The sequence below is a fragment of the Massilia sp. CT11-137 genome (assembly GCF_047302885.1).
Lineage (GTDB): Bacteria > Pseudomonadota > Gammaproteobacteria > Burkholderiales > Burkholderiaceae_D > Telluria > Telluria orientalis.
Window position 1 is genome coordinate 171170 of record NZ_JBKYMP010000002.1, and the last position, 57671, is coordinate 228840.

Annotated in this window: 51 protein-coding genes, 1 tRNA gene and 1 pseudogene (2 of these 53 running past the window's edge); 38 read left to right on the forward strand and 15 right to left on the reverse strand. The window is 66.5% G+C overall.

Annotated features, from left to right (window positions below):
• The 15 genes from ACEN98_RS17505 to ACEN98_RS17575 form a co-directional block, all read left to right on the forward strand.
• Positions 1–1177 carry the 3' portion of an aldehyde dehydrogenase family protein gene (locus ACEN98_RS17505; protein ID WP_413386131.1) on the forward strand. It extends 308 nt beyond the left edge of the window, so the window shows 1177 of its 1485 coding nt (coding positions 309–1485); its start codon lies off the left edge, out of view; its stop codon occupies positions 1175–1177.
• Between the two features lie 204 nt (positions 1178–1381).
• A complete protein-coding gene (locus ACEN98_RS17510; protein WP_413346226.1) occupies positions 1382–2053 on the forward strand; it encodes a haloacid dehalogenase type II in 672 nt (223 codons plus the stop codon).
• 46 nt (positions 2054–2099) lie between these two features.
• Entirely contained in the window at positions 2100–3377 is a 1278-nt protein-coding gene (locus ACEN98_RS17515) for an NAD(P)/FAD-dependent oxidoreductase (RefSeq protein ID WP_413386133.1), read from the forward strand.
• 29 nt (positions 3378–3406) lie between these two features.
• The gene (locus ACEN98_RS17520) at positions 3407–4987 is read left to right on the forward strand and encodes an ABC transporter substrate-binding protein (protein WP_413386135.1); all 1581 of its coding nucleotides are present in this window, start codon (positions 3407–3409) and stop codon (positions 4985–4987) included.
• Positions 4988–4989: 2 nt separating this feature from the next.
• Positions 4990–5943 carry an ABC transporter permease gene (locus ACEN98_RS17525; protein ID WP_413386137.1) on the forward strand — a complete coding sequence of 318 codons (954 nt, stop codon included), beginning with the start codon at positions 4990–4992 and terminating at the stop codon, positions 5941–5943.
• On the forward strand, positions 5940–6791 hold the full coding sequence (locus tag ACEN98_RS17530; RefSeq protein ID WP_413386138.1) for an ABC transporter permease: 852 nt from the start codon (positions 5940–5942) through the stop codon (positions 6789–6791). The genes ACEN98_RS17525 and ACEN98_RS17530 overlap by 4 nt, the downstream gene beginning before the upstream one ends.
• 1 nt (position 6792) lies before the next feature.
• A complete protein-coding gene (locus ACEN98_RS17535; protein ID WP_413386140.1) occupies positions 6793–8646 on the forward strand; it encodes an ABC transporter ATP-binding protein in 1854 nt (617 codons plus the stop codon).
• Positions 8643–8951 (forward strand): (2Fe-2S)-binding protein, encoded by a 309-nt coding sequence (locus tag ACEN98_RS17540; protein ID WP_413339462.1) that lies wholly within the window; start codon positions 8643–8645, stop codon positions 8949–8951. The genes ACEN98_RS17535 and ACEN98_RS17540 overlap by 4 nt, the downstream gene beginning before the upstream one ends.
• The gene (locus ACEN98_RS17545; RefSeq protein ID WP_413386141.1) at positions 8933–10309 is read left to right on the forward strand and encodes an FAD-dependent oxidoreductase; all 1377 of its coding nucleotides are present in this window, start codon (positions 8933–8935) and stop codon (positions 10307–10309) included. The genes ACEN98_RS17540 and ACEN98_RS17545 overlap by 19 nt, the downstream gene beginning before the upstream one ends.
• On the forward strand, positions 10306–11451 hold the full coding sequence (locus ACEN98_RS17550) for an NAD(P)/FAD-dependent oxidoreductase (RefSeq protein WP_413386142.1): 1146 nt from the start codon (positions 10306–10308) through the stop codon (positions 11449–11451). Before ACEN98_RS17545 ends, ACEN98_RS17550 begins: the two co-directional genes overlap by 4 nt.
• Positions 11452–11488: 37 nt before the next feature.
• A complete protein-coding gene (locus ACEN98_RS17555) occupies positions 11489–12265 on the forward strand; it encodes a cupin domain-containing protein (protein WP_413386143.1) in 777 nt (258 codons plus the stop codon).
• 48 nt (positions 12266–12313) lie between these two features.
• Positions 12314–13240 carry a 2-hydroxyacid dehydrogenase gene (locus tag ACEN98_RS17560; protein ID WP_413386144.1) on the forward strand — a complete coding sequence of 309 codons (927 nt, stop codon included), beginning with the start codon at positions 12314–12316 and terminating at the stop codon, positions 13238–13240.
• Between the two features lie 16 nt (positions 13241–13256).
• On the forward strand, positions 13257–14273 hold the full coding sequence (locus ACEN98_RS17565) for an ornithine cyclodeaminase family protein (protein ID WP_413386145.1): 1017 nt from the start codon (positions 13257–13259) through the stop codon (positions 14271–14273).
• Entirely contained in the window at positions 14266–15237 is a 972-nt protein-coding gene (locus ACEN98_RS17570) for a threonine/serine dehydratase (protein ID WP_413386146.1), read from the forward strand. The genes ACEN98_RS17565 and ACEN98_RS17570 overlap by 8 nt, the downstream gene beginning before the upstream one ends.
• 202 nt (positions 15238–15439) lie before the next feature.
• Entirely contained in the window at positions 15440–16414 is a 975-nt protein-coding gene (locus tag ACEN98_RS17575) for a porin (protein ID WP_413386147.1), read from the forward strand.
• Between the two features lie 231 nt (positions 16415–16645).
• Here the strand turns inward: ACEN98_RS17575 and ACEN98_RS17580 are convergent, their stop codons facing one another.
• From ACEN98_RS17580 to ACEN98_RS17595, 4 genes are all read right to left on the reverse strand, one after another.
• The gene (locus ACEN98_RS17580) at positions 16646–18127 is read right to left on the reverse strand and encodes an NAD-dependent succinate-semialdehyde dehydrogenase (RefSeq protein ID WP_413386148.1); all 1482 of its coding nucleotides are present in this window, start codon (positions 18125–18127) and stop codon (positions 16646–16648) included.
• A gap of 157 nt (positions 18128–18284) precedes the next feature.
• The gene (locus tag ACEN98_RS17585) at positions 18285–19259 is read right to left on the reverse strand and encodes a M14 family metallopeptidase (RefSeq protein WP_413386149.1); all 975 of its coding nucleotides are present in this window, start codon (positions 19257–19259) and stop codon (positions 18285–18287) included.
• Entirely contained in the window at positions 19256–20359 is a 1104-nt protein-coding gene (locus tag ACEN98_RS17590; RefSeq protein ID WP_413386150.1) for a tartrate dehydrogenase, read from the reverse strand. The genes ACEN98_RS17585 and ACEN98_RS17590 overlap by 4 nt, the downstream gene beginning before the upstream one ends.
• Positions 20360–20489: 130 nt before the next feature.
• Entirely contained in the window at positions 20490–21575 is a 1086-nt protein-coding gene (locus ACEN98_RS17595) for a tartrate dehydrogenase (RefSeq protein ID WP_413386151.1), read from the reverse strand.
• Positions 21576–21681: 106 nt separating this feature from the next.
• Here ACEN98_RS17595 and ACEN98_RS17600 point away from each other — a divergent pair, with 106 nt between their 5' ends.
• Positions 21682–22602: a LysR family transcriptional regulator gene (locus ACEN98_RS17600; protein ID WP_413386152.1), complete on the forward strand. Its 921-nt coding sequence runs from the start codon at positions 21682–21684 to the stop codon at positions 22600–22602.
• Positions 22603–22610: 8 nt separating this feature from the next.
• Positions 22611–22748: pseudogene (locus tag ACEN98_RS17605) on the forward strand (thioredoxin family protein); the annotation flags it as partial.
• A 30-nt stretch (positions 22749–22778) separates the two neighbouring features.
• Here the strand turns inward: ACEN98_RS17605 and ACEN98_RS17610 are convergent.
• From ACEN98_RS17610 to yihA, 3 genes are all read right to left on the reverse strand, one after another.
• Positions 22779–24026 (reverse strand): MFS transporter, encoded by a 1248-nt coding sequence (locus tag ACEN98_RS17610; RefSeq protein ID WP_413386153.1) that lies wholly within the window; start codon positions 24024–24026, stop codon positions 22779–22781.
• An 84-nt stretch (positions 24027–24110) separates the two neighbouring features.
• Entirely contained in the window at positions 24111–25124 is a 1014-nt protein-coding gene (gene hemB / locus ACEN98_RS17615) for a porphobilinogen synthase (protein WP_056126520.1), read from the reverse strand.
• 14 nt (positions 25125–25138) lie between these two features.
• A complete protein-coding gene (gene yihA, locus ACEN98_RS17620; RefSeq protein WP_371765272.1) occupies positions 25139–25825 on the reverse strand; it encodes a ribosome biogenesis GTP-binding protein YihA/YsxC in 687 nt (228 codons plus the stop codon).
• Positions 25826–26000: 175 nt separating this feature from the next.
• On the opposite strand from yihA, the gene ACEN98_RS17625 reads away from it, so the two are divergent.
• The 6 genes from ACEN98_RS17625 (at position 26001) to ACEN98_RS17650 (ending at position 32058) form a co-directional block, all read left to right on the forward strand.
• Positions 26001–26684 (forward strand): c-type cytochrome, encoded by a 684-nt coding sequence (locus ACEN98_RS17625; protein WP_413386154.1) that lies wholly within the window; start codon positions 26001–26003, stop codon positions 26682–26684.
• A gap of 143 nt (positions 26685–26827) precedes the next feature.
• Entirely contained in the window at positions 26828–28921 is a 2094-nt protein-coding gene (locus tag ACEN98_RS17630; RefSeq protein ID WP_413386155.1) for a cytochrome c biogenesis protein ResB, read from the forward strand.
• 30 nt (positions 28922–28951) lie between these two features.
• Positions 28952–30118 carry a c-type cytochrome biogenesis protein CcsB gene (gene ccsB / locus ACEN98_RS17635; protein ID WP_413386156.1) on the forward strand — a complete coding sequence of 389 codons (1167 nt, stop codon included), beginning with the start codon at positions 28952–28954 and terminating at the stop codon, positions 30116–30118.
• Positions 30119–30238: 120 nt separating this feature from the next.
• Positions 30239–31216, forward strand: a complete 978-nt coding sequence (msrP, locus tag ACEN98_RS17640) for a protein-methionine-sulfoxide reductase catalytic subunit MsrP (protein ID WP_413386157.1) — start codon at positions 30239–30241, stop codon at positions 31214–31216.
• 13 nt (positions 31217–31229) lie between these two features.
• Entirely contained in the window at positions 31230–31871 is a 642-nt protein-coding gene (locus ACEN98_RS17645; RefSeq protein ID WP_413340186.1) for a sulfite oxidase heme-binding subunit YedZ, read from the forward strand.
• A gap of 4 nt (positions 31872–31875) precedes the next feature.
• Entirely contained in the window at positions 31876–32058 is a 183-nt protein-coding gene (locus tag ACEN98_RS17650; protein ID WP_036239466.1) for a hypothetical protein, read from the forward strand.
• A 151-nt stretch (positions 32059–32209) separates the two neighbouring features.
• On the opposite strand, the gene lysA is transcribed toward ACEN98_RS17650, so the two are convergent.
• Both lysA and lptM read right to left on the reverse strand, forming a co-directional pair.
• Positions 32210–33481 (reverse strand): diaminopimelate decarboxylase, encoded by a 1272-nt coding sequence (lysA, locus tag ACEN98_RS17655; protein WP_413386158.1) that lies wholly within the window; start codon positions 33479–33481, stop codon positions 32210–32212.
• A gap of 11 nt (positions 33482–33492) precedes the next feature.
• Entirely contained in the window at positions 33493–33768 is a 276-nt protein-coding gene (gene lptM, locus ACEN98_RS17660) for an LPS translocon maturation chaperone LptM (RefSeq protein WP_229412148.1), read from the reverse strand.
• 41 nt (positions 33769–33809) lie between these two features.
• Here lptM and cyaY point away from each other — a divergent pair, with 41 nt between their 5' ends.
• Entirely contained in the window at positions 33810–34139 is a 330-nt protein-coding gene (gene cyaY / locus ACEN98_RS17665; RefSeq protein ID WP_056126539.1) for an iron donor protein CyaY, read from the forward strand.
• A gap of 35 nt (positions 34140–34174) precedes the next feature.
• Here cyaY and ACEN98_RS17670 read toward each other — a convergent pair whose 3' ends face one another.
• Positions 34175–34768 carry a PEP-CTERM sorting domain-containing protein gene (locus ACEN98_RS17670; RefSeq protein ID WP_413386159.1) on the reverse strand — a complete coding sequence of 198 codons (594 nt, stop codon included), beginning with the start codon at positions 34766–34768 and terminating at the stop codon, positions 34175–34177.
• A gap of 158 nt (positions 34769–34926) precedes the next feature.
• The gene (locus tag ACEN98_RS17675) at positions 34927–37278 is read right to left on the reverse strand and encodes a penicillin-binding protein 1A (RefSeq protein WP_413386160.1); all 2352 of its coding nucleotides are present in this window, start codon (positions 37276–37278) and stop codon (positions 34927–34929) included.
• Between the two features lie 298 nt (positions 37279–37576).
• Here ACEN98_RS17675 and ACEN98_RS17680 point away from each other — a divergent pair, with 298 nt between their 5' ends.
• The 8 genes from ACEN98_RS17680 to ACEN98_RS17715 all read left to right on the forward strand — a co-directional run bounded on the left by ACEN98_RS17680 (position 37577) and on the right by ACEN98_RS17715 (position 47501).
• A complete protein-coding gene (locus ACEN98_RS17680; protein WP_413386161.1) occupies positions 37577–38650 on the forward strand; it encodes a pilus assembly protein PilM in 1074 nt (357 codons plus the stop codon).
• The gene (locus ACEN98_RS17685) at positions 38650–39279 is read left to right on the forward strand and encodes a PilN domain-containing protein (RefSeq protein WP_413386162.1); all 630 of its coding nucleotides are present in this window, start codon (positions 38650–38652) and stop codon (positions 39277–39279) included. Before ACEN98_RS17680 ends, ACEN98_RS17685 begins: the two co-directional genes overlap by 1 nt.
• Positions 39276–39944, forward strand: coding sequence for a type 4a pilus biogenesis protein PilO (locus ACEN98_RS17690; protein ID WP_413386163.1), 669 nt, complete (start codon positions 39276–39278; stop codon positions 39942–39944). Before ACEN98_RS17685 ends, ACEN98_RS17690 begins: the two co-directional genes overlap by 4 nt.
• Complete coding sequence (locus tag ACEN98_RS17695; RefSeq protein WP_413386164.1) at positions 39941–40480, forward strand: pilus assembly protein PilP; 540 nt, start codon at positions 39941–39943, stop codon at positions 40478–40480. Before ACEN98_RS17690 ends, ACEN98_RS17695 begins: the two co-directional genes overlap by 4 nt.
• Positions 40477–42630: a type IV pilus secretin PilQ gene (pilQ, locus tag ACEN98_RS17700; RefSeq protein WP_413386165.1), complete on the forward strand. Its 2154-nt coding sequence runs from the start codon at positions 40477–40479 to the stop codon at positions 42628–42630. Before ACEN98_RS17695 ends, pilQ begins: the two co-directional genes overlap by 4 nt.
• Before the next feature lie 25 nt (positions 42631–42655).
• A complete protein-coding gene (locus tag ACEN98_RS17705) occupies positions 42656–44635 on the forward strand; it encodes a hypothetical protein (RefSeq protein ID WP_413386166.1) in 1980 nt (659 codons plus the stop codon).
• A 116-nt stretch (positions 44636–44751) separates the two neighbouring features.
• Positions 44752–46365, forward strand: a complete 1614-nt coding sequence (gene aroKB, locus ACEN98_RS17710; protein ID WP_413389054.1) for a bifunctional shikimate kinase/3-dehydroquinate synthase AroKB — start codon at positions 44752–44754, stop codon at positions 46363–46365.
• Entirely contained in the window at positions 46362–47501 is a 1140-nt protein-coding gene (locus ACEN98_RS17715; protein WP_413386168.1) for a deoxyguanosinetriphosphate triphosphohydrolase, read from the forward strand. The genes aroKB and ACEN98_RS17715 overlap by 4 nt, the downstream gene beginning before the upstream one ends.
• Positions 47502–47619: 118 nt before the next feature.
• Here the strand turns inward: ACEN98_RS17715 and ACEN98_RS17720 are convergent, their stop codons facing one another.
• From ACEN98_RS17720 to mutM, 4 genes are all read right to left on the reverse strand, one after another.
• Entirely contained in the window at positions 47620–47988 is a 369-nt protein-coding gene (locus ACEN98_RS17720) for a VOC family protein (RefSeq protein ID WP_413386169.1), read from the reverse strand.
• A 142-nt stretch (positions 47989–48130) separates the two neighbouring features.
• The gene (mutY, locus tag ACEN98_RS17725) at positions 48131–49240 is read right to left on the reverse strand and encodes an A/G-specific adenine glycosylase (protein WP_413386170.1); all 1110 of its coding nucleotides are present in this window, start codon (positions 49238–49240) and stop codon (positions 48131–48133) included.
• A gap of 3 nt (positions 49241–49243) precedes the next feature.
• A complete protein-coding gene (locus ACEN98_RS17730; RefSeq protein ID WP_413386171.1) occupies positions 49244–51166 on the reverse strand; it encodes a dynamin family protein in 1923 nt (640 codons plus the stop codon).
• Positions 51167–51203: 37 nt separating this feature from the next.
• Entirely contained in the window at positions 51204–52037 is an 834-nt protein-coding gene (gene mutM / locus ACEN98_RS17735; RefSeq protein ID WP_413386172.1) for a bifunctional DNA-formamidopyrimidine glycosylase/DNA-(apurinic or apyrimidinic site) lyase, read from the reverse strand.
• A 200-nt stretch (positions 52038–52237) separates the two neighbouring features.
• On the opposite strand from mutM, the gene ACEN98_RS17740 reads away from it, so the two are divergent.
• From ACEN98_RS17740 to ACEN98_RS17765, 6 genes are all read left to right on the forward strand, one after another.
• Positions 52238–54025, forward strand: a complete 1788-nt coding sequence (locus ACEN98_RS17740) for a tetratricopeptide repeat protein (RefSeq protein ID WP_413386173.1) — start codon at positions 52238–52240, stop codon at positions 54023–54025.
• Positions 54026–54083: 58 nt separating this feature from the next.
• Entirely contained in the window at positions 54084–54698 is a 615-nt protein-coding gene (locus ACEN98_RS17745; RefSeq protein WP_413386174.1) for an outer membrane lipoprotein LolB, read from the forward strand.
• Between the two features lies 1 nt (position 54699).
• Positions 54700–55599 carry a 4-(cytidine 5'-diphospho)-2-C-methyl-D-erythritol kinase gene (gene ispE, locus ACEN98_RS17750; protein WP_413386175.1) on the forward strand — a complete coding sequence of 300 codons (900 nt, stop codon included), beginning with the start codon at positions 54700–54702 and terminating at the stop codon, positions 55597–55599.
• A gap of 73 nt (positions 55600–55672) precedes the next feature.
• Positions 55673–55749, forward strand: a tRNA-Gln gene (locus ACEN98_RS17755).
• 161 nt (positions 55750–55910) lie between these two features.
• Positions 55911–56861 (forward strand): ribose-phosphate pyrophosphokinase, encoded by a 951-nt coding sequence (locus ACEN98_RS17760; RefSeq protein WP_056126570.1) that lies wholly within the window; start codon positions 55911–55913, stop codon positions 56859–56861.
• A 275-nt stretch (positions 56862–57136) separates the two neighbouring features.
• Positions 57137–57671: the 5' portion of a 50S ribosomal protein L25/general stress protein Ctc gene (locus tag ACEN98_RS17765; RefSeq protein WP_413338968.1), read on the forward strand. It continues 53 nt past the right edge of the window; only the first 535 of its 588 coding nucleotides appear in the window; its start codon is at positions 57137–57139; its stop codon lies off the right edge, out of view.

Below are 57671 nucleotides of genomic sequence, written 5' to 3' on the forward strand. Positions count from 1 at the left end.
TCCGCTCAGGGATGCCGCCGCCTGGGACGTGCCGTTCACCGCGGACGGCATCCGCTTCTTCGCCGAGTGGGCCGACAAGATCGGCGGCGACATCGCGCCGACCCGCACCGACCATCTCGGCATGACCATCGCCGAACCCTATGGCGTGATCGCCGCCATCGCCCCCTGGAACCTCCCGCTGGTCATGGCCTCCTGGAAGGTGGCGCCGGCGCTGGCGGCGGGCAACGCGGTGGTCCTCAAGCCCTCCGAGATGACGCCGTTCTCCGTGCTGCGCCTGGCCGAACTGGCCATCGAGGCCGGCATGCCCGCGGGGATCTTCAACATCGTCCAGGGCGACGGCCAGGGCGCCGGCGCCGCCTTGTGCCGCCATCCGCGCATCGCGAAAGTGACGTTTACCGGGTCGACCCGCAGCGGCGCCGCCATCATGGCCGCCTGCGCGGAAAGCGGCACCAAGCCGGTCACGCTGGAGTTGGGCGGCAAGAGCCCGCAAGTGGTGTTCGCCGACGCGCCCGACCTCGAACGCACCGTCCGCACCGTCGCCCGCGCCATCACGCTGAATGCCGGCCAGGTGTGCGTGGCCGGGTCGCGCCTGATCGTGCAGCGTGCGGTGGCGGATCGCGTCGTCGAGCGCCTGGTTGCGGTCTTCGCCGAACTCCGGGCCGGGACCACGTGGGACCCCGAGGCCACGCTGGGGCCCATCATTGCGCGCCGCGAGATGGACCGCATCGACGGCATCGTGCAGCGCACGATCGCCGCGGGCGGCCGGCTCGTCGCCGGCGGCGGCCCGGTCGACTGCGGCAACGACGGCGCGTACTACCAGCCGACCATCCTGGCCGGCGTCGATCCCGCGATGGACGCCGTGAAGTCGGAAATCTTCGGACCGGTGATCACGGTGCAGGCGTTCGATGACGAGGCGGAGGCGCTGGCGCTGGCCGACCATCCGGACTACGGCCTGGCCGCCGGGGTGCATACCGCCGACATCGGCCGCGCCCTGCGCCTGGCGCGCGGCATCGAGGCCGGCACGGTGTGGATCAACCGCTATGGCCGCACCGCCGATTACGTGATTCCGACCGGCGGCTACAAGCGCTCCGGCATCGGCAAGGACCTCGGCCGCCAGGCGTACGAAGCGAACCTGCGCCACAAGAGCGTGCTGGTCGATTTCGCCCTGGAAGACTGACGTTTTTCGGCGCCGCATAGTGTGCCGAAAGGCGCCGCAAATGCCACGGTTTGTTCTGTTTTGCCAGGGTCAGAACGGGATTTTCGTGCAGGGAGGCGATGGTGTAATGGATGCAGGAGACGACGTTGCAGTGACCGCGAATCGCCCTACGAACGCGCTTCCTGACCCGAACCGCCAACATCAATCATCTAAGGAACCAGAACCATGACTACCAACCTGCGGCCCAAATACATTTCCTTCGACTGCTACGGCACCCTGATCAACTTCCAGATGGCGGAGCTGGCGCGCGAACTGTTCGCCGACCGCGTCGCCCCGGAGAACATGCAGCAATTCACCACCGACTTCGCGCGCTACCGCCTGGACGAAGTGATGGGCGACTGGCGCCCGTACGACCAGCTGCTGTGCAATTCGGTCGAGCGCACCTGCAAGCGCTGGGCCGTCGAATACCGCGACAACGAGGGCCTGAACTTCTACCGCGCGGTGCCGACCTGGAACCCGCACGCGGACGTGCCGGCCGCGCTGGCACGCCTGGCCAAGGAGTACAAGCTGGTGATCCTGTCGAACGCGATGGATGCCCAGATCCAGGCCAGCGTCGACAAGCTCGGCGCGCCGTTCCACCGCGTCTACACGGCGCAGCAGGCGCAAGCGTACAAGCCGCGCCTGCGCGCGTTCGAGTACATGATCGACCAGCTGGGCTGCAATCCCGAAGACATCCTGCACGTGTCGTCGAGCATGCGCTACGACCACCTGTCGGCCGACGACGTCGGCATCAAGAACAAGGTCTTCGTGGCGCGCGGCCACGAACCGGCGTGGCCGGTGTGGGGTTCGCACCAGATCACGGACCTGGGCGGCCTGCCGGCGCTGGTCGGCCTGTAAGCGGCATGCGCATGCACCCGGAAAGCTACCTCGACAGGACACGATCATGAAGCTCGAATCTTATTGGCTCGATACGGCACCGGCCTTTGCCGACGGCGCAGCGGAACCGGTGGCGGGGCACGCCGACGTGGTCGTGGTCGGGGCCGGCTTTACCGGGTTGTCGGCGGCGCTGACGCTGGCCCGGCGCGGCGCCTCGGTGCTGGTGCTGGAGGCGGGCCGCGTCGTCGGCGAAGCGTCGGGCCGCAACGGCGGGCACTGCAACAGCGGCACCGCGCACGATTTCGGGGCGCTCGCCGCCCGGCTCGGCGTCGACACGGCGCGCTCGTTCTACCAGGCCTACAACGCCGCCGTCGACACGGTCGAACACCTGGTCGCGCGGGAAGCCATCGACTGCGACTTCGCGCGCGTCGGCAAGCTCAAGCTGGCGGCCAAGCCGGAGCATTACGACAAGCTGGCGCGCAGTTGCGACGTGCTGCGGCGCGAGGTCGATCCGCACGTCGAGATGGTGTCCGCGGCGCGGATCCGCGACGAGGTCGCATCAAGCCAGTTCTACGGCGGCCTGCTGCAGAACACCAGCGCGCAAATGCACATGGGGAAATTCGGCGTCGGCCTGGCCCAGGCCGCCGCCCGTGCCGGTGCGCGCATTCATGAACACACCCCGGTGACGGGGCTCGACCACCTGCCGGCGGGCGGGTTCCGCGTCACCACCAGCCGCGGCGTCGTCCAGGCCGGCCAGGTGCTGCTGGCGACCGGTAATTCGCGCCAGGGGCCGTTTTCCTGGTTCCGCCGCCGCATGATCTCGGTGGGCAGCTTCATCATCGCGACCGAACCGCTGGATCCGGCGCTGCTCGGCCGCCTGCTGCCGCGGCGCCGCAACTACGTCACGTCCAGGAACATCGGCAATTACTTCCGCATCTCGCCGGACAACCGCCTGTTGTTCGGCGGGCGGGCGCGCTTCGCGCTGTCGAATCCGCGCTCGGACCAAAAGAGCGGCGTCGTCCTGCGCGCGGCCATGGAAAAGATGTTCCCGGCGCTGCGCGGGGTCGGCATCGACTATTGCTGGGGCGGCCTGGTCGACATGACGGCCGACCGCCTGCCGCGCGCAGGCGAGCACTGCGGGATGTACTACTCGACGGGCTACAGCGGACACGGCGTGCAGATGTCGGTCCACATGGGGCAGGTGATGGCCGACGTCATGGCCGGCCGCGCCGAACTGAACCCGTGGCGCCACCTGGAATGGCCGGCCGTGCCCGGGCATTTCGGCACACCCTGGTTCCTGCCGGTGGTGGGCGCGTATTACCGGCTGCAGGACTGGCTGCACTGAACAATTATTTCAAGACCAAGGAGACAATCATGAGCGACACACCATTCGACGCCGCCGGCGTTCCCGCAAGCGCCACGCGCCGTGACGTGATGCGCACGCTGCTGGCGGGCGGCATTCTGGCTTCCACCGCAGGCGGCCTGCTGACCTTCCCCGGCACCGCGCTGGCCCAGACCCCGCGCAAGGGCGGCCGGATCCGGGTCGCCATGGGGTCCGGATCGACGGCCGATACACTCGATCCCGCCAGGGGCAGCACCATCGCCGACTACGTGCGGCACTACATGTTCTACAGCTGCCTGACGACCATCGACGCGAAGCTCGCGCCGCAGATGGCGCTGGCCGAATCGGTCGACAGCAAGGACGGCACGCTGTGGACCGTCAAGCTGCGCAAGGACGTGCGCTTCCACGACGGGAAGGCGCTCGGTGCGGCGGACGTCGTGTACTCGCTGCTGCGCCACAAGAATCCCGCCAACGCGTCCAAGGTCAAGACCGTGGCCGACGAGTTCGCGGAGGTCAAGGCCACCGGCCCGCTCGAAGTGCAGATCAGGCTCAATTCGGCGAACGTCGACTTGCCGGCGCTGCTGGCCGCGTCCCATTTCGCCATCGTCAAGGACGGTACCACCGACTTCGCGACGGCGGTCGGCACCGGGCCCTACAAGTGCAAGGAATTCAGGCCGGGCGTGCGCTCGATCGGCGTGCGCAACGACGAGTACTGGAAGCCGGGCAAGCCCTACCTGGACGAGATCGAATATTTTTCGATCCCGGACGAGGCGGCCCGCGTCAACGCGCTGCTGTCGGGCGACGTGCAGTTGATCAACGGCGTGAACCCGCGCTCGGCGGCCAGTTTCTCGGGCTCCGGTTGCACGCTGTTCGAATCGAAGACGGGCCTGTACACCGACCTCATCATGCGCGACCAGCTCGGCCCGGTGAAGAACCCGAACTTCGTGCTGGCCATGAAATACATGCTGGACCGCGAACAGATCCGCAAGGTGGCAATGCGCGGCTACGGCACCATCGCCAACGACCAGCCGGTGCAGCCCGGCAACCGCTTCTATTTCGCCGGCCTGCCGCAGCGCAAGTTCGACCTGGACAAGGCCAAGTTCTACCTGAAGAAATCCGGCATGGCCGGCCGGACCCTGCCGATCGTGGCCTCGACCGCCGCCGGCGGCTCGGTCGACATGGCCCAGATCATCCAGCTGTCGGCGCAGAGGGCCGGCCTCAACCTGGACATCAAGCGCATGCCGCCGGACGGCTACTGGTCGAACCACTGGGCCAAGCACCCGATGTCGTTCGGGAATATCAATCCGCGCCAGACGGTCGACCTGATGTTCTCGCTGTTCTACAAATCCGATTCGCCGATGAACGTGTCGGGCTGGAAGAACGAGAAGTTCGACCAGCTGCTCGACCTGGCGCGCGGCGAAACCGATGAAGCCAGGCGCAAGCAGATGTACGGCGACATGCAGGTGCTCGTGCACGAACAGTGCGGCGTCGGCATCCCCATGTTCATCCACTCGCTCGACGGTCTCGGCAACAAGGTCAGGGGCTACGCCAGCCATCCGCTCGGCGGGATGATGGGCTATATGTTCGCCGACCAGATCTGGCTGGAAGCGTGATCATGAACGGGACCACCGTACGACTGGTATTGAACCGCGTGGGTGTCGGGGTGCTGACGCTGCTGGCGGTGTCGGTGGTGATCTTCACCATCACCAGCCTGCTGCCGGGCGACGCGGCGCAGGCGGCGCTTGGCCAGGAAGCGACGCCCGAGCTGGTGGCCGCGCTGCGGGCCAAGCTGGGGCTCGACCTGCCAGCCCACGTGCGCTACCTGCACTGGCTGGGCGGGCTGCTGACCGGCCATCCCGGCGTGGCCATGGCGAACGGCCTGCCGGTGACGGAGCTGATCGGCGGCCGCCTGCCGAACTCGCTGATGCTGGCGGCGGCCACCACCGTCGTCTCGGTGCCGCTCGCGCTGGCGCTCGGCATCCTGTCCGCGATGTACCGCGGCTCGCTGTTCGACCGCGTCGTCAGCGTGGCGACGGTGTGGACCGTCTCCGTGCCGGAGTTCCTGATCGCCACGCTGGCGGTGCTGCTGTTCGCCGTCAAGCTGCGCTGGCTGTCCGCGCTGTCGCACACCGACGATATCGCCACCTTCGGCCAATTCATGCGCGCCTATGCGTTGCCGGTCATGACCTTGTGCTGCGGGATCGTGGCGCAGATGGCGCGCATGACCCGCGCCGCCGTGATCGACCAGCTCAATGCGTCCTACGTCGAGATGGCGCGCCTGAAGGGGGTGCGTCCAGTGCGCATGGTGCTGTCCCACGCGCTGCCGAACGCGATCGGCCCGATCGCCAACGCGGTGGCGCTGTCGCTGTCCTACCTGATCGGCGGCGTGATCATCATCGAATCGATCTTCAACTATCCGGGCATCGCGAGCCTGATGGTCGATTCCGTCACCATGCGCGACATGCCCGTGGTGCAGGCCTGCGCGATGCTGTTCTGCGCCGGCTACCTGGTGCTGCTGACCGTGGCGGACGTGTGCGCAATCGTTTCCAACCCAAGGTTAAGAAAATGAAGACCTCCGTGATTTCTCCCATCGTCCGGCGCAAGCCGCGCCGGCACCTGCCGCTGGCCGGCCTGATCGGCTGCGCCGTCTTCGCGTTCTGGCTGCTGATGGCCGTGGCCGGCCCGTACCTGGCCCCGGACGACGCCGGCGGCGTCGGCGACGACGTGTTCGCGCCGCTCAGCGCGCTGCATCCTCTCGGCACCGACTACCTCGGCCGCGACATGCTGAGCCGCATCCTCCACGGCGCGCCGTACACGATCGGCCTGGCGCTGGCCGCCGTGCTGGTGGCCAGCGTCGGCGGCACCGTGCTCGCGATGTGCGCCGCGGCGGCGGGCGGCTGGTTCGACGCCATCGTCAGCCGCATCGTCGACACCATGCTCAGCATCCCGCACAAGCTGCTGGCGCTGATCATCGTCGCCGGCTTCGGCACGTCGGTGCCGCTGCTGATCCTGACGGCCGGCATCGGCTACATGCCGGGCGCCTACCGCATCGCGCGCGCGCTGGCCGTGAACGTGCAGGCGATGGACTACGTGCAGGCGGCGCGGGCGCGCGGCGAGGGCATGGCCTATATCACTTGCCGCGAAATGCTGCCGAACATGATTCGGCCCGTGCTGGCCGACTTCGGCCTGCGCTTCCTGTTCATCGTGCTGCTGCTCAGCGGCCTGTCGTTCCTGGGACTCGGCATCCAGCCGCCGCATGCGGACTGGGGTTCGCTGGTGCGCGAAAACATCATCGGCCTGTCCGAGGGCGCGCCGGCCGTCGTCATGCCGGCCATCGCCATCGCCACGCTGACCATCGCCGTCAACATGGCCATCGACGGCCTGGCAGGCCGCAAACGCCGCGGCAGGGAGGGCTGACATGGACACGAACACGATCGTCAAGGTGGCTGGCCTTCGGGTCACGGCGCGCAACGACATGGACGAGGAGGTGCCCATCGTCCACGGCGCGGATTTTTCGATTCAACGGGGCGAGGTGCTGGCGCTGATCGGCGAGTCCGGCTCCGGCAAGACCACCATCGCGCTGGCGCTGATGGGCTATGCCCGCGCCGGCTGCCGCCTGGCCGGCGGCGACGTGACCGTGGCCGGCAACCGCATGCTGGCGATGAGCGAGAGCCAGTTGGCGGGACTGCGCGGCCGCACGGTGGCGTACATCGCGCAGAGCGCCGCCGCCGCGTTCAACCCGTCCAAGCGGCTGATGGACCAGGTTGTCGAGAGCGCCCTGATCCACAAGGTGATGCCGCGCGCCGAGGCCGAAGCCAGGGCGGTCGAGCTGTTCCGCGCGCTGGCATTGCCCGATCCGGAGCGGATCGGCCAGCGCTACCCGCACCAGGTGTCCGGCGGGCAGCTGCAGCGCGTGATGGCGGCCATGGCCCTGATCACCGATCCCGCCCTGGTGATCCTGGACGAGCCGACCACCGCGCTCGACGTGACGACGCAGATCGAGGTGCTGCGCGCGTTCAAGAAGGTGGTCAAGGAGCGCGGCAGCACGGCCGTCTACGTGTCGCACGATCTCGCCGTCGTCGCGCAGATGGCGGACCGCATCGTGGTGCTGCGCGACGGCGAGATCCGCGAATCGGGGCCGACCGCGCAGATCCTGTCCGCACCCGCCCATCCCTACACGAAGAGCCTCCTGGCGGCGATCGCCCCGAAGCCGGCGGCCGCGGCCGTGCGCGACCCGAAGACCGCGCACGACCATCCGCTGCTGGAGGTGCGCGGCCTGCACGCGGCCTACGGTACCGCGCGGCGCGGGGCGCCCGTCAAATGCGTGCTGGACGACGTCAACCTGGTGATTCCGCGCGGCGCCACGATCGGCGTGATCGGCGAATCCGGTTCCGGCAAGACGACGCTGGCGCGCGCCATCGCCGGCATGGTGGCGCCGTCCGAAGGCGAGATCCTCCTGGACGGCAAGCGCCTCGCGCCCACGCTGGAGGGACGCACGCGCGAGCAGTTCCGCCGCATCCAGTTCGTGTTCCAGAACGCCGACACGGCGCTTAATCCGCAACACAGCATCGGGCGCATCCTCGCCCGTCCGCTCGAGTTCTACCACGGCATGCGCGGCGAGGCATGCCGCAAGCGCGTGCTGCAGCTGCTCGACCTGGTGCGCCTGCCGGCCGCGGTGGCCGACCGCCTGCCGGGCGAACTGTCCGGCGGCCAGAAGCAGCGCATCAACCTGGCGCGCGCGCTGGCCGCGCAGCCCGACCTGATCCTGTGCGACGAGGTCACCTCCGCGCTCGACACCGTGGTCGGCGCCGCCATCATCGAACTGATGGCCGAGCTGCGCAAGGAGTTGAACGTGTCCTACATGTTCATCAGCCACGACATCGGCACCGTGCGCGCCATCTGCGACGAGATCGTCGTCCTGTACGCGGGCCGCAAGGTCGAGGCGCGCAAGCGCGAGGCGCAGGCGCTGCCGCCATTCCATCCATATTCGCATCTGCTGATCTCGTCCGTGCCGGCGCTGCGCCGCGGCTGGCTGGAAGAGGTGGCGGGCGCCACGCCGGCGGCGCTGCCGCCGCTGACGCCGAACGGAGCGGCGCGCGCCATGTGCGCCTTCGTGGACCGCTGCGCGCTGCGCGTCGACGGCATGTGCAACCGCCTGCCGCCGCCGCGCCAGATGCTCGACGATGGCGGCAGCATCCTGTGCCACCGTCCGGAAGCCGAGCTGCGCGCCATCCAGGCGCCGCTGCGCGTCGTCGAAGGAGACGTCGCATGAGCAGCCGCTTCGTACGACTGGCCGAGACGGGCCGCGCGCGGGTGCGCATCGTGATCGACGGGCACCCGGTCGAGGCGCTCGCCGGCGACACGCTGATGGTCGCCATGCTCGACAACGTGCGCCAGCTGCGCGAGTCCGAATTCGGCGACGGCCGGCGCGCCGGCTTCTGCCTGATGGGCGCCTGCCAGGATTGCTGGGTCTGGACCGCCGACGGCCGCCGCCTGCGCGCCTGTACCACCGTCGTGGCGGACGGCATGAACCTCGTGACGACACAACCGGAGGCGACATGGCCCAACCTCGCGTAATCATCGTCGGCGCCGGCCCCGCGGGCGTGCGCTGCGCCGAAATCCTCGTCGCGGCCGGCCTGCATCCGACCGTCGTCGACGAAAACCGCCGCGACGGCGGCCAGATCTACCGCCGCCAGCCCGACAACTTCACCCGCCCGTACGCGAAGCTGTACGGCACCGAAGCCGAACGCGCCCGGTCGCTGCACGCGAGTTTCGACGCGTTGCGCGGCAAGATCGACTACCTGCCGGAGACGCTGGCGTGGAACATCTTCCAGCGCGAGCTGCATGTCACCGACCAGCGCACGTCGCGCGCCTTGCCGTACGACGCGCTGGTGATCTGTTCCGGCGCGACCGACCGCCTGATGCCGGTGAAAGGCTGGCACCAGGCGGGCACCTACAGCCTGGGCGCGGCGCAGATCGCGCTGAAGGCGCAAGCGTGCGCGATCGGGCGTCGCGTCGTGTTCATGGGCACAGGGCCGCTGCTGTACCTGGTGGCGTCGCAGTACGTGAAGGCGGGCGCCGGCGTGGCGGCGGTGCTCGACACGTCGCCCTTCATGCGGCGCGTGGCCGCGCTGCCGAAGCTGATGGCGCGGCCGTCCGTGCTGCGCAACGGCCTGGCGCTCGCCCGGGAATTGAAGCGGGCCGGCGTGCAGGTGCTGACCGGCATCGTGCCCGTGGAAATCACGGGTTCGCCCGACACCGGCGTGCAGGGCGTGGTCGTGCGCGACAAGGGGGGCCGCGAACTTGCCTTCGACTGCGACGCGGTGGCGATGGGCTACCACCTGCGTCCCGAGACGCAGCTGGCCGACCTGGCGCGCTGCGCTTTCCGCTTCGACCAGGAGACGCGCCAGTGGCTGCCCGCCGTGGGCGAGGACGGACGCACGTCGGTACCTGGCGTCTATCTCGCCGGCGACGGCATGAACGTGCTGGGCGCCGATGCCGCCGAGATCGGCGGACGCCTGGCGGCGCTGGCCGTGCTGACGGATTTGAAGTTCACGGTCGCGCAGGACGAAGTGCGGACGCTCCGTGCGCAACAGGCAAGGATGGAGCGTTTCCGCCAGGGCCTGGCGCAAGCGTTCCCCTGGCCCGCGCAGCAGGCGGCGGCGCTGCCGGACGACGCCATCGTCTGCCGTTGCGAAGCCGTCACGGCGGGCGAACTGCGCCGCACGGTCTCGGAGATGGGGGCATGCGAAGCGAACCGCGCCAAGGCGCTGTGCCGCGTCGGCATGGGCCGCTGCCAGGGACGGTATTGCGGGCACGCCGGCGCGGAAGTCATCGCCCATGCGGCCGGCGTGCCGGTGGAACTGGTGGGACGCCTGCGTGGCCAGGCGCCGGTGAAGCCGCTGTCGATGGCGGTGCGGGAGGAAGTGGAATGAGTGCGTTGAAAGCGGATGTCATCATCGTCGGCGGCGGCATCATGGGTGCCTCCAGCGCCTTCTTCCTGCGGCAGCGCGGCATGTCCGTCGTCCTGCTCGAGCGGGGATTGATCGGTCAGCAGGCCAGCGGCGTCAACTTCGGCAACACGCGCCGGATGGGCCGCCCCATCGAGCAGCTGCCGCTGGCGAACCGCGCGCGCGCGATCTGGCTGAAGTTCAAGGAATTGTTCGGTGCGGACGTCGAGCTCCTGCTGAACGGCCACCTGCGCGTGGGCGTCACGCCGGTGCACGAGGAACGCATGGTGAAGTATGCGGAGGATGCCGGGTCGTTCGGCATCGGCATGCAGATGCTGGGCGCGAAAACGCTGCACGAGCGCTTTCCGTACCTCGGGCCGGACATCACCGCGGGGTGCTACGCCCCTCACGACGGGCATGCGAATCCCCGCCTGGCGGCGCCGGCCATCGGCCGTGCGGCGGTACGCGCCGGCGTGCAGGTGTTCGAAAACACCGAGATGACGAGCCTGGAAAAGGACGGCGCGGACTTCGTCGCGACCACCGCGGATGGCCGCACCTTCCGCGCGCCCGTGGCCCTCGTCACGGCCGGCGCCTGGGGCAATCGCATCAGCACGCACTTCGGCGAACCGGTGCCGATGATCGCCAGGGCGCCGCAGATGTGCGTCACCGAACCCGTGCCTTACGCGATCCGGCCGACCATCGGTGCGATGGCGGACACGTTCGAGCAGGTCGTCTATTTCCGCCAGGTTGCGCGCGGCAACATCGTCATCGGCGGCGGCGGCCATGAACCGGCGGACATCGAGAGCCGGCGCTCGTACGTGAACCCGGCCCGGACGCTGTACAAGCTGAAGAGCGCACCGGGCGTGATGCCGGCATTCGAGCACCTGCACATCATCCGCGTCTGGAGCGGAATCGAGGGCTACATGGACGACAGCCGGCCCGCGATGGGACCGAGCGCGCGCGTACCCGGCCTGTTCTATGCGTTCGGCTTTTCCGGCGAAGGCTTCCAGCTGGGGCCGGGCGTGGGCGAGGTGATGGCGGAACTGATCGCCACGGGCGCCACGAGCACGCCGATCGAGTGTTACCACATCGGACGGTTCGCCACGCCGGTCGCGAACGCGGCGTGAACCTCATTCTCATCAACATTCAATGCAAGCCACCATCATGTCTCGAGCTACCATCACGTCGAATTTCCAGCAAGCCGCAGTTGCCGTCCCGGTCCATACGCCATCCTTCGTCGACCTGCGCAAGTTCGCGCAGGACCCGGCCCAGGGCATCGCCGTGACCGCGCCGGCGGGAGAAGACCGCTTCCTCGCCAGCCGCCGCGTCCTGGACTGGGCGCCCGGCCCGGTCACGGCGGGCGTCATTACGCTCGACGCCGGCAACGGCGCCGTACAGTCTCTCGCGGCGGACGAATTCATCATCGTCCACCAGGGCAGCCTGACCCTGGCGCAGCAGGGTACGTCCGTCACGCTGGGGGCGAACCAGAGTGCGATTCTCAAGCATGACGCGGCATTCGCCTGGTCCGCGCAAGGACCCGTGTCGCTGATCTTCGTCCGCTACAACAAGAGCCGGGCGGGCGACGGCGCGATCGTGCCGATCAGGGAAAATCCGGAGATGGGCCCGTCGGCCGGCGGCCCGTCGCCCGACCTGTTGCTGACGCCCACGCCGCTGTGCCGCAACCACACCGACTACAAGTCCGAAGACGGGGAATTCACGTGCGGCACGTGGGACTCGACGCCCTATGCCCGCCGTGCACTGTACTTCCGCCACATGGAACTGATGTATCTGCTGGAAGGGAGCGTGACCTTCGTCGATGAAGCAGGCCGCAGCGGCACGTTCTCGAAGGGCGACATCTTCCTCATCGAGCAGAAGGCGTCGTGCACCTGGGACAGCCGCGAGCACGTGGCGAAGCTGTACGTGATCTACCGTCCGGCCTGACATGGAGAAGATCGTGACAGCCTTGTCGGGATGCGGCGCGGAGGCCCCATGACCTTCCTGTACAAAGCCGATCCGGTCCGCGGGGCCGTCTGGGCGGAACGGTTTGCCCGCAAGATGCCGGCGCTGCCATTCCGCACCTGGCCCGACGTCGGCGATCCGCACGCCGTGCGCTACCTGGCCGCGTGGGAACCGCCGGCGGACCTGGCGAACCGGTTTCCGAACCTGGAAGTCCTGTTCTCGACCGGTGCCGGCACCGACCAGTTCGACCTGTCCGCCATCCCCGCGACGGTGGCCGTGGTGCGCATGGTCGAGCCGGGCATCGTCGGCGGGATGGTCGAATACGTCACGCTGGCCGTGCTGTCCATCCACCGGGACTGGCGTACCTACCTCGACCAGCAGCGGGCAGGGCACTGGCAGCCGCATCGCGTGTATCCCGCCGCCGCGCGGCGCGTCGGCGTGCTGGGCCTGGGCGTGCTGGGCCGCGCGGTACTGGCCAGCCTGCGCGGCCTCGGTTTCGATTGCGCCGGCTGGAGCCGGTCGCCGCAGCAGATCGACGGCGTCGACTGCCATGCGGGCCCGGAAGGGTTGCCGCACTTCCTGGCGCGCACCGACATCCTCGTCTGCCTGCTGCCGCTGACGGACGACACGCGCGGCATCCTGTGCCGCCGCCTGTTCGACCGGCTGCCGCAAGGCGCCACCGTGATCAACGTGGGCCGCGGCGGGCATCTCGTGCAGCGCGACCTGTTGCAGGCGCTCGACACGGGGCAGGTCGGCCAGGCCATCCTGGACGTGTGCGAGCCCGAACCGCTGCCGCGCGGCGATCCGTTGTGGACGCATCCGCGCGTGGTGCTGACGCCGCATGTCGCCAGCATGACGCAGCCGGAGACCGCGGCCGACGCGGTCATCGACAACCTCCGGCGGCATTGGGAAGGGTTACCGATGAGCGGCCTGGTCGACCGGTCGCTCGGTTACTGATATCGAAAGGAACGCAATGAAAACGCTGTTACTCAAAAAGGAAGAAGTCGCCCAGCTGATCTGCATGCGCGAAGTCATCGCCGCCGTGGAGGAAGCTTTCGTGGCGTTCAGCGGCGGACAGGTCGAGCAACCCGACTATATCGGCATCCACCTGCCTCCCCCGCGCGGGGAAATCGACTTCAAGCTCGGCTACTACCGGGCCAACGAGGTGATTTCGATGAAGGCGTCGTCCGGCGGATTTCCGGACAACCCCAGGACATACGGTCTGCCCACCAACATGGGGACCATCCTGCTGTTCGACGGGCAAACCTGTGCGCTGACGTGCGTGATGGACGGGAGCCTGATCACCGGCCTCAGGACCGGTGCGGCCGGCGCCGTGTCGGTCAAGGCCCTGGCCAGGAAGGATGCGAAAACGGTCACGTCGATCGGTACGGGCATCCAGGCCAGGCTGCAGATCCGGGCGATCAGCGAGGTCATGGCCATCGAGGAGATCCACGCCTGGGACAACCATCCCGAGACGCTGGCGAAGTACAAGGCCGATATCGAAAGGGAGTTCGGCATTCCCGTCGTCATGGCGGCGTCGAAGGAGGACGCGGTGCGCCGGGCCGACATTCTCGTGACCACGACTCGCGGCAAAGGAACGCTGGTCGAAGCCGGTTGGGTAAAGCCCGGCACGCACATCGTGGCCATCGGGACGGACCAGCAAGGCAAACAGGAATTCGAACCGGAGATCTTCCGCAACGCGAAGATCGTCAATGATTCCATCGCGCAGTGCGTCACGAAGGGCGAAACCTGGCATCCGCTGAACGCGCACATCATCACGAAGGACGACATTCACGGGGAAATCGGCGAGATCCTGGCGGGGAAAAAACCGGGCCGGGAGAACGACGACGAGATCACGATCTTCGATTCCACGGGCATGGCCATCCAGGACAACACCACCGCGTCGCGGATCTACCGGAATGCGCTGGAAAACGGGGTCGGCACCTTCTTCGAATTCTTCACGCAACCTCCAGAAAGACACCATGCGTAACTACCCCACCATCCAGGATATCCGGGAAGCCCGGGAACGGCTGAAACCCCACATCCGTCACACGCCGCTGTTACGTGCGGAGAAGATGGAAAAGGCCCTCGGCTGCCAGCTCTGGCTCAAGCCGGAAACCCTGCAGATCACGGGCGCATTCAAGATCAGGGGCGCCCTGAACACGGCGCTGGCGCTCCCCCGGGACGCCGTGGCGAACGGCCTGATCGCCACGTCGTCGGGCAACCATGCCCAAGGACTCGCGTACGCGGCGCGCATGCTGGGCGTGAAAGCGTTCCTGGTGCTGCCGGCCAGCGCGCCTGAGGTCAAGATCGCCAACACGAGGGCGCTCGGGGCGGAAGTCATCCTGTTCGACGGCGATAACGCGGCCCGCTGGAAAAAGACGTATGAAATCGCCGAAGAAAACGGGTACGCGGTGATCCACGGTTTCGAAGACCCGCTGGTGATGGCGGGCCAGGGCACGATCGGTTGCGAAATTCTGGACGACCTCCAGGACGTCGACACGGTCATCGTGCCGCTGGGCGGCGGCGGCCTCATTTCCGGGATCGCCACCGCCATCAAGGAAACGAAACCGTCGGTGCGGGTCATCGGCGCCGAGCCGGCCCTGACGCCGAAGTACTTCCACAGCAGGATCAACGGGGAACGCACGTCGCTGCCGTTGAAGGACACCGTTGCGGACGGCTTGCGGCTCAGCGTCCCCGGGCGGAATCCGTATCCCATCATCGAGAAGTACGTGGACGAGATCGTGCTGGTGGACGACGCGCATATCGTCGCGGGCATGCGCATGCTCGCCAACGATGCGAAATTGATCGCCGAGCCGGCGGCGTCCATCGGTATCGGCGCCTTGCTGGGTGGTGCGGTCGCCGTCCGGCCGGACGAGAAAGTGTGCGCGGTTTTAAGCGGCGGGAACTGGGATTTGTGCGACCTCGCCGCGATCTACCAGCGCGCCGAATAATGTCCCCGTACAGCACAGCATATTCCGCCGTCAGGCACGGTGATTTCGCAGTGTTCATGTTGTTGGCCCGCCGTCTTTCGAGAAAAAGTGCCGAGGGAGCAGCCTTAAATTGATGGGTGTGGAGCGGATGATCGCGAGCTCATTCAAGCAGGTTTTTCAACCCGCTCAAGCCACGTCCAAAACATAATTTAAGGAGACAATCATGAAAAAAATCCTGCTTGCGGCGGCGGTGTGCAGTGCCGTTGCCGGTCCCGCCTCGGCGCAATCGACGACCACGGTTTACGGCCTGATCAACATCGGCCTGGTGTATTCGAAATCGGACGTGGCGCCCACGCGCTGGGGTGTCGACCCCGGCGGCTGGTGGGGCTCCCGCCTCGGCTTCCGCGGCTCGGAAGACCTGGGCAACGGCCTGTCCGTCATCTACCAGCTCGAAAACGGGTTCAGCCCCGACACGGGCACCGCGGGCCAGAGCGGACGCATCTTCGGCCGCCAGTCGTGGGTGGGCCTGAAAGGCGATTTCGGCACGGTGCGTTTCGGCCGCACCTGGACGCCGTCCTACTGCCTGCTGACCGACGTCATCGATCCGTTCGAGGACGGCATGTCGGGCGCGGCCGAATCGTTCTTCGGTCGCAACATCTATGCCGCGATCGACATCCGCACGCAGAACGCCATCTTCTACGCGAAACAGGTCGGCGGGCTGAAGGGCGAGGTCTCGTATGCGTTCGGCGAGACGGCCGGCAATACGTCGGCCAACCGCCAAATCAGCGGCGCCTTCACCTATACCGTCGGCCGCTTGAAGGTGGCGTACGGCTACCAGAACAACAACGACGCCAACGGCAGCGGGGCGGCCAAGCTGCGCTTCGTCGGCGGCAACTATGACTTCGGCGTGGCCAAGCTGCATTTCGGCCTCGACCGGCAGCAAACGGACGCCGCCGGCCTGGCGCCGGTGGACGCGAGCGACCTGCTGGTCGGCCTGACGATCCCGGCCGGCGGCGGACGTATCCTGGCGTCGTACAACCGGCTGAACGACCGCTCGGTGCGCAATGCCGATACGGCGCAGTATGCGATCGGCTACACGTATGCGCTGTCCAAGCGTACCTCGCTGTTCACCTCCATCGGCCACATCGACCCCAACAACGCCAACCGCGCGGATTGGGGCATTCGCCACAGCTTCTGATCGCCCACAAATTCAGGGTCAGGTCTCTTTTTCGCGCAAGATCCTTGAGGTAAGGTCGAACGTCAGTCCATGGCGTCCGGCCTGTCACGCCTTGGGCGCGGGCGCTTGTTGTACAGCTGGACATTGATCCGAAATGTGCTCTGACCCCGGATTTTGGCCACAGATGTCGGGTGCAAAAAAAGCCTGCGTCCCCTCGCGGGGAGCAGGCGGACAGGCGACGGACGGTGGGGCTTACGCCAGGCCACCCTGGCAGCGGTACTTGGTTTGCGTGTAATCGTCCAGGCCGTAGCGCGAGCCCTCGCGGCCGTAGCCCGATTCCTTGACGCCGCCGAACGGCGCCGCTTCCGACGCCAGCACGCCCTCGTTGATGCCCACCAGGCCCGTCTCGAGCCGCTCGCTCACGCGCGCCACGCGCACGATGTCGCGCGAGTAGAAGTAGGCGGCGAGGCCGTACGGGGTGTCGTTGGCCAGCCGGACGACCTCGTCCTCGTCCGCGAAACGGAACAGCGGCACCACCGGACCGAAGGTTTCTTCCGACGCCAGCGCCATGTCGTGGCTGGCCTCCGCGATCACGGTCGGTGCGTAGTAATTCGGGCCGTCGGCGACGTCGTTGGCCAGGCGCTTGCCGCCGACGACCAACCGGCCGCCCCTGGCCAGCGCATCGCGCACGTGGGCTTCGATCTTGTCGACCGCGCGGGCGTTGATCATCGGGCCGATCTGCGCGTCTGCCCAGGTGGCCGGGCCGACACGCAGCGCTTCCACGCGGGCCGCCAGTTTTTGCGTGAACGCGGCATAGACCGCATCGTGCACGTAGACGCGGTTCGGGCTTACGCAGGTCTGCCCGCCGTTGCGGAACTTGGCCGCCATCAGGCCGTCGACCGCGGCATCCAGGTCGGCATCCTCGAACACGATGAACGGGGCATTGCCGCCGAGCTCGAGCGACAGGCGCTTCAGCGTGCCGGCCGATTCGCGCGCCAGGCGTTTGCCGACCGCGGTCGATCCCGTGAACGTGATCTTGCGGACCCTCGCGTCCTGCAGCCATGCGCCGACCACGTCCGCCACCCGGTCGCGCGACGTGGTCACGATATTCAGCACGCCGGCGGGAATCCCCGCTTCCTCTGCCAGCCTGACGAGCGCCAGCGCCGTCAGCGGCGTGTCTTCCGCCGGCTTGGCCACGACGGTGCAGCCGGCCGCGAGGGCCGGCGCGATCTTGCGGGCGATCATCGCCAGCGGGAAGTTCCACGGGGTGATGGCGGCCACGACGCCCACCGCTTCCCGCGTCACCGTCAGCTGCTTGCCGCGCACCTGTTCGGGGATGATGTCGCCGTAGCCGCGCACGGCTTCCTCGGCAAACCATTCGACGTAGGACGCGCCGTAGGCCACTTCGCCGCGCGCCTCGGCCAGCGGCTTGCCCTGTTCGCGCGAAATGAGCTTCGCCAGGTCGTCCGTGTTCGCCACGATCAGCGCGTGCCAGCGCTTGAGGAAGCGGGCACGTTCGCGCGCGGGCCGGGCGCGCCAGTCCGGCAGTGCGGCCTGCGCGGCGGCGACGGCCAGCAACGCGTCGTCCGCGCCGCTGGCGGGCACGGTGGCGACGTTCTCGTCCGAGGCCGGATCGGCGACGTCGTAGCGGACGCCGCTGCTGCTGTCGCGCCATTGTCCGTCGATGAAATTGTGCTCCTTGAGCAGGTCGGTGCGGGTCAGTGTCAGAGACATGGTCTTGAGTCCTTATGTGGAAGCGGGAAGGGGCCGGCAAAGAAAAGCGGCACCGTTTCATGGTAGGCCGGACCCCGCGGCAGGATCGTACGGACGGCGGGCGGCAAAGCGGCGGAAATTGCGAATTTCGCGCCGCGGCGGCATGTTGTGCCGTGGATCAGTCCAGCAATTGCCCCAGCCGCACGACGGTCACGCCGGGCCGCAGCTGGCGCAGCGACGGCATGACCAGCACGCAGTCCGGATAGGGCGTCGTGACCGGCTCGCCGTCGCGCCAGCCGATCACGGCACCGGCGTCCCGGAAGGTTTCCAGGCCGGTGTAGTCGGCGGCAAAGCGGAAGTCCATGCTGGACGCGACCACCGGCTCGGTGACGCGCACCACGCGCGTGGCGGCGGGTTGCGGCTGCAGCCACGCGGCCGGCAGGTCGGACGGTTCGACGACCCCGTGCAGCAGCAGGAAGCGGCCCGTGACGTCGCGGGCGACGTCCACCGCGCAGGCTTCCCAGTGCTGGCCGCATTCGACCAGCAGCGCGTTCTGCGGGCTGTCCGGATCGCCGAAGCCGGCATAGTCGCGCATGCGCCGGCCTTCCGGGTGGCCTTCGTCGCTGACGATCCAGGCTGGCGTGCCGAGTCGGCGCGCCAGCGCGATGCCCTTGTCCAGCGGGCCGCAGACCGACAGCGGCGCAGAGCGCTCGTGCATCGAATGCAGGTCGAGCAGGACGTCGACGGTATCGAGCACGGGCCGCAATTGCCGCGCGCGGCGCAGCTCGCAGGAATCGCGCGCGGCATCGTCGAGGATGGCCGCGGTCCACACGCGGTTGAGATCCTGGTCGACGAAGCGCGAGGCGTCGGGATGGGCCGGGTCGAAGCGCAGGTAGGCCTCGACGTTGGCGAATGCGAGCGTCAGCCTGCCCCGGCGCGGGCGAATGCCGAGGCCGAGCAGGTCCGCGACGGCGATGGCGCCGCACACCTCGTTGCCGTGGGTGAGCGCGTTGACCATCACGTGCGGACCCGGCACGCCGCTGTCGTACGTGTACAGGTACGGGATGCCGCCGTTGCCGGCGGCGTAGGGGCGCAGGTCCGGGAAGGCGACGTCGATCGGATAGGCGGACAGCGTGGCGGTGTCCATGGTCATGCCACCGCCACCGCCACCGCCACTGCCGCCGCGATGGCCTGGCCCACTTCCGTGGTCGAGGCCTGGCCGCCCAGGTCCGCCGTGTGCGGGCCGTCGCGCAGCACTTGCTGGATGGCGGCCAGGATGGCGTCGTGGGCCTGGCGCCCGGGGCCGCCGCCGGCATCGAGGAAGTCGAGCATCATGGCGCCCGACCAGATCATCCCGATCGGATTGGCGATGTTCTTGCCGTAGATGTCCGGTGCCGAGCCATGCACCGGCTCGAACAGCGACGGGAAGGCGCGTTCCGGATTCAGGTTGGCCGACGGCGCCAGGCCCAGCGTGCCGGTGCAGGCGGGACCGAGGTCGGACAGGATGTCGCCGAACAGGTTCGAGGCGACCACCACGTCGAAGCGCTGCGGCTGCAGCACGAAGCGCGCCGACAGGATGTCGATGTGCTGCTTGTCCCAGTCCACGTCGGGATACTGCGCCGCCATCGCGGCCGCGCGCCCGTCCCACCACGGCATGCTGACGGCCAGGCCGTTGCTCTTGGTGGCGACCGTGACGTGCCTGCGTTGCCGCTGCCGCGCCAGCTCGAAGGCGAAGCGCAGCACGCGGTCGCTGCCGATGCGCGAATGGACCGATTGCTGCATCACCACTTCGCGTTCGGTGCCTTCGTACATGATGCCGCCGACGGACGAGTACTCGCCCTCGGTATTCTCGCGCACGATCATGAAGTCGATGTCGCCCGGCCTGCGGTTGGCCAGCGGGCAGGGCACGCCGTCGAACAGGCGGGCCGGGCGCAGGTTGACGTACTGGTCGAATTCGCGCCGGAATTTCAGCAGCGAGCCCCACAGCGACACGTGGTCGGGCACGGCGGCGGGCCAGCCGGCGGCGCCGAAGTAGATCGCGTCCATGCCGGACAATTGCGCCTTCCAGTCGTCGGGCATCATCTTGCCGGTGGCCGCGTAGTAGTCGCAGCTGGCCCATTCGACGTGCTTGTATTCGAGCCGGATGCCGAACCGGCTGGCGGCGGCATCGAGCACGCGCAAGCCCTCGGGCATGACTTCCTTGCCGATGCCGTCACCCGGGATGACGGCGATGTTGTAGATGTGCTTCCCCATGAAGAACGCTCCTCGAAGATCGGTTGGGACGATGGATCTCCTTATCGTAGGCGCGAAGCGCCGGCGGGAACGGCCGTCGTGGGGGGCGCAAGTTGCGGGATGTTGTGTTTTTCAGGGCCGGTTCGGCATGTTATGCGGCACGAACCGCCTGCCCCGCCAGGAAACCGCACACGGCCCGCGTGACGTCCGCCGTCGTCGCCGTCCCGCCGAGGTCGCGGGTGTGCAGCGACGGCGTGGCGGTCACGCTTTCGATCGCGCGCATCACCTGCAGCGCCGCGCCGGACTCGCCCAGGTGGTCGAGCAGCATGGCGACCGACCAGAACGTGCCGATCGGATTGGCGAGGCCACGCCCCATGATGTCGAAGGCGGAGCCGTGGATCGGTTCGAACATCGACGGATAGCGGCCGTCCGGATCGATGTTGCCGGTCGGCGCGATGCCCAGGCTGCCGGCCAGGGCCGCGGCCAGGTCGCTGAGGATGTCGGCATGCAGGTTCGTCGCGACGATGGTGTCGAGCGTGGCGGGGCGGTTCACCATGCGGGCGGTCGCGGCGTCGACGAGTTCCTTGTCCCAGGCGACGTCCGGGAATTCCCTGGAGACCTGCAGCGCGATCTCGTCCCACATCACCATCGCGTGGCGTTGCGCATTGCTCTTGGTGATGACGGTCAGCCGTTTGCGCGGACGCGACTGCGCCAGCCGGAACGCGAAGCGCAGGATGCGCTCGACCCCGGCCCGCGTCATCATCGAGACGTCGGTCGCGGCTTCGATCGGATGGCCCTGGTGCACCCGGCCCCCCACGCCCGCGTACTCGCCCTCCGAGTTCTCGCGCACGATGACCCAGTCCAGGTCGTCCGGCGCGCAGCGTTTCAGCGGGGCGTCGATGCCCGGCAGGATGCGGGTCGGCCGCACGTTCGCGTACTGGTCGAAACCCTGGCAGATCTTCAGGCGCAGGCCCCACAGGGTGATGTGGTCGGGAATGTCCGGATCGCCGGCCGAGCCGAACAGGATGGCGTCCTTGCCGCGCAGCGCGTCGAGGCCGTCGGCCGGCATCATGACGCCGTGGCGCCGGTAATAGTCGCCGCCCCAGTCGAAGTCCTCGAACTCGACGCTGAACCCGGCGCCCGCCGCGGCCAGTGTTTCCAGTACCTCGCGCCCCGCCGGCACGACTTCCTTGCCGATGCCGTCGCCGGGAATGGTTGCGATCCGATATGTCTTCATGGTGCCTGTCTCCTGTCTGGATGATGTGGCGCTACTGTAGGTGCTGGACGAACGGAAACAGCATGGCTAGACTCAATGCATCTTTAACCTGGGATCAAGAATCGGGATGAGTACGGGCTTACAGCCGGCCGAACTGGGTTTTTTCGTGTCGCTGGCAACCTGCGGGAGCCTGAGCGGCGCGGCGCGTGAGCTCGGCGTCAGCACGGCCGCCGTCAGCAAGCGCCTGGCGCAGATGGAGGCACGGCTGGGCCTGCCCCTGGTGAATCGCACGACGCGCCGCATGAGCCTGACGCCCGATGGCGAAGTCCTGCTCGCGCACGCCCGGCGCATCCTGGACGACATCGCCGACCTCGACCAGTTGCTGGGCGCGTCGAAAGGCCAGCCCAAGGGCCAGCTGCGGGTGAACGCGACGCTGGGTTTCGGCCGTCTTCATGTCGCCCCCGCCATCTCGCAGTACGCGCTGCGGTATCCCGAGGTCGACGTCCAGCTGCAGTTGTCGGTCAGGCCGCCGCCCCTCACGGACGACCAGTTCGACGTCTGCATCCGGTTCGGCGCGCCCGCCGACGCACGCGTGATCGCGAAGAAACTGGCGAACAACCGCCGCCTGTTGTGCGCGTCGCCCGGGTACCTCGCGGCCCGCGGCGCGCCGGCGAGCCCCGCCGACCTCGCGCGCCACAACTGCATCTGCATCCGCCAGGGCGACGACGCCCACGGGACGTGGCGCCTGCACCGGGACGGCGCCGACGGCCCCGGCGAAACCGTCAAGGTGCGCGGCAACCTGGCGACCAATGACGGCGAAACCGCGGTCAACTGGGCGCTCGACGGCCACGGCATCCTGTTGCGTGCGGAATGGGATGTCGCGCGCTACCTCGACAGCGGACGGCTCGTGCAGGTCTTGCCGCAGTTCCTTACGCCCGATGCGGACATCTATGCGGTCTATCCGCAGCACCGGCAGCAGTCGGCGCGCGTGCGCACGCTGGTTGCTTTCCTGGCGCAGGCGTTCGACGTTTCGTTTCGCCGCGAATAAATTTCACCGTGGAGATCCGAGAAACTTTGGCCTATAAATTCGGCAACGGCAGCCGGACCGTGGCGATCTTTTCCGACGTGGATTGCGCACCGTGCCGCACGATGCACCGGGAAATCGAAAAGCTGGACGACACGACGGTGTACGTGTATCGCCGCGAACCAGAAAGCCCGCTGAGCCTACGGCCGGCCCGCCGCGGCCGCCTGCGGCTTGTGGAACCGCCCCAGCACGTGCAGGAGCACGAGCGTCGCCACGATCCATCCGATCAGGATGCCCCACACGGCATCGTAATCGCGCGCCGCATCGTGGAGCATGCCGAGCGCCGGCGGCGTCAGGACGATGGCGATCTGGTTGACGGTCATGGCGGCGCCGAGGGCCAGCCCGACGCTGTCCGCCGGTGCCGAATCCGCGATATAGGTCACCCAGGGACCATACCAGCCCAGCGCAAAAAAACCGAGCACGGCGATCAGCCCGAACAGCCAGGATCGCGGCGCGTCGACGGGCAGGCCGATCAGGGCAAGCAGGCCGATGCCCGTGGCCAGCATGCTGACCGCCACGGGCACGAACCGGTCGCCGGTCTTGCCGCAGCGGTCGCTCCAGATCGACAGGACGATGCGGCCGACACCTCCGCACAGCTGCATCGACAGCAGCATCCAGCCGCCCTCGCGTAACGGCAGGCCGAACCGGTCGCGCAGGAACAGCATCAGGAAGACGACGATGCCGTATTGCGTGCCGACCAGGGCCATGCCGGACCAGACGACGCGCTGCATCCACCGTTGACGCACCATCCGGACCAGGAAGAAGACGGTCAGCACGGCACGCTTGCCGGGACGGTCGGCCAGCGTGGGCGGACGATAGACCGCCCAGAACAGCAAGCCGGAAGCCAGCACGACGGCGACGCTGAACAGGAAGGCGGCGCGCCAGTCGCGCACGCCGACCAGGAACGGCAAGGCCGCCGCAGCCGCGGCGCCGCCGAGCGGCAGGCCCGCCTGCCGGATGCCCATCGCGATCCCCAGTTGATGGCCGTGGAACCATTGCGATACCGATCTGCTGCCGCCCGGCTGGACCGTGCTGTAGCCCATGCCGATCACGAACAGGGCGGCGCACAAGGCGAGGAAACCGGGTGCCACGCACGCGCCCACGAGGCCGAGGGCCATGATCAGCATGCCCGCGCCGATGATGGCCCGCTCCGACTTGCGGTCGAGCAGGTCGCCGACGAAGAGCAGGGTGAAGATCGGCGCCACGGTCGAGGCGGTGATGAGCAGGCCCACCTGGGTGGCGGACAGGTGCAGATCCTTTTGCAGGTACCCGGCCAGCACGGCGATACCTTGCGTGACGAACGCCGCGCCGGCCTGGAGCACGGTGGCGACGGCCAGGATCAGCCAGCGGTAGGGGGACGTCCGGGAATCCTTGGGAAAGGCAGGCATAAAACTGGAGATGTTACCGATCCAGGATTGCCGGACGCTATCGAAATGTCACACATGAACGATGTGTAACGTTTCAAGCGTGTTTTATGCCGCGGCCTTCAGGCGCCGCGCCACATCCATCGCGAAATAGGTGAGCACGCCATCCGCGCCGGCACGCTTGAACGACATCATGGTCTCCATGATGACCTTGTCCGGATCGAGCCAGCCGTTCTGGAACGCGGCCTGCAGCATCGCGTACTCGCCGCTGACCTGGTAGGCGAAGGTCGGCACCTTGAATTCGTCCTTCACGCGGCGCACGACGTCCAGGTAGGGCATGCCCGGCTTGACCATCACCATGTCCGCGCCTTCCGCGATGTCCAGCGCCACTTCGCGCAGGGCTTCGTCGCTGTTGGCCGGGTCCATCTGGTACGTGTTCTTGTCGGCCTTGCCCAGGTTGGCGGCCGAACCGACGGCTTCGCGGAACGGGCCGTAGTAGCCCGACGCGTACTTGGCCGAGTAGGCCATGATGCGCGTGTGGATCAGTTCCTTCTCTTCCAGCGCCACGCGGATCGCGCCGATGCGGCCGTCCATCATGTCCGACGGGGCGACGACGTCGACGCCGGCCTCGGCCTGGGCCAGCGCCTGGCGCGTCAGCATCGCGATCGTCTTTTCGTTGACGATGTAGCCGTTTTCGTCCGGCAGGCCGTCCTGGCCATGGGTCGTGTACGGGTCGAGGGCGACGTCCGTCATGATGCCCAGCTGCGGGAAGTGGCGTTTCAGCTCGCGCACGGCGCGCGGGACGAGGCCGTCCGGGTTCGTCGCTTCCACGCCGTCATAGGTCTTCAGCGATGCCTCGATGACGGGGAACAGCGCGAGCACGGGGATGCCCAGCGCGACCGCTTCCTCGGCCACCTTCAGCAGCAGGTCGACCGACAGCCGCTCCACGCCCGGCATCGACGCGACCTGCTGGCGCTGGTTCTGGCCGTCGAGGATGAACACGGGATAGATCAGGTCGGAGGCGGTGACGACGTTTTCGCGCATCAGGGCGCGCGAGAACGGGTCGCGGCGCATGCGCCGCATGCGCACGGCGGGGTATTGCGAAGGCGTGATGATCGGCATGGCGGTTCCAAAGGTTATTGTTCGGGATCGGCCGGATCGTCCTCCAGACCGAGCAGTTCGATGATCTTGTCGTTGGCTTCCTCGATGCCGATGCGTTTCAGGGCCGAGAACAGCTGGACGGTGAACGGAAAGCCGTTGCCTTCCTCGTCGACATAGCTGTCCAGCACTTGCTGCGCCTGGCGCAAGGCGTTGACGGATTCGTTGCGGTTGAGCTTGTCGACCTTCGTGAGGATGCAGTGGATCGGCTTGCCCGTCGGGGCGAACCATTCCAGCATCTGGATGTCGAGCTCGGTGAACGGGCGGCGCGAATCCATGATCAGGATGAGCGCGGCCAGCTGTTCCCGCCGCTGCACATAGTCGCCCAGCAGCCTTTGCCAGTGCAGCTTGGCATCGCCCGACACTTCCGCGTAGCCATAGCCCGGCAGGTCGACGAGCAGGCCCTCGATTTCCTCGACCTTGGTCGGATCCTTGCGGTGCATGGCGACGTGCGCCCCGCCGATCGAGAAGAAATTGATGTGCTGCGTACGGCCGGGCGTCTTGGACGCGAACGCGAGGCCCTTCTGGTTCGTCAGGATATTAATCGCCGTCGATTTGCCCGCATTGGACCGGCCGGCGAAGGCGATTTCCGGCACCTGGGTCTTGGGAAGATCCCGCAACTGGTTGACGGTCGTGAAGAAACGGGCTTGCCAGAGTTTGGACATGAGGGAAGTGGAGCGAAAAAGACAACGAAGGTGAGGGCAGGAAACAAAGGCTATTGTACAATAGGGAGTTACCTGCCGCCGGCGAGCTTGAAGGCTCCATTGCCGACGCGGGGGCACGCGCATGACCGCTGCACTGCAACTGCAAGTTTATCTTTGACTTTTTCAGGGTGCTTGAATGAATCGTGTGTTCCAACCGGCCGCGTGTGCGGCGATCGTGAAGTCCTTGCTGGCCAGTTTCCTCATCGTGGGCAGCGCCCTTGCAGCGGACGCGGCCCACGCGCCCCCGGCCGCCGCCAAGGCCGATCCGGCCAAGGGCGGTTCCCTCTACGACACCGGCGACAATGCCCGCGGCCTGCCGGCCTGCGCGTCGTGCCATGGCGCCGGCGGCAATTCGACCATCAACACGAACCCCAAGCTGGCAGGACAGATCGACAATTACCTGCACAAGCAACTCGTCGACTTCACGACGCCGGCCCGCAACCAGCCCGTGATGACGACGTACGCCAAGATGCTGAGCGACGACGAAAAGAAGAACATCGCCGCCTACCTCGCCACGCAGCAGCCCAAGCAGGGCGCCGCGCGCAACAAGGACACGCTGGAACTGGGCCGCAAGATCTATCGCGGCGGCATCGCCGACCGCGGCGTGGCCGCCTGCGCCAGCTGCCATGGCGCCACCGGTTCCGGCATTCCGGCCCAGTATCCGCGCGTGGCCGGCCAGCATCAGGATTACACTGTCGCCCAGCTGCAAGCGTTCAAAGCGGGTACACGCAGCAACAGCCCGCAGATGGCCACGCTGGCCAAGCGCCTGTCTGACGATGAAATGAAGGCAGTGGCGGACTATATCGCCGGCCTGAAGTGATACCCGGTATCAGCCGGTCAGAGTGAATAGAGCCGAATAATCGGCCTACAATAAAAAAGCAGGACAACAGGGAAGGGCGGCCGCGCAAGCGGTGCGCCCTTTTGTTGTATCCTCAATGAATGTTGTGTCTAGAGTGAAAGTCGATGAGTACCACCGGAATTGAACTGAAGACGCGCCGGCGCGGCGTAGCGGAAACGGTCGAACTGCTGTCCTCGATGCGTTTCGCAATCACCCTGCTGGTCATGATCGCGATTGCCGCCATCATCGGCACCATCATGCAACAGGACCGGGCGATGCCGGACTACGTGAACCAGTTCGGGCCGTTCTGGTTCGAAGTGTTCCGCAAACTGAGCCTGTACACGGTCTATTCGGCCTGGTGGTTCCTGCTGATCCTCGCGTTCCTGATCGTGTCCACGAGCCTGTGCATTGCGCGCAATGCGCCCAAGTTCATCCGCGACATGCGGAGCTGGCGTGATTCCGTGCGCGAAGAATCGCTGCGCAATTTCCATCACCGGAGCGAATGGACGGCGCCGCTGGACATGGTCCCGCTCGCGCAGCAGACGGCGTCCCGCCTCGTCGACGCCGGCTATAAAACGAAGATGGTCGACAAGGCGGGCGGCGTGCTCGTCGCCGCGAAAAAGGGCGCCGGCAACAAGTTCGGCTACATCTTCGCGCACACGGCCATCATCGTCATCCTGCTGGGCGGCCTGCTCGATTCGAACCTGCCTATCCGCTTCCAGCAATGGTTCATGGGCAAGACGCCGTATGCCGGCACGGGCCTCATCTCCGCCATCCCACCGCAGCACCGCCTGGGTCTCGGCAACCCGACCTTCCGCGGCAACACGATGATTCCGGAAGGCCAGGCCAGCGACACGGCGCTGCTCCAGCTGGCCGACGGCGTGCTCGTGCAGGATCTGCCGTTCACGATCGAGCTGCGCAAATTCATCATCGACTTCTACTCGACGGGCATGCCGAAGCTGTTCGCCAGCGAAGTCGTGATCCGCGACCACGAGACGGGCAAGGCGTTCCCCGCCACCATCAAGGTCAACGAGCCGCTGATCTACCGCGGCATTGCCGTCTACCAGTCCAGCTTCGAGGATGGCGGCAGCAAGCTCAAGCTGACGGGCTGGCCCATGACGGGCGCGAGCGACAAATCGTTCTCGTTCGAAGGCGAAGTCGGCAATGCGACCGAGTTGAAGCAGGGCGCCGACGTGTATTCGGTCGAGTGGTCGGGCTTCCGTCCGTTCAACGTCGAGAACACGAGCCAGAACAACGATGCGCGTGCCGTCACCAAGGGCAAGAGCCTTGAGGAACAGTTCGCCCAGACCTTGTCCCAGCACTCCGGCTCGGCCGCGAAGAACGTGGGCAACAAGGACCTGAAAAACGTCGGTCCCAGCGTGCAATACAAGCTGCGCGACAAGACGGGCCAGGCGCGCGAATTCCTGAACTACATGCAGCCCGTGACCCTGGACGGCCATGAAGTGTACCTGGCCGGCGTGCGCAACAATCCGTCCGACCAGTTCAGCTTCCTGCGCATCCCGGCCGACGACGAGCACGGCCTGCGCGAATGGATGCGCCTGCGCGCCGCGCTCGCCGACCCGTCGCTGCGGGAAGAAGCGGCCCGCCGCTACGCCGCGCGCGCGCTGCCGCCGGGCGACGCGAGCGGCGCGCTGTCCGCGCAGTTGCAGGAATCGGCCGCCAAGACGCTGGCCATCTTCGCGGGCGACGGCAACCAGGGCGGTTATCTCGCCGTGTCCAAATTCCTCGAACGCATCCCCGCCGCGGAGCAGGAAAAGGCGGCCACCGTGTTCATGAAGATGCTCAACGGCGCCATGTGGGAACTGTGGCAGGCTGCGCGTGTGCGCGCCGGCGAGCAACCCGCCACGCCCACCGAGGCCCACGGCCGCTTCCTGCAGCAGGCGACGAACGCCTTGTCCGACAGCTTTTTCTACGGCGCCCCCGTGTTCCTCGCGCTGGACGATTTCAAGGAAGTGAAGGCGTCAGTGCTGCAGGTGACGCGCTCGCCCGGCAAGAAAGTGGTCTATGTGGGCTGCCTGTTGCTGGTGCTGGGCATTTTCTCGATGTTCTACATCCGCGAGCGTCGCGTCTGGGTCTGGGTGAAACCGGCACCTGGCGGCGGCACGCATGCGCTGATGGCGATGAGCACGCAGCGCAAGACGCTCGATTTCGAGCGCGAATTCGAAGACTTGAAGACCAAATTGCCGCAATCGGCGTAAGCTAGCAGAGCAAGGAAACAGGAGACACCCATGGACATTTCATCCGCATCGCAAGCGCAAGGCGCGGCGTACACCCGCCCGCCGGGCTTCTTCAAGCGCCTCACGGCCATCGACTGGCTGTTCGGCGCCGGCCTGCTGACCGCCGCGCTGTACGCGCTGAGCCGTTTCGGCGCCTACATGGACATCTACGAGCGGGCGATCCTGGTGCTGGCCGCGCCGACGTTCGCCTTCGTCGGCTGGACCTTCAAGCCGGTACGCTGGCTGATGCCGCTCGTCGCGCTGCTGGCGCTGTGGGCGGTGCAATTGTACGGCGGCTCGCTCGATGCCGCGAACCAGAAATTTTTCCTGAAATACATGCTGTCGAGCCAGTCCGCGATCCTGTGGATGAGCGCGCTGTTCGTGTTCTCGACCGTGTTCTACTGGCTCGGTTTGCTCACGCGTTCGCCGTTCGGCGGCAGTGTCGGCTCCAAGCTGTGCTGGGCCGCCGTCGTGCTCGGCTTTACGGGCATGATGGTGCGCTGGTACGAGTCGTACCTCATCGGTACCGACGTCGGCCACATCCCCGTGTCGAACCTGTACGAAGTGTTCATCCTGTTCTCGATGATCACGGCGATGTTCTACCTGTACTACGAACAGCGTTACCAGACGCGCCAGCTGGGCCCGTTCGTGCTGCTCGTGATCTCGGCCGCCGTCGGCTTCCTGCTGTGGTACACGGTCGCGCGCGATGCCGCCGAGATCCAGCCGCTCGTGCCCGCGCTGCAGAGCTGGTGGATGAAGATCCACGTGCCGGCGAATTTCATCGGCTACGGCACGTTCGCGCTCGCGGCGATGGTCGGCTCGGCCTATCTGCTGAAGTCGCACGGCATCCTGGCCGACCGCCTGCCGTCCCTGGAAGTGCTGGACGACGTGATGTACAAGGCGATTTCCGTCGGCTTCGCGTTCTTCACCGTCGCCACGATCCTGGGCGCGCTGTGGGCGGCCGAGGCGTGGGGCGGCTACTGGTCGTGGGATCCGAAAGAGACGTGGGCGCTGATCGTCTGGCTGAACTACGCGGCCTGGCTGCACATGCGCCTGATGTCCGGCCTGCGCGGCCGCGCGGCGGCGTGGTGGGCCCTCGTCGGCCTCGTCGTGACGACGTTCGCCTTCCTGGGCGTGAACATGTTCCTGTCGGGCCTGCATTCGTACGGCAAGCTGTAATGTGTTCGATTATGTCCGTTGGCGGCAATTGGTAACAAATCGCCGCCCGGACAACCCGGTGGCGCCAGATGGTGTAACGTTGATATGTCGCGAGAAACATTACATACAGCCGGAGCCGCCATGTTGATCAGAAAAAATCCGAACGGCATCGATTTGCCGTTCCCGTCCGAAATCACGCCGCGCGAGGTCTACGAAGGCCGGCGCGCGTTCCTCGCCAAGGTCGCGGCCTCGGCCGTCGTCGGCTCGTCGCTGTGGGAAATGGCCACCCGCGAGGCATTCGCGCAGGGCACCGTGCCGAAACTGCCGGCCACGCGCAACCCGGCCTTTTCGACGAACGAGAAGCAGACCTCGTTCGAAGACGCGACCCACTACAACAATTTCTACGAATTCGGCACGGACAAGGCCGACCCGGCCGCCAACGCGCATACGCTACGCACGCGACCGTGGACCGTGCAGATCGAAGGCGAAGTCAAGAAACCGCAAACGATCGACCTCGACCGCCTGGTAAAACTGGCGCCGCTGGAAGAGCGGATCTACCGCCTGCGCTGCGTGGAGGGCTGGTCGATGGTGATTCCGTGGGTCGGCTATTCGCTCTCGAGCCTGATCCGCCAGGTCGAACCGACGAGCAACGCGAAATACATCGAATTCACGAGCCTGGCCGACCGCAGCCAGATGCCGGGCGTAAAAAGCCGCGTGCTGGAATGGCCGTACGTGGAAGGCTTGCGGATGGACGAGGCGATGCACCCGCTCACCCTGCTGACGGTCGGCATGTACGGCCAGGTGCTGCCGAACCAGAACGGCGCGCCCGTGCGCATCGTCGTGCCGTGGAAATACGGCTTCAAGTCGGCGAAATCCATCGTCAGGATCCGCTTCCTGCGCGACCAGCCGCGCACGGCGTGGAACGGCATCGCGCCCGACGAATACGGCTTTTATTCGAACGTGAACCCGAACGTCGACCACCCGCGCTGGTCGCAGGCGACCGAGCGGCGCATCGGCGAGGGCGGCCTGTTCACGCCCAAGCGCAAGACGCTGCTGTTCAACGGCTATAACGAGGTCGCCTCGCTGTACACGGGCATGGATCTCAAGAAAAATTTCTGAGCCGGGGGCTGTCATGGCATTCAACCCGAGCTCGACGCAGTTCAAGGCCCTGAAGGCGGTCATCTTCGTGCTGGCGCTGCTGCCGTTCCTGCGCATGGCGTGGCTGACGGCGGCCGGGGTGCCCGTCGACCCGGTCGAATTCCTCACGCACGGCAGCGGCGACTGGGCCCTGTACCTGCTGTGCGCGACGCTCGCCATCACGCCGCTGCGCCGCCTGACGGGCTGGAACTGGGTCGTACGGCTGCGGCGCATGGCGGGCCTGTTCACGTTCTTCTACGCGTTCATGCACTTCATGACGTTCCTGTGGTTCGACCATTTCTTCGACGTGGCCGCCATGTGGAAGGACGTGCTGAAGCGCCCGTTCATCACGGTGGGTTTCGCCGCCTTCGTGCTGCTGATCCCGCTGGCCGTGACGAGCACCAATGCGATGATCAGGCGGCTCGGCCGCAACTGGGCCCTGCTGCACAAGGTGATCTACGTGATCGCGCCGCTGGCGATCCTGCACTACTGGTGGATGAAGGCGGGCAAGCACAACTTCGAACAGCCCATCGTGTGGGGCAGCGTCGTCGGCGTGTTGCTGCTGTTGCGCGTGTGGTGGAGCCTCAGCCGCACGCGTGCCGAAAAACGTATTACACCTGCTTCCGTGCGATCATGACGACATGAAGTGGCCCCTTGCGCTGGTGATCGTCGTCGTATTGGCCCTCGTGCTCGTATTCGGCATGGGGCGGCCGCGCTATGGCCTGCTCGAACGCTGTCTCGACCTGGGCGGTCGCTGGAACGAGCAGGCTGCCGCGTGCGCGGCGCAGATGTGGCCGGATGACCGGTCCAGGGGGCGGGAATGATCGGCCGGTTGTGACCTGTTGCCGGCGTTACGCGTGGGCGGGGGCCGCCCACCCTACGTCAACCGGACAATGCGCAGTAGGGTGGGCACCCCGTGCCCACGCGTAATGTTCGCGTGATGCCGGCGTTACGCGTGGGCGGGGGCCGCCCACCCTACACGATGGTCTCGAGCGCGAACAGGTCCGCCGGATTCTCGCGCTTGCGGATGACATGCACCTGGTCCCCGTCGACGAGCACTTCGGCCGCACGGCCGCGCGTGTTGTAGTTCGACGCCATCGTGAAGCCATAGGCACCGGCCGCCATCATGGCCAGCACGTCGCCCGGCTCGACGGCCAGCGCGCGGTCACGGGCGAGCCAGTCGCCCGATTCGCACACGGGGCCCACGAGGTCGTAGGTCACCGCGCTGCTATCGCGCTGCACGACCGGCTTGACGTCCATCCAGGCCTGGTACAAGGTCGGACGGGCCATGTCGTTCATGGCGGCGTCGACGACGCAGAAGTTCTTTTCCTCGCCCGGCTTGAGGAATTCGACGGACATCAGCAGCACGCCCGTGTTGCCCACGATGGAGCGGCCCGGCTCGAAAATCACCTTGATCGGCTGGCCACCGTGCTTTTCCGCGCGCCACGCGTCCACGCGCGCGAACACGCGCTCGACGTAATGCGAGATCGGTACCGGCGAGTCCTCGCCCGTGCCATAGTCGATGCCCAGGCCGCCGCCCACGTCCACGTGGTGCAGGTGGATGCCCTCGGCCGCCAGTGCGTCGATCAGTTCGATCAGCTTGTCCAGCGCTTCCAGCAGAGGCGCGTCGTCCAGCAGCTGCGAGCCGATGTGGCAGTCGATGCCGACGACGTCCAGGTGCGGCAGCTGCGCTGCGGTGCGGTAGGTGTCCAGCGCGTCCGAGAACGCGACGCCGAATTTACTCGCCTTCAGGCCGGTGGCGATGTACGGGTGGGTCTTCGGGTCGACGTTCGGGTTCACGCGCAGCGAGATGGGCGCGCGCTTGCCCATGCGGCCGGCGACTTCGTTGATGCGGTGCAGTTCGGGAATCGACTCGACGTTGAAGCACAGGATGCCCTTTTCCAGCGCCAGCGCGATCTCGGCGGCCGTCTTGCCGACGCCCGAGAAGATGACCTTGCCCGGGTCGCCGCCGGCCGCGATCACGCGCAGCAGTTCGCCGCCCGACACGATGTCGAAGCCGGCGCCCTGGCGCGCGAGCAGGTCGAGGATGGCCAGGTTGGAGTTCGCCTTCATCGCATAGCAGACCAGCGCGTCGCGGCCCGCGCACGGGCGCGCGTAGCCGGCGAAGTTTTCCAGCAACTGGGCTTTCGAGTAGACGTAGGTCGGGGTGCCGTGTTCGGTGGCGATCCTGGACAGGGGAACGCGTTCGGCGTGCAGGACGCCGTCTTGATAAGTGAAGTGAGACATGAAATCGGTGCTTACTGTTGGGTGGCCGGCGGCGTCTGGTTGTTCGCTTCGGTATTGTTCGCATTCGAACCGGCGGCGGGGACGGTCACGCCGGCAGCGGGTGCCGGCGGGGAGATCTGGACCGCCGGAGTGGCCGTGTTCGTGGTGGTGCCGGCCGGGGCGGCGCTGGTAGGCGCGGCTCCGGGACGGGCGGGGGGCTTGGGCATGTAGAGCGGACCGGTCTGGCCGCAGGCCGACAGCGCCATCAGGGTCGCCAGGCTTGTCAGGAGCGCAAATGGGGACTTCACGATTAGAATCACGGTTTGATTAGCAGACCTTGGAGTGTAGCATGACCGAATCCGAATTTTTGGCCCTGGCCGAGTCCACCCTGAACGACATCGAGCAGGCATTCGACCGCCTGTTCGAGCAGGATATCGTCGACGTCGAGTGCAAGCGCAGCGGCAACGTGCTCGAGATCGAGTTCGTCGACAACGGCTCGAAAATCATCGTCAACAGCCAGGCGCCGTTGCAGGAAATGTGGATCGCCGCCCGCGCCGGCGGCTTCCACTACAAGCGCGTGGGCGACGAGTGGCGCAATACGCGCGACGACACGGAGTTCTTCACGTCGCTGTCCGACTTCGCCACCCAGCAGGGCGGCGCGCCGGTCAAGCTGCGCTGACGGCGAAAAAAAGCCGGCGGGCGCCGGCTTCCAGGTCAGGCCAGCGTGGCCTGCTTGCCGCGCTGGCGGCGCCGCTGCGCGAAGCCCAGCGCGCCGATGGCCATCAGTGCGATCGACGCCGGTTCCGGCACGGCCGCGGTGTCGATGAACTGCGTGTTGTCCTGCTGGGAGGCGAACAGGTTCAGCAGCTGGATAGGACCGTTCGCGCTGACGATCGTCGCCGTGAAGGTCAGGGTATCCCAGGTCAGCGGAGGCAGGCTGTAGAGGGGCAGGCGCACGTCGGAGCAGCATCCCGCCGCGTTGTTCACGGTTCCGGACAGGACGCTGAGTCCGCCCAGCGAGAAGTCGTAGGTGGCATCCTCGGTGAGCTGGCCGCTGCCGTTCCACATCTGGTAATTGAAAAAGAATCCCCCGGTGGTCTTGAACGCCTTGTTGGCGGGGGCGTTGACCGTCACCGTCAACGAATCGCCCACAAAGAGCGTCGCGCCGACGTCGCCCGTCCCGGACAGGATCGAGAAACTGGGCGCCGTCGCGGTGTAGGCCACCGAATACACGGTCGCGTTGGCGGACTGTACCGAAAAGATGCCGGAAAGAAGAGCGAAAGCGATTGCAGGTATTTTTTTGATCATGTTATTGGCTCCCCAGGAAAGGACAGTGTTGGACGTCGGCTTCCTGTTGAGCAATCTTCATGCCATTTTGCAACGCAAACGCTTTGCCTTTTAGAAACAACAACTTGAACGAACAGTGTTCCAAGCGAGCAATTCAACTGTAAAGACTTCCGACAGTTTCAGAACAACTCGTTGCGCACGGCGTCGCGCGACTTCTGCTCGGCCGCCGGGGCCACCGGCCCCACGTCCAGCGACTGCACGCCCGTGCCCGGCGGATTCTCGGCGTAATAGTACTCGTCGCCGTACTGCACGAGCCCCGGCGGCACCGGACGCTCGACCACCGGCTCGGACTTCAGCGCCTTCTGCATGAAGCCGATCCAGATCGGCAGCGCCAGGCCGCCGCCCGTTTCCCTGTTGCCCAGGTTGCGCGGCTGGTCGTAGCCGATCCACGCGATGCCCACCAGGTGCGGCTGGTAGCCGGCGAACCACGCGTCGATCGAATCGTTCGTCGTCCCCGTCTTGCCCGCGATGTCCGTGCGCTTCAGCACCTGCGATGCCTTCGCCGCCGTGCCGTAGCGGGCCACGTCCTTCAGCATGCTGTCCATCAGCCACGCATTGCGCTCGTCGATGACGCGGTTGGCTTCGACGCCGGCGCGGTCCGGACGCGCTTCCGACAACACCTTGCCGTCGGCATCCGTCACCTTGGAGATGATGTAGGGGCTGATGCGGTAGCCGCCGTTGGCGAACACCGAATAGGCGCCGGCCATCTGCAGCGGCGTCGTCGCACCCGCGCCCAGCGCGAGCGTCAGGTACGGCGGGTTCTTGTCCGGATCGAAGCCGAAGCGCGTCGCGTATTCCTGGCCGTAGCGGGCGCCGATCTTGTTCAGGATGCGGATCGAGATCATGTTCTTCGACTTGGTCAGGCCACGCCGCATCGTCATCGGGCCTTCGTACTTGTTGTCGTAGTTCTTCGGTTCCCACGCCTGGCCGCCTGTCGCACCCGCGTCGAACGAGATCGGCGCATCGTTGATCAGGGTGGCGGGCGAGAAGCCGCGCTCCAGCGACGCCGAATAGATGAACGGCTTGAACGACGATCCCGGCTGGCGCCACGCCTGCGTCACGTGGTTGAACTTGCTGCGGTTGAAGTCGAAGCCGCCCACCAGCGCGCGGATCGCGCCGTCGTCCGGGCTCACCGCGATGAAGGCGGATTCCACTTCCGGCATCTGCGTGATGCGCCATGACGAATCGTCGTCCTGCATGACGCGGATGACGGCGCCGCGGCGCAGGCGCCGGGTCTCGGCCGCCTTCGGTGACAGCCAGTCCCGGGCGAACGCCAGGCCGGCACCCGTCATCGTGATGTCCTCGCCGGACGCCAGCACCGCCTTCACCTGCGTGGGCGACGCCGCCATCACGACTGCCGCGACGATGCCGTCCGAATCCGGATGCTCGGCCAGCTCCGCCTCGATGGCTTCGTCGGCTTCGCCCTTGGCGGACGGGATCTCGATGTATTTTTCCGGGCCGCGGTACGGGTGGCGGCGCTCGTAGTCCATCACGCCGCGGCGCAGCGCGAGGTAGGCGGCGTCCTGGTCGGCCTTGGTGATCGTCGTGAACACGTTCAGGCCGCGCGTATAGGTGTCTTCCTTGAACTGCTCGTACACGAGCTGGCGCGCCATCTCGGCCACGTATTCCGCATGCACGCCGAACGCCGTGCTGTCCATCTTGATCTTGAGTTCCTCGTTCTTCGCCTGTTCGTACTGGGCGTCGGTGATGTAGCGCAGGTCGTGCATGCGCTGCAGGATGTACTGCTGGCGCACGCGCGCGCGCTTCGGATTGACGACCGGGTTGTACGCGGACGGCGCCTTCGGCAGGCCGGCCAGCATCGCCGCTTCCGCGACCGAGATGTCTTTCAGATCCTTGCCGAAGTAGATCTGCGCGGCCGACGAGAAGCCGAACGCGCGCTGGCCCAGGTAGATCTGGTTCATGTAAACCTCGAGGATCTGGTCCTTGGTGAGGTTCTTTTCGATCTTGTACGCGAGCAGGGCCTCGTACGCCTTGCGCTTGAGGGTCTGCTCGGACGACAGGAAGAAGTTGCGGGCCACCTGCTGCGTGATGGTCGACGCGCCCTGGCGCGCGCCGCCGGTGGCGTTGTGGATGGCCGCGCGCAGGATGCCCCAGTAGTCGACGCCGCCGTGTTCGTAGAAGCGGTCGTCCTCGATGGACAGCACGGCCTTCTTCATCACGTCCGGGATGTCCTTGAAGTGGACGAGGGTGCGGCGCTCCTCGCCGAATTCGCCGATCAGGACGTTATCGGCCGTGAAGATCCGCAGCGGCATCTTGGGCCGGTAGTCGGTCAGGGTGTCGAGGGCGGGCAGGTTCGGGTACGCCATCGCCAGCGCGAACACGACCACGAGCACCCCGCAGACGGCCAGACCGGCCAGCGTGGCGAGGATGGTCAGGAGGATGCGCTTGGGTGTGTGCTTCGGCGAAGGAGACTGCGGCGCGGGGCTGGCCCCGTTTTGGGATGCTTTCATGCGTAATGTCGGTCGCTTTATTGATCCATTTCATTATAAGTCACGCTTGTATCTGAGGCACGGCGTGACAAGCGGACAATAGGTGTGAAAACAGAGGCAAGATTGATTGATATCAGAGTGAAAGGAGTGTCGTTTTCATGCTGCGCACTATTATGTTCCCGTGTAGAAATTTCTTGTCCTCATACATCAGTATTGCTACGATTCAATACCGTGCCTGATATATATGCACTGTATTTCTACCATTTCAACAGTTCCCCAAGCGGGCGTTCAAAGAAGCAGCAGATAGGGGAGTGCGCTCGTGATCAGTCTAGGTTCCTTGTTCGGACAAAAGAGCCCGCCGCTCGTCGGGCTCGACATCAGTACGTCCGGCGTGCGCCTGGTCGAGTTGTCCGACGGCGGCAAGGGTGAGTTGCGGCTGGAGCGCCATGCGGCGGAACCGCTGCCGCGCGGCGCCGTCGTCGACGGCAACATCGAGAACATCGACGCGGTGTCGGACGCCGTGCGCCGCGTCGTGCAGAAGAGCGGCACCCGCATCAAGCACGTGGCGCTCGGCATGCCGCCGGCCGCCGTCATCACCAAGAAGATCATCCTGCCTGCCGGCCTGCCGGAAGACCAGCTCGAAGTGCAGGTCGAGTCCGAGGCCAGCCAGTACATCCCGTTCGCGCTGGACGAGGTCAGCCTCGACTTCGACGTGATCGGCCCCGTCGCCAGTTCGCCCGAGGACATGGAAGTGATGCTGGCCGCGGCGCGCCGCGAAAAGGTCGAGGACCGCGTGGCCATCGCCGAAGCGGCCGGGCTCACGGCCACCGTGATGGACATCGAATCGTACGCCGCCCGCGCCGCGCTGCAGCGCCTCCTCGACAACGACAACGGTCCGCGCGACCGCATCGTCGCGCTGTTCCAGATCGGCGCCAACGCGACCCACGTCTCCGTGCTGCAGAACGGCGACACCGTCTACGAGCGCGAGCAGCCGTTCGGCGGCGTGCAGCTCACGCAGGACGTCGTGCGCGCCTACGGCCTGTCGTTCGAGGAAGCGGAATCGCGCAAGAAGACGGGCGACCTGCCGGACAACTACCGCGCCGACCTGCTGGCGCCCTGGCTCGAAAACGCCGCGCTGGAAGTCACGCGCGCGATCCAGTTCTTCTACACGTCGACGCCGTACACGCGCATCGACCAGATCGTCCTCGCCGGCGGCAGCGCCCAGTTGCCCGGCCTGCCCGACATCATCGCCGGCCGCACGCGCATCGCGACCTCCGTCGTGGCGCCGTTCGCCGGCATGCAGCTGGCTCCCGCCGTGCGCGAGCAGCAGCTGCGCACGGACGGTCCCGGCTATCTCGTCGCCTGCGGCCTGGCACTGCGGAGGTTCGGCTGATGATCCGCATTAACCTGCTCCCGCACCGGGAAGCGAAGCGCAAGCAGAAACAGGCCGCGTTCATCGCGTTGCTGGCGCTGGGCGGCCTGGTCGGCGTCGCGCTCGTGCTGCTCGTCGGCGCGTACAACGCCAGCCGCATCGCCACGCAGAACGAACGCAACCTGGTGCTCAAGAACGCCAACGCGGAACTGGACAAGAAGATCGGCAAGATCGCCAGCCTGAAGGCCGAGATCGAGGCGCTGAAGGCGCGCCAGCAGGCCGTCGAGGACTTGCAGGGCGACCGCAACCAGCCCGTCTACCTGCTCGACGAACTGGTGCGCCAGACGCCGGACGGCGTGTACCTGAAAAGCTTCAAGCAGGACGGCCAGCGCGTGCTGCTGAACGGCTATGCGCAGTCGCAGGAGCGCGTGGCGGAGCTGCTGCGCAACCTGTCCGGCAGCTCGCCGTGGCTGGAGCGCCCGGACCTGACCGAGGTGCGCGCGGCCACGCTCGCGCAGAGCAAGACCGGCCGCAAGGTCGTCGAATTCACGTTGAACGTCGCGATCAAGCGCGCTCGCACGAGCGACGACGACAAGGACGCCAGGCCGTCCACGACAAAATCGGGTAACAGCGCGGGCGCGAAGTCATGAACATCGATCTGAAACAGTCTTTCGCCGACCTGGCCGCCCAGTTCGAGGGCCTGCAGGGACGCCATCCCGGCCTGTGGCCGCTGGCGCCGCGCCTGTTGTGCGCGGCCGGCGTGATGGCGGCCGTCCTCGGCCTCGGCTACTTCTTTTACTGGAGCGGCCAGTTCGAGGAGCAGGCCGCTCTGGCCGCGCAGGAACTCAAGCTGCGCGACGACTACAAGGTCAAGATGGCGCAGGCGATCAACCTGGACGCGCTGGAAGCCCAGCAGCAGCAGGTGAACCGCTACGTCGAGCGGCTGGAAAAGCAGTTGCCGAGCAAGGCCGAGATGGCCGCGCTGCTGTCCGACATCAACCAGGCCGGCATCGGCCGCGGCCTGCAGTTCGAACTGTTCAAGCCGGGCCAGGTCGTCGTCAAGGATTACTACGCCGAGCTGCCGATCGACATCAAGGTCACGGGCCACTACCACGACATCGGCGAATTCGCGGCCGACATGGCCAGGATGCCCCGCATCGTCACCCTGAACAACCTGGCGCTCACCGCCGGCAAGGACGGCACGCTGTCGCTCGACGCGATCGCCAAGACCTTCCGCTACCTCGACCAGGACGAACTGGATGCGCAGGCCAAGGCCCGCAAGGCGAAGAAGACCGCCAAGAAGGGGAAGGCATGAGCCCGCGCATCGCGATCGGCGCCCTGATGGCGACCCTGCTGCTGGCCGGCTGCGGCGATTCCGACGTGCGCGAAGTGCGCGACTGGATGGAACAGGTCAAGCGCGACACGCGCCCGGCCGTGAAGCCGCTGCCCGAGCCGAAGGACTTCCTGCCTTACGCGTACGGCGCGAAGGACGCCATCGACCCGTTCGATGCGAACAAGCTGCTGGGCGAACTGGCCCGCACGGCCGCGACGTCGAACAACCCGAACCAGCCGGACCTGCAGCGCCCGCGCGAGCAGCTGGAGACCTTTCCGCTCGACACCATGCAGATGGTCGGCACGATGGAAAAGGGCGGCACGCGCTTCGCGCTGCTGCAGATCGAACGCGCGCTGTACCAGGTGAAGGCCGGCCAGCGCATCGGCCAGAACTTCGGCGTCGTGACGCACGTAGGCGAGGACGCCGTGGACATCCGCGAAGTGGTGCAGGACGCCGCCGGAGAATGGACGCAACGCATGACGAAGCTGGAGCTGCAAACCAAGGAGAACCGTAAATGACCCGATTCCTTTCCGCCGCGGGCGGCATGCTGCTGGCGCTTGCCACGGTGTGCGCCTGGGCCCAGGACAACGCGATCGAGTCGATCAGCGCCAACCAGCAGGGCGGCAACGTCGTCATCCGCGTGGGCATGAAGGCGCCGCCAAAGCAGCTGCCGATCGGCTTTTCGATCACCAACCCGGCCCGCATCGCGCTCGATTTCGGCGCCACCGCCAACGCCACCGGCAAGAACGTCCAGGACATCAACCTGGGCGACGTGCGCGGCGTGAACGTCGTGCAGGCGGGCGAGCGCACGCGCCTCGTGCTGAACCTGAAGCGCGTACTGAACTACGCGACCGCCGTCGACGGCAAGGATGTCATCGTCACCGTCGAAGGCTCGGGCGCGCCCGCGCGCGCCATCGACGCCGCCGGCGAGCCGGCCCGCGCGGCAAGCGCAGTCCCGGCCAGCCTGCCGCTGCTGCGCGATCTCGATTTCCGCCGCGGCACCCATGGCGAAGGCCGCATCGTCGTCGACCTGCCGAACGGCCAGGTCGCCGTCGACGTGCGCCAGGTCGGCTCGCAGATCCTCGTCGATTTCATGAAAACCGGCGTGCCGCCGACCTTGCGCCGGCGCCTGGACGTGACCGACTTCGGCACGCCCGTGTCGCGCATCACGACGACGACCAAGGGCGAGAACACGCACATGGTCGTCGAAGCGCACGGCAACTGGGAGCAGAGCGTCTACCAGAGCGACACGCAGCTCGTCATCGACGTCAAGCCCGTCAAGGAAGATCCGAACCGGCCGGCCGGCGGCGCAGGCGGCGCGGGCTACCGCGGCGAGAAGCTGTCGTTCAACTTCCAGAACGTCGAGGTGCGCCAGGCGCTGCAGGCGATCGCCGACATCTCGGGCCTGAACATCATCACGAGCGATTCCGTCACCGGCAACCTCACGCTGCGCCTGAAGGACGTGCCGTGGGACCAGGCGCTGGACGTTGTCCTGCAGGCCAAGGGCCTCGACATGCGCAAGAACGGCAACGTGCTGTGGATCGCGCCGAAGGAAGAACTGCTGACCAAGGAAAAACTGGAGCTCGAGCAGAAGGCCCAGATCTCCGACCTGGAACCGCTGCGCTCCGAGATCTTCCAGCTGAACTACCAGAAGGCCGAGTCGTTCCGCACCGTGTTCGGCCTCGACCAGAACGGCGGCGCCAGCGGCGACGGCGGCGGCAAGAACCGCGTGCTGTCCAAGCGCGGCAGCGCCATCATCGACCCGCGCACGAACCAGCTGTTCGTCACGGACATCGCATCGAAGATCGAAGACATCCGCAAACTGATCCAGAAGACCGACATCGCCACCAGGCAGGTGCTCGTCGAGGCGCGCCTCGTGGAAGCGAACGACGGTTTCTCGCGCAACCTCGGCGCCAAGCTCGGTTTTGCCGACCTGCGCACCTTGCGCGGCGGCGACACGGGCTACCAGGTCAGCGGCAACCAGCGCGTGGCCATCGGCGGCAACCTGACGGGCGTGGGCCAGGTCACGGGCCAGACGCCGGACAAGGGCGACGGCTACACCAACACCACGCTCGTGAACCTGCCTGCGGCCGGCATCAACGGCACGAATGCGCCGTCGATCGCATTCTCCCTGTTCTCGTCGGCGGCGAACCGCTTCCTCAACCTGGAACTGTCCGCGCTGGAAGCGGACGGCAAGGGCAAGATCATCTCCAGCCCGCGCGTGGTCACCGAGGACAACGTCCCGGCCATCATCGAGCAGGGCGTCGAGCTGCCGTACCAGCAGGCCACGAGCAGCGGCGCCACGTCGGTCACGTTCAAGAAGGCGAACCTGAAGCTGGAAGTCACGCCGCAGATCACCCCGGACGGCAACGTCGTGCTGGACGTGGACGTGGCCAAGGATTCGAAGGGCGAGGCGACCGCGTCGGGCTTCGCCATCAACACGCAGCACGTGAAGACCAAGGTGATGGTCGAGAACGGCGGCACGGTGGTCCTGGGCGGCATCTACCAGATGACCGAGACCCGCAACGACAACAAGGTGCCGCTGTTCGGCGACATCCCGGTCGTGGGCAATCTGTTCAAGTCGACGTCGCGCCAGAACACCAAGACCGAGCTGCTCGTCTTCATCACGCCGAAGATCGTGGCCGAGCGCCTGCAGAACGGTCATTGACGGAATCATCAACAAGAACCCACACATGAACGACTTCAAGAACGATTCCACGGCGCGCCACGGCGTGCGCGTGGCCGGCCTGCTGATGGCCATGGTGCTGACCGCATGCGGCGGCGGCGGCGGCAATCCGGGCGCCGTGAGCGGCGGGACCGGCTCCGGTTCCGGCAGCACGGGGACCGGCGGCACCGGCGGTACCGGCGGCACGACGACCCCTGCGGCGCCCACCGTCTCCGTGGGCTTCACGAACGCGGCCGGCGCGTCGACCAATGCGCTCTCCGGCGCCACGCTGCTGACCGTCAATGCCACCGTGCTGGACGCGGACAAGAAGCCCGTGCCGAACGCGATCGTGACCTTCGCCACCGACAACACGCTGGCCGTGTTCTCGCCGACCGCCGCCACCGCGCTCACGGATGTCAACGGCGTCGCGAAGGTCAGCATGCGCGCCGCCAGCCTGGCCTCCGGCGGCGCGGGCACCGTGACCGCCACGTCGAGCGTCGCCGGCACGACCGTGAGCGGCACCGCGAACTATTCCGTCGGCGCCACCACGCTGACGTTCGGCACCCTGTCCGCCAGCCCGGCCAGCATCCAGGCCTACGGTTCGACCGTGCTGTCGGTCGACGTGCTGAACGGTTCCAGCAAGTACACGGACCAGCAGGTCAACGTCAGTTTCAGCTCCGCGTGCGTCACGGCCGGCAAGGCAACGCTGGCCGCGACCGTGCCGACCAATAACGGCACCGTGCAGACGGTCTACCGCGACAAGGGCTGCGCCAACAACGACATCATCACCGTGACGGCCGCCGGCATCGCCAAGTCGGCGTCGGCCACGCTGGCGATCGCGCCGCCGGCCGCCGCGTCGGTGCAGTTCGTGGGCGCCACGCCGACCACGCAATCGATCGTCGTGCGCGGCAACGGCGGCAACGGCCGCACCGAAACCGCGATCCTGACGTACAAGGTCGTCGACATCTTCGGCAATCCGCTGGCCGGCCAGCGCGTGGACTTCACGCCGGTGCCTGCGGGCGCCGACGTCGTCATCAACAAGGCCAGCGACACGACCGATGCCACCGGCAGCGTGGTCACGACGGTCAACTCGGGCGCGACCCCGACGTCGTTCCGCGTGCAGGCCACGCTGAAGGGCACCGGCACCAACGGCGGTCCGGACATCTCGACCCTGTCCGACTCGATCGTCGTGACGACCGGCCTGCCGGCGCAGCGCGGGTTCTCGCTGAGCTCGGGCTCGTTCAACGTCGAGGGCTGGAGCGTGGACAGCCCGTCCGCCACGACCGTGCAGGTGATGGTGGCCGACGCCTTCGGCAACCCGGTCCCGGACGGCACGCCGGTCGTGTTCCAGACGAACATGGGGGCCATCGGCTCGTCCGACAAAGGCGGCTGCAACACCGTCAACGGCGTCTGCTCGGTGGCGTTCCGCACCCAGGCGCCGCGCGTCGCGATCCCGGGCACGCCGGCCACGCCGTGCAACGCCGCCACGCCGGACGCGACCCGCCCCGGCCTGGCCACGATCTGCGCCAGCTCGACGGACGGCACGAATACCGTCTACACCCGGACCGCGATCTTCATGAGCGGCAGCGCCGTCAAATACGTCTACATGGACGCCAGCCCCACGCCGCTGGCGAGCGGCGAGATCGACCTGGGCACCTTGCCGTCCAGTGCGACCAAGAGCTTCCGGCTGCAGTTCAACGACGTGAACAACAACCCGATGCCGGCCAATTCCACGGTCGCGATCACGGGTATGCTCGGCGGCAACGCCGCGCCGGTGGTGCCCGCCACGGTGCCGAGCGTCGCGCCGCACACGAACAGCGCCGTCGACGATCCGACCGGCCTGACGGTGGGCAGCATCCCGCAGGGCTATACGCATTTGTTCAGCGTCGGCAGCACGAGCCCGACCAATTGCACGGGACCGTCCACGGCCAAGTTCAACGTCACGGTCACGACGCCCGCTGGCTCCGTAACCAGTATTCCGTTTAAACTGTCGTTCACCTGCCCATAAGTTTTCTTAAGGGATGCCCAATTGCAACAAAGCGGCCAGGGATGTCCTGGCCGTTTTTATTTGAACGCGTACACGTGTCTGACTGTAAGAACAACAACATCTTCCTCGTCGGCCTGATGGGGGCCGGCAAGACCACCATCGGCCGCCTGCTGGCGCGGCGCCTGGACATGACCTTCATCGATTCCGACCACGAGATCGAGGCGCGCACGGGCGCCACGATTCCGTGGATCTTCGAGATCGAGGGCGAGGCCAGCTTCCGCCGCCGCGAAGCCGACGTGATCCGCGAACTCACCGCGCAGAACGGCATCGTGCTGGCGACCGGCGGCGGCGCCGTGCTGAACCCGGCCAGCCGCGCGCTGCTGGCGGAGCGGGGCACCGTGATCTACCTGCGCGCGAGCGTCTCCAGCATCCTCGCGCGCACGGCGCATGACAAGAACCGCCCGCTGCTGCAGACGGCCGACCCGCGCAGGAAGCTGGAAGACCTGACCGCGCAGCGCGAGCCGCTGTACCGCGAGATCGCCGACATGGTCATCGACACGGGCCGACCTAACGTACAATCGATGGTTCAGACAATCCTGGACCAGCTCGACGCGGACAACGCCGCACGCGAGCAGGCCAACGCAAAGACGACAATGAACGAACAGGCATGCATCTCTCTTAACGTCGAGCTGGGCGACCGCAGCTATCCGATCGCGATCGGACGCGGCCTGCTGGACGATTCTTCTTTACTCAACCGACACATCGGCGGCAGCGGCAAGGTGGCCATCGTCACCAACACCACCGTCGCCCCGCTGTACCTGGACAAGGTCGCGGGCCCCCTCCGGGCGGTCGGCCGCGAGGTCGTGCCCATCATCCTGCGCGACGGCGAAGAGTTCAAGAACTGGGAGAGCCTGAACGAGGTGTTCGACGCGCTGCTGGCCAACAAGTGCGACCGCAAGACGACCCTCGTGGCGCTGGGCGGCGGCGTGATCGGCGACATGACCGGTTTCGCGGCCGCGACCTACATGCGCGGCGTGCCGTTCGTGCAGATCCCGACCACCTTGCTCGCGCAGGTCGATTCCTCGGTCGGCGGCAAGACGGGCATCAACCACCCGCTGGGCAAGAACATGATCGGCGCGTTCTATCAGCCGCGCGCCGTGATCGCCGACACCGCCACGCTCGACACCCTGCCGGACCGCGAGCTGTCGGCCGGCCTGGCGGAAGTCATCAAGCACGGCGCCATCCTCGACGCCCCGTTCTTCGACTGGATCGAGGCGAACATCGGGAAACTGGTGGCGCGCGACCACGCGGCCCTCGCGCACGCGATCGCGCGCTCGTGCGAGATCAAGGCCGACGTCGTCGCCCGCGACGAGCGCGAAGGCGGCCTGCGCGCGGTGCTGAACTTCGGCCACACGTTCGGCCACGCCATCGAGGCGGGCCTGGGCTATGGCGCGTGGCTGCACGGCGAGGCCGTCGGCTGCGGCATGGTGATGGCGGCCGACCTGTCGCGCCGTTTGAACCTCATCGACGACGCCGCGCTCGAGCGCGTGCGCGCGCTCGTGAAGGCGGCCGGGCTGCCGGTCGTCGCGCCGGACCTGGGCATCGAGCGCTGGATCGAGCTGATGGAAGTCGACAAGAAGAACGAGGGCGGCGCCATCAAGTTCATCCTCCTGAAACCGCTGGGCAGCCCGAGCATCACGAATGCGCCGCGCGAACTGCTCGACGCCACGTTGCAGGCCTGCTCGTCATGATCGACTTCGACGCCCACCTGGCTCCCTACGCGGCGCAGTCGTCGAAGAGCCGTGGGCGTCGTCATCCGGAACCGTCGCCCGGCTCGCGCAGCGAATTCCAGCGCGACCGCGATCGCATCATCCACTCGACCGCGTTCCGCCGGCTCGAGTATAAAACCCAGGTCTTCCTGAATCACGAGGGAGATTTATTCCGCACCCGCCTCACGCACTCGATCGAAGTCGCGCAGATCGGGCGCACGCTGGCACGCAGCCTGCGCCTGAACGAAGACCTCGTCGAAGCGACCGCGCTCGCGCACGACCTTGGCCACACCCCCTTCGGCCACGTCGGCCAGGACGTGCTGAACGACTGCATGAAGGACTACGGCGGCTTCGAGCACAACCTGCAAAGCCTGCGCGTCGTCGACCATCTCGAGGAACACTACGGCGCCTTCGATGGCCTGAACCTCACGTTCGAGACGCGCGAAGGCATCCTGAAACACTGCTCGCTGACGAACGCGCGCCAGCTGGGAGAACTGGGCCAGCGCTTCATCGACAGGACGCAACCGAGCCTGGAAGCGCAGCTGACGAACCTGGCCGACGAAATCGCGTACAACAACCACGACATCGACGACGGCCTGCGTTCGGGCCTGCTGACGATGAAGCAGATGGAAGAGGTGGATTTGTTCGCGCGCCTGCACCGCGAGGTCGTGCGGCAGTACCCGGGCCTGCAGGGACGGCGCGAGCTGTACGAGACGATCCGTTTGATGATCACGGCGATGACGGCCGACCTGGCCGCGACGTCGGCCGAGCTGCTGGCGGACGCTTCGCCGCAGAGCATCGAGGACGTGCGTGCCGGTCCGCCTTTGATCCGCTTCTCCCGGAAGATGCGCGAGGAGACGACGGCACTGAAGCGCTTCCTGCACGCGAACCTGTACCGCCACTACCAGGTGAACCGCATGCGCGTGAAGGCGAGTCGCATCGTGCACGAGCTGTTCGACGCCTTCATGACCGATCCCGTGCTGCTGCCGCCGGACTACCAGGTGGCGTCCGGCGACACCATGAAACAGGCGCGCAAGATCGCGGATTACATCGCCGGGATGACGGATCGGTATGCGATCAAGGAACACCGGCGCATTTATTCCTTGGATACCTTCTGAACATCCGTCGTTCCCGGCACTGCCGGAAACGACTTCCCGCGCAGGCGGGAACCCAATTTCTACGCGTCTCCGCTCCGCAAACTTGGGCCCCCGCCTTCGCGGGGGCGACGGTGGTATGTCACTCGCCGCGCGCGAACACGCGCAGCCGGTGTCCATCCGGATCGGCCGCGGTGAACGTGTAGCCGAAATCCACCTTGGCCGGGGCCTGCAGGATACGCAGGCCGGCGTCGCGCCACTTGCCGTGCAGCGCATCGACTTGCGCGTCGTCGGGCACGCGGAACGCGAGCTCGCTGCCGCAGCCGTGGAAGTCGGCGGCCGGCACCGCATCGGACTTCGCCCACAGGCCCAGCATGCGGCCATTCTCCAGCGGGAACAGCACGAACGTGGGCGAGCTCTCGACGTGCTGCGCGTCCAGCAGCTTGCCATACAGGCGTGCGCTGGCGTGCGGATCGGCGACGTAGAGGATGGTATAGGTCGGGGTCAGCATGGTGTTCTCCTTCATTGGTTGACAGTGCGGCCAGTCTAGGCCGGACCACTGTCAATTCCTGTCAGGAGACAACCGGGGTCAGAGCCCGAATTTGGGCAAAAGCCTAGTGCCAATTTCCAAAAATCGGGCTCTGACCCCGGTGTTAGCTGAACAGCGATGGGGCCGCCAGTTGCCCCAGCAGCTTCTTGATCGGCGCCGGCAGCGGGGCGTCCGCGATGGTCGCCAGGTCCCACCACACGTGGCCCGGCGGCGCCTCGCCGCGCGCCTGAAGGCCGATCCGGTAGGGCTGGATGTGCAGGCGGTAGTGCGTGAAGCCGTGTACCAGCGGCAGCAGCGGTTCGACCTCGGCCACCGTGCCGAACTCGCCGGCGGCGCCGGCCAGCGTCGTCGGCGACACATCGTCCGCCTCGTCCAGCGCCACGTGGCCATCGTATTCCGGCAGCGACAGCAGGCCGCCCCAGATGCCGGAATCCGGCCGCTGCTGCAGCAGCACCTGGCCGTTGTCGACGACGGCCAGCATCAGCGCGCGCCGCTCCCGCGTCGCCTTCTTCGGCTTCGGCACGGGCAGCACCGAGGTGCGGTCGGTCGCGAATGCCACGCAGCGGTCGCGCAGCGGGCAGCGGTCGCAGTCCGGTTTGCCGCGCGTGCACAGTGTGGCGCCCAGGTCCATCAGGCCCTGCGTGTACGCCTCGATGCCGTCGCCTTCCGGCAGCAGCGCGTCGGCGCGGCGCCACAGCGCGTCTTCCACCGGCTTGATGCCCGGGTATTCGTCGATGCCGAACACGCGCGCGAACACGCGCTTGACGTTGCCGTCCAAAATCGCGGCGCGCGCGCCGGCGGAAAACGCGGCGATGGCGGCAGCCGTCGAGCGGCCGATGCCGGGCAGGTCGGCCAGCAGTGCCGGGTCGCTCGGGAACACGCCGCCGTAGTCGGCAACGACGCGCCTGGCGCACGCGTGCAGGTTGCGCGCCCGCGTGTAGTAACCGAGGCCGCTCCAGTGCGTCATCACGTCTTCCGCCGGCGCGGCGGCGAGGTCGTGCACGGTCGGGAAGCGCTCGAGGAAGCGCGCGTAATAGGCCAGCACCGCCGTCACCTGCGTCTGCTGCAGCATGATCTCGGAGAGCCAGATGCGGTACGCGTCGCGCGTGTTCTGCCAGGGCAGGGCGTGGCGGCCGTGGGCGCGCTGCCAGTCGATGACGGCGCGCGAGAAGCTGGGGTCGGACAGGATTTCGGTGTCGGTGCTGCGTTTCATCTATCAAGCTGCTCGCAATTCGGGCAGGTCGGCGCGCAAGGCGTCCGCGACGACGCCGGATAAATTCACCAGCCGCGCCTTGACCTGCTCCAGGTCGTGTTGGGCCGCCTCGAAGGCGGCGATTTTCTGTTCCAGGCTGTCGGTGGCTTCCAGGATGCGCTGGATCGATGCCTGGCGGTGGCGCAGCTGGTCGCGGTGCTGGCGGATCTGCGCTTCGAGCGGCGCCATGACCACCTTCAGCCACGCCTCGGCGTCGCCGTTCGCTTCGCGGAACGCGAATTTGATGCGCGACGCGATCGTGTCGAAGAAGCGTTCGAGCAGGGTGCCGCGGCTCGTGATGAGCAGGGTCGCCGTGCCGAACTGCTTCACGTAGATCGCTTCGATGGCGTCGATCTCGCGGCGGTAGCGTTCCAGCGACAGCGCGGCCGGCAGCGCCAGCGCGAGTCCGTGCTCGGTGGAGAAGCGCCGCACCATCGTCTCCATCATCGCCGCGATCTCGGCGATTTTTGCTTGCGCCGCAGCCAGGCATGCGCGCGCCTGGTCGAAGAAGGCGCGCACCGGCGCGCGCATGCCCGTCGAAAAGCGCGCAGCTTCCATCGCGGCGCGCACGGCGTCGACATGGTCCTGCACGACGTCCATGCCGATGGTCGAGTACAGCTCCGTCGACAAGGTCGTGAACACGGCGCGCGTGCCCTGCAGCTTGAACAGGCTGGCGTCAAACTCCTTCTTCTCCATCTCGACACGGCGCACCATGTGGGCGATCACTCCCTGGTTCTTGCCGCGCAGGCTTTGCAGTTCCTGCAGTTGCTCGACGAGGTCGCGCCCGCGCGCGGCCAGCAGCGCGGACTGGGCGCCCGTCAACGTCGCGAGATCCTCCTGCAGCTGGCGGCGCAGGATGTCCTGGCGCGCCGGGATCAGTTCATGGAACAGCGCCGATTCCAGCGCGCCCACGCGGCTCCGTTCGAACAGTCCGAGATCGCCCGTGATCTTGCCGACGAGGGCCTTTTGCGCGGACACCGGGAACACCTGCGCATCCGCCACGCCCAGCAGGCGCGCGGCGTCGTGCTGCTGGCGCGCGATGGCGGCGTCGTTGTCGTGCGGCCTGCGCAACTCGTCCCACAATGCGTCGATCTTGTTCAGCACGACGATGCGTCCCGGCCCGGCGTTGATATGGGTGCGCCAGACGTCGATGTCGCTCTTCGTGACGCCCGTCTCGGCGGCCAGGATGAACAGCACGGCGTGCGCGTTCGGGATCAGGTTCAGCGTCAGCTCCGGCTCCGTGCCGATCGCATTCAGGCCCGGCGTGTCGAGGATCACGAGGCCCTGCTGGAGCAGCGGATGCGGCACATTGATCAGCGCATGGCGCCAGCGCGGGATCTCCACGAGGCCGTCCGCGCCCAGGGTCGCCGCGAGGTCGGGATCGTCGGGATCGTACAGGCCGTAGCGCTGCGCTTCGTCCGGCGCGACGCGGCGCGTGAGGCTCACCTGCAGGAAGGTCTCGTGCATGCGCTCCGGCGCGGACAGGTCCAGCGGCAGCACGGTCCACGCATCCGGCACGTCGCGATAGTCGCCCGTCGCGAGGCGCTCGGCGCGGGTCTCGATCGGGAGCAGGCGGATGCAGGGGACGAGCGCCGGCTCCCAGGCGAATTCGGTCGGGCACATCGTCGTGCGGCCGGGGCTCGACGGCACGATGCGCTGGCCGTAGTCGGCAAAGAAGATGGCGTTGATCAGTTCGGATTTACCGCGCGAGAATTCGGCCACGAACGCGACCGACAGGCGGTCGTCGCGCAGCCGTGCGAGCGCACGCGCGACGCGCTGTTCCGCCGCCCCGTCCAGCAGCTCGGCCCCCTGGGCCCAGCCGCGATACGCATCCAGCGCCTGGGCGACCTGCGCGCGCCAGTGCGCGTACTGTTGCAAATCCTGCATATAGGTGTCCCGCGTGTCCCGTGCCTCGTCGATGACCTTACCGCTGGCAGACCGCGCAGTAGAACGTGGACCGCTGGCCCTGCTTGATCTGGCGGACCGGCGTGCCACAGTTGCGGCAAGGAACTCCTGCACGATCATAGACGAAATATGTCTGCTGGAAATAGCCCGATTGACCATTTACGGCAATAAAGTCACGCAGCGTGCTGCCACCTTGCACGATGGCGGCGGCGAGGATGTCGCGGATCGCTTCGGCGAGCTTGTCGTAGCGGGCGCGGCTGATCTTGCCGGCGGCCGTCTTCGGGTTGATGCCGGCGCGGAACAGGCTCTCGCACGCATAGATATTGCCGACCCCGACGACGATGTCGCCCGCGAGCAGCACCTGCTTGATCGGGGCGCTGCGGTTTCTCGTCGCCTGGTGGAGCAGGGCGCCGGAGAACTTGTCTTCGAGCGGTTCCACGCCCAGGCCGCGCAGCAGCACGTGCTGTTCCAGCTCGCCGTCGTCGTGGCCGTGCCAGAGGACGGCGCCGAAGCGGCGCGGGTCGTGCAGGCGCAGCACCCGCCGGCCTTCCGGGCCGCGCACGACGAGGTCGAAGTGGTCGTGCTTTTTCAATTCGACCCCTTCCGGCAGCACGCGCAAATGACCGGACATGCCCAGGTGGACGATCAAGGTGCCATGTTCGAATGTCAGCAGCAGGTATTTGCCGCGCCGGCCGGTGCCGAGGATGCGGCGGCCCGCGAGCAGCTCGCGCAGATTCGGGGGAAAGGGCCAGCGCAGGCCGTCGCGGCGCGGCACGACGTCTTCGACGATGCGGTCTTCCAGGTGAGGTGCAACCCCCCGCCGGGTGACTTCCACTTCTGGTAATTCAGGCATGTATGGTCTCGCTTAAAAATGTCCAGTGCGGTGTTGCAGCTCCTTGCCGTGCTACAGCACTGTCTGCGTCGCTGCGCCTTGCCCTGAACATGTTGAAGCGATCCTTTGAAATGATCGGAATGTAAATTCGTGTTGCAGCGGCGCACGCGGGGCGGGTGCATGGCGTAGAATCGGACAATCTCGATGACGTGGGACTTGCCTTGAAAAACGCTTTCGCCATTGTAACCCTCTCCGCACTGCTGTCGGCCTGCGCTGTGGCTCCCAAGCAGCAGCAACCGGCCCAGGACCTGTCCGACCAGCCGCTCGCCGCCGCCGAAGCCCGGGACCATCCCGACCAGGCCAAGGAAGGCGAACAGGCCGAAAAACTTCCCAACGTCGAGATGACCCCGGCCATGATGAGTCAGCTCATGCAGGCCGAGATGGCCTACAAGAACGGGGACTGGCAGGGACCGTACCTGACGATGATGAGCCTGGCCCAGCAGACGAAGGACCCGCGCCTCGCCAAGCGCGCCGCCGAGATGGCGCTGTCCGCCAAGCAGGCCGACGACGCGCTCGCCGCCGTGAAACTGTGGCGCCAGTACGCACCGGACTCCGAAGAGGCCAGCCAGTACTATCTGGGGTTGGTCATCCTCTCCGACAACCTCGGCGAGGCCGAAAATATCTTGAAACAGCGTCTGGCGGACGCGACCCCGGCCGCGCGCGGCCTCGTCATGTTCCAGATGCAGCAATTGCTGCTGCGTGCCAAGGACAAGGAAGCGGCCAGCGCCATGCTCGAGCGCCTCGTCGCGCCGTACGGCAACCTGATGGAAACGCACGTCGTGCTGGCCCAGGCCGCGCTGGCGCGCAACGACAAGGCGGCCGCCAGGCGCGAGGCGCAAACGGCCCTGCAACTGAAGCCCGATTCCGAGATCGCCGCGCTGACCGCGGCCCAGGTGAGCGAGGACGAAGGCGGCGCCATCAAGGTGCTGAAGGATTTCCTCGCCGCCCACCCGGAGGCGCGCGAAGTGCGTTCCGCGTATGCGCGCCTGCTCGTCAACGAAAAGCAGTACGAGGCCGCGCGCCAGGAATTCCTCACGCTGGATAAAGCCCAGCCCGACAATCCGGGCACCTTGTACGCGCTCGGCATCCTGTCGATGCAGATGAACGACCGCACGGCCGCCGAAAAATATTTCAGCCGCTTCGTGGACCTGATGGACAAGGCGCCGGAAGACGAGCGCGACCCGTCGAAGGCCGTGATGATCCTGTCGCAGATCGCCGAGGAACGGGGCGATTACAAGGCCGCGGCCGACTGGCTCGATCGGCTCGACACCGAGGATCCGAAGGTCCAGTTCGGGGCCGAGCTGCGCCGCGCCCAGCTGACCGCGAAGCAGGGCGACGTCGCCGGCGCGCGCAAGCTGCTGGGCACCCTGAAGACGGACGACAAGACGGAGCAGGCGCAGATCGTCCTCGTCGAAGCGCAAATCCTGCGCGACGCGGGCCAGGCCAAGGACGCGTTCAAGCTGATGGAGCAGGGCGTCAAGCGCTTCCCGGACAATACGGACTTCCTGTACGACTATGCCCTGATGGCCGAAAAGATGGGCAAGACGGCCGTGATGGAAAAGGCGCTGCGGAAAGTGATCGCCAAGTCGCCGGACAATATGCAGGCTTATAACGCGCTCGGCTATTCGCTGGCCGACCGCAACATCCGCCTGAAGGAAGCCTATCGACTGATCTCCAAGGCCCTGAAAATGGCGCCGGGCGACCCGTTCATCCTCGACAGCATGGGCTGGGTGAACTATCGCCTTGGCAAGCTGGACGAGGCCGAGGCCCACTTGCGCAAGGCCTATGAGGTGCGCAACGATCCGGAAATCGCCGTCCACCTGGGCGAAGTGCTGTGGAAGAAGGGCCAGAAGGACGATGCCCGCAAGCTATGGCGCGAGGCGCAGGCCAAGGATCCGAAGAATGACGCGTTGAAGAGCACACTGGCGCGCCTGCACCAGACTCTGTGAAATAATGACAATCGACGGACGCTGCGGCGTCCGTCGGTTCATTCGACTTGCTGACTTCATGCCGATGCATTCACTTTCCCGATTCGTTATCGCCGCCGCCTGCGTCGCGGCCCTGGCCGGCTGCGCCACCACCGCCAACGTCCCGCTGGCCAACCCGACCGCCCAGGTGGGCGCCTACCGCGACACCATCGACCTGAACGGCCGCCTGGCCGCGAACTACCAGAAGGATGGCCAGCCGCAATCGATCAACGGCAATTTCACGTGGGCGCAGCGCCCCGGCCGCATCGATGTCTCCCTGTTCTCGCCGCTGGGCCAGACCGTCGCCGAGATCACGGTCACGCCCGAGACCGCGACGTTGAAACAGTCCGGCCGCGCACCGCGCGTGGAAAAAGACATCGACACGCTGACGGCGAAGTCCCTCGGCTGGACCCTGCCCGTGAGCGGCCTGCGCGACTGGCTGCAGGGCTATGCCGTCGACGCGAGCGGCAAGCGTTTCACGGCGTCGCCCGCGCACGACAGCGTCGTCACGAACGACGGCTGGCGCCTGCGTTTCGTGGAATGGCAGAACGGCCCGGGCGGCGCCCCGATGCCGCGCCGCATCGATGCCGAGCGCAGCACGACGGCCGTCGGCGATGCGCTGACGATCCGCATCGTCATCGATCCGGTGGCGTGACATGGCCCCGACGTCTCTGCACAACTGTCCCGCGCCGGCCAAGCTGAACCTGTTCCTGCACGTCGTGGGCCGCCGGTCGGACGGCTACCACCTGCTGCAATCCGTGTTCCAACTCATCGACCGCAGCGACACGCTGCACTTCGATGTACGGAGCGACGAGCGCATCGTGCGCACGACGGATGTGCCCGGCGTGCCGGAAGAGCAGGACCTGATCGTCCGCGCCCTGCGCGCGCTGCAGGCGGAATACCAGCGCCGCCACGGGCGCCTGCCGCCCGGCATCGACGTCGCCGTCGAGAAATGCCTGCCGATGGGCGGCGGACTCGGCGGTGGCTCGTCCGACGCGGCCACGGCGCTGATGGCGGCCAATCATCTATGGCAGGCCGGCCTGACGGATGCCGAGCTGATTGCGCTGGGCCTGCCGCTGGGCGCGGACATCCCGTTTTTCCTGTTCGGCGAGACGGCATTCGCCGAAGGCGTGGGGGAGGCATTGCAGGCCGTGCCGGGGCCGGATTGCTGGTATGTGGTCATCGAGCCGGGCGTGTCCGTTCCCACCGTTGCAATTTTTACGGCCCCCGATTTGACAAGAAACACGAAAGCCATCACAATATCGGACTTTTCCAGACGACATGTCGAATCGAATGATTTGATTGGCTTCGGAAAAAATGATTTGCAGGACGTGGCAGCCCGCTTGTTCCCGCCGGTAGCAGAGGCGATCGAATGGTTGGGTGGTTACGGAGCGGCCAGGATGACTGGTTCGGGCTCGTGCGTGTTTTGCGCATTTTCCACAGAGCAGGAAGCTGAACGGGTACTGAAGCATGTGCCGGCTCGGTGGAGAGCGTGGAAAGCGAAAGCGCTGCAGCGACATCCGATGAAATCGCTCTTGCAAATCAACGAGTTGTAGAATAAAATTCTGCCTGTCGACGCATTCGACGATATAATAATCGAGTGCAGCGGCAAGCTGTAAGTTTCAGTGTAGGGGAATCGCCAAGCTGGTTAAGGCACCGGATTTTGATTCCGGCATACCAAGGTTCGAATCCTTGTTCCCCTGCCAAAGTTTCTTTGCCTGAGCTGATGATGACACGTGCTCCAGCAGGCAGATAAAAATGGAGCCGCCAATGAGCGGCTCATTTTTTTTTGTGGTTCAGCGTTAATCATCCGACGATTAGCGACTTTTCAAGTTTCTTTCAACGCTCTTACATCTCTGGGACTCCCATGGCTTACGAAAACCTGATGGTTTTTACCGGCAATGCCAATCCGGCGCTAGCAGAAGGGGTCGCAAAAAACCTCGGCATTCCTCTCGGCAAAGCCGTAGTTTCGAAGTTCTCCGACGGCGAAGTCATGGTCGAAATCAACGAGAACGTTCGCGGCAAGGACGTCTTCGTTCTGCAATCGACCTGCGCTCCCACTAACGACAGCCTGATGGAAATCATGCTGATGGTCGACGCTCTCAAGCGCGCATCGGCTGGCCGCATCACCGCGGCGATTCCGTACTTCGGCTATGCCCGCCAGGACCGCCGTCCGCGTTCCGCGCGTGTCGCGATCTCGGCGAAAGTCGTCGCGAACATGCTGCAGGAAGCCGGCGTCGAGCGCGTCCTGATCATGGACCTGCACGCCGACCAGATCCAGGGCTTCTTCGACATCCCGGTCGACAACATCTACGCATCGCCGCTGCTGCTGGGTGACCTGCAGAAGCGCAACTACGACGACCTGCTCGTCGTGTCGCCGGACGTCGGCGGCGTGGTGCGTGCCCGTGCCCTGGCCAAGCGCCTCGGCTGCGACCTGGCGATCATCGACAAGCGCCGCCCGAAGGCGAACGTGTCGGAAGTCATGAACATCATCGGTGAAGTCGAAGGCCGCAACTGCGTGATCATGGACGACATGGTCGACACCGCAGGCACGCTGACCAAGGCCGCCGAAGTCCTCAAGGAGCGTGGCGCGAAGAAAGTCGTCGCGTACTGCACGCACCCGGTCCTGTCCGGCCCGGCGATCGAGCGTATCGCGAACTCGCCGCTGGATGAACTGGTCGTCACCGACACGATCCCGCTGAGCCCGGCTGCCCAGGCTTGCGGCAAGATCCGCCAGCTGACCTGCGCACCGCTGCTGGCCGAAACGTTCAAGCGTATCGTCAAGGGCGACTCGGTCATCTCGCTGTTCGTCGATTAATTTCGCGGTATGCATGGTGGGCACGGGGTGCCCACCCTACGATTCGTTATCGTCGTAGGGTGGGCTCCCCGAGCCCACAAAACGCATGAATGACCCGTAAAACACGGCGCGCAAGGCAAAGATGCTGGCGCGCCGTTGGCGCATCAAGCTGTACCGAATTTCTTGAGCGTGCGCGAGTGCGCTCTTTACCGATGTCCCTGGTCGCGGGGACATCACAACCCGGGCAACCGGGCCGGCACGCGCCGGCATTCGGGCCCACACTTTGGAGTAACACCATGAAAGTAGTCGCATTTGCACGTACTCAGCAGGGGACCGGAGCGAGCCGCCGCCTGCGCAACGCCGGCCAGACCCCGGGCATCATCTACGGTGGCGCCGCTGCCCCGGAACTGATCGCCCTGGACGGCAACGCGTTGTTCCACGCGCTCAAGAAAGAAGCTTTCCACGGTTCGATCCTGGATCTGGAACTGGACGGCAAGACGCAGAAAGTCCTGCTGCGTGACTTCCAGATGCACGCATACAAGCAACTGGTCCTGCACGCTGACTTCCAGCGCGTCGACGCTTCGCAGCCGATCCACGCCAAGGTCGCCCTGCACTTCGTCAACGCCGAGATCTCGCCGGCAGTCAAGCTGAGCGGCGCCATCGTGTCGCACGTGCTGAACGAACTGGACGTGTCCTGCCTGCCGGGCCAACTGCCGGAATTCATCACCGTCGACCTGTCGAAGCTGGAAGCCGGCCAGTCGATCCACGTGTCGCAGCTGGCCCTGCCGGAAGGCGTGACCATCGTTGCTCACGGCAAGGACCAGACCGTCG

Coding starts and splice junctions, on each gene's coding strand:
- ACEN98_RS17565 (WP_413386145.1), top strand. CDS start 13,257: ATGAAAACGCTGTTACTCAAAAAGGAAGAAGTCGCCCAGCTGATCTGC.
- ACEN98_RS17555 (WP_413386143.1), top strand. CDS start 11,489: ATGTCTCGAGCTACCATCACGTCGAATTTCCAGCAAGCCGCAGTTGCC.
- ACEN98_RS17530 (WP_413386138.1), top strand. CDS start 5,940: ATGAAGACCTCCGTGATTTCTCCCATCGTCCGGCGCAAGCCGCGCCGG.
- ACEN98_RS17675 (WP_413386160.1), bottom strand. CDS start 37,278: ATGAAAGCATCCCAAAACGGGGCCAGCCCCGCGCCGCAGTCTCCTTCG.
- ACEN98_RS17515 (WP_413386133.1), top strand. CDS start 2,100: ATGAAGCTCGAATCTTATTGGCTCGATACGGCACCGGCCTTTGCCGAC.
- ccsB (WP_413386156.1), top strand. CDS start 28,952: ATGGACATTTCATCCGCATCGCAAGCGCAAGGCGCGGCGTACACCCGC.
- ACEN98_RS17760 (WP_056126570.1), top strand. CDS start 55,911: ATGGCTTACGAAAACCTGATGGTTTTTACCGGCAATGCCAATCCGGCG.
- ACEN98_RS17535 (WP_413386140.1), top strand. CDS start 6,793: ATGGACACGAACACGATCGTCAAGGTGGCTGGCCTTCGGGTCACGGCG.
- ACEN98_RS17600 (WP_413386152.1), top strand. CDS start 21,682: ATGAGTACGGGCTTACAGCCGGCCGAACTGGGTTTTTTCGTGTCGCTG.
- ACEN98_RS17510 (WP_413346226.1), top strand. CDS start 1,382: ATGACTACCAACCTGCGGCCCAAATACATTTCCTTCGACTGCTACGGC.
- ACEN98_RS17650 (WP_036239466.1), top strand. CDS start 31,876: ATGAAGTGGCCCCTTGCGCTGGTGATCGTCGTCGTATTGGCCCTCGTG.
- ACEN98_RS17545 (WP_413386141.1), top strand. CDS start 8,933: ATGGCCCAACCTCGCGTAATCATCGTCGGCGCCGGCCCCGCGGGCGTG.
- ACEN98_RS17715 (WP_413386168.1), top strand. CDS start 46,362: ATGATCGACTTCGACGCCCACCTGGCTCCCTACGCGGCGCAGTCGTCG.
- ACEN98_RS17540 (WP_413339462.1), top strand. CDS start 8,643: ATGAGCAGCCGCTTCGTACGACTGGCCGAGACGGGCCGCGCGCGGGTG.
- aroKB (WP_413389054.1), top strand. CDS start 44,752: ATGGGGGCCGGCAAGACCACCATCGGCCGCCTGCTGGCGCGGCGCCTG.
- hemB (WP_056126520.1), bottom strand. CDS start 25,124: ATGCCGATCATCACGCCTTCGCAATACCCCGCCGTGCGCATGCGGCGC.
- ispE (WP_413386175.1), top strand. CDS start 54,700: ATGGCCCCGACGTCTCTGCACAACTGTCCCGCGCCGGCCAAGCTGAAC.
- ACEN98_RS17585 (WP_413386149.1), bottom strand. CDS start 19,259: ATGACCATGGACACCGCCACGCTGTCCGCCTATCCGATCGACGTCGCC.
- ACEN98_RS17670 (WP_413386159.1), bottom strand. CDS start 34,768: ATGATCAAAAAAATACCTGCAATCGCTTTCGCTCTTCTTTCCGGCATC.
- ACEN98_RS17550 (WP_413386142.1), top strand. CDS start 10,306: ATGAGTGCGTTGAAAGCGGATGTCATCATCGTCGGCGGCGGCATCATG.
- lysA (WP_413386158.1), bottom strand. CDS start 33,481: ATGTCTCACTTCACTTATCAAGACGGCGTCCTGCACGCCGAACGCGTT.
- ACEN98_RS17685 (WP_413386162.1), top strand. CDS start 38,650: ATGATCCGCATTAACCTGCTCCCGCACCGGGAAGCGAAGCGCAAGCAG.
- ACEN98_RS17595 (WP_413386151.1), bottom strand. CDS start 21,575: ATGAAGACATATCGGATCGCAACCATTCCCGGCGACGGCATCGGCAAG.
- ACEN98_RS17695 (WP_413386164.1), top strand. CDS start 39,941: ATGAGCCCGCGCATCGCGATCGGCGCCCTGATGGCGACCCTGCTGCTG.
- ACEN98_RS17520 (WP_413386135.1), top strand. CDS start 3,407: ATGAGCGACACACCATTCGACGCCGCCGGCGTTCCCGCAAGCGCCACG.
- ACEN98_RS17730 (WP_413386171.1), bottom strand. CDS start 51,166: ATGCAGGATTTGCAACAGTACGCGCACTGGCGCGCGCAGGTCGCCCAG.
- pilQ (WP_413386165.1), top strand. CDS start 40,477: ATGACCCGATTCCTTTCCGCCGCGGGCGGCATGCTGCTGGCGCTTGCC.
- msrP (WP_413386157.1), top strand. CDS start 30,239: ATGTTGATCAGAAAAAATCCGAACGGCATCGATTTGCCGTTCCCGTCC.
- ACEN98_RS17645 (WP_413340186.1), top strand. CDS start 31,230: ATGGCATTCAACCCGAGCTCGACGCAGTTCAAGGCCCTGAAGGCGGTC.
- yihA (WP_371765272.1), bottom strand. CDS start 25,825: ATGTCCAAACTCTGGCAAGCCCGTTTCTTCACGACCGTCAACCAGTTG.
- ACEN98_RS17525 (WP_413386137.1), top strand. CDS start 4,990: ATGAACGGGACCACCGTACGACTGGTATTGAACCGCGTGGGTGTCGGG.
- ACEN98_RS17720 (WP_413386169.1), bottom strand. CDS start 47,988: ATGCTGACCCCGACCTATACCATCCTCTACGTCGCCGATCCGCACGCC.
- ACEN98_RS17580 (WP_413386148.1), bottom strand. CDS start 18,127: ATGTCTCTGACACTGACCCGCACCGACCTGCTCAAGGAGCACAATTTC.
- ACEN98_RS17690 (WP_413386163.1), top strand. CDS start 39,276: ATGAACATCGATCTGAAACAGTCTTTCGCCGACCTGGCCGCCCAGTTC.
- ACEN98_RS17630 (WP_413386155.1), top strand. CDS start 26,828: ATGAGTACCACCGGAATTGAACTGAAGACGCGCCGGCGCGGCGTAGCG.
- ACEN98_RS17570 (WP_413386146.1), top strand. CDS start 14,266: ATGCGTAACTACCCCACCATCCAGGATATCCGGGAAGCCCGGGAACGG.
- ACEN98_RS17560 (WP_413386144.1), top strand. CDS start 12,314: ATGACCTTCCTGTACAAAGCCGATCCGGTCCGCGGGGCCGTCTGGGCG.
- ACEN98_RS17625 (WP_413386154.1), top strand. CDS start 26,001: ATGAATCGTGTGTTCCAACCGGCCGCGTGTGCGGCGATCGTGAAGTCC.
- cyaY (WP_056126539.1), top strand. CDS start 33,810: ATGACCGAATCCGAATTTTTGGCCCTGGCCGAGTCCACCCTGAACGAC.
- ACEN98_RS17575 (WP_413386147.1), top strand. CDS start 15,440: ATGAAAAAAATCCTGCTTGCGGCGGCGGTGTGCAGTGCCGTTGCCGGT.
- ACEN98_RS17590 (WP_413386150.1), bottom strand. CDS start 20,359: ATGGGGAAGCACATCTACAACATCGCCGTCATCCCGGGTGACGGCATC.
- ACEN98_RS17745 (WP_413386174.1), top strand. CDS start 54,084: ATGCCGATGCATTCACTTTCCCGATTCGTTATCGCCGCCGCCTGCGTC.
- mutM (WP_413386172.1), bottom strand. CDS start 52,037: ATGCCTGAATTACCAGAAGTGGAAGTCACCCGGCGGGGGGTTGCACCT.
- mutY (WP_413386170.1), bottom strand. CDS start 49,240: ATGAAACGCAGCACCGACACCGAAATCCTGTCCGACCCCAGCTTCTCG.
- ACEN98_RS17705 (WP_413386166.1), top strand. CDS start 42,656: ATGAACGACTTCAAGAACGATTCCACGGCGCGCCACGGCGTGCGCGTG.
- ACEN98_RS17610 (WP_413386153.1), bottom strand. CDS start 24,026: ATGCCTGCCTTTCCCAAGGATTCCCGGACGTCCCCCTACCGCTGGCTG.